Source organism: Sphingomonas sp. BLHR8, from assembly GCF_056821725.1.
Genome location: NZ_JBPDIM010000001.1, coordinates 1,865,001 through 1,921,925 on the forward strand (window position 1 = coordinate 1,865,001; position 56,925 = coordinate 1,921,925).

The following is a 56,925-nucleotide window of genomic DNA, read 5'->3' on the forward strand; positions in this document are numbered from 1 at the left end:
TTTGGCCCCGCGCTGAACGCGCTGGGCAAACAGCTGGTCACGCTGCGCATCGCTCTCGCGGGCGCGGTCATGTTTGCCGCCTGCTTCTTTGTGGCATCGCGGTTCGACATGTTGGCGATGGCCTATGTCTGGCTGGTGGCTTCGCCGCTGTTTCTCGGCCTGACAGTGCTTGCCGCACGTCCGCACCTCGGCGTGGCGTTCACTGACCTCGCCGCGGCGCTCTGGCGGCCGGCGATGGCCGCGATCCTGATGGCCGCCATCGTCAAGGCCATCGACCTGTTCGTGGTCGAGCCGATGATGCTCGCTCCGCCCCTGCGAATGCTGGGTCTGGCCACGGTGGGGGCTGGCGCCTACGCCGCGCTCATGCTCATGCTGGCTCGGGATCTGGTGGACGACGCGCGGCACCAGCTGCGCCGCGGCCGCCAATCGGTGACGGGTGGGTAACGCGCTCCCTCAGCGCGCGATGTAGTCGCGCAGCGCTTCCGCCTCGGCCTCGATGCGCTCGATGCGATGCTTCACTAGATCGCCGATCGATACGAAGCCGATCATGCGGCCGTCCTCGACCACCGGCAAATGACGAATGCGACGGCGGGTCATCATCGATAGCGCGGCGAGCGCATGCGTGCTTCGCTCGATCGTGATGGCCGGCGCGGTCATGGCGGCGGCGACCGTCGAATCGAGTGCAGTTCCGCCTAGGCTGGCGAGACAATGGATGATGTCGCGCTCTGAAACGATGCCGACGATGCGGAGCGGGCCCTCGCCGTCCGCCGCGGGCTCGAGCACCGGCATGGCCCCGATCCGTGCCTGGGTGAGGCGCTCGACGACCGACCGCAGCGGCTCGTCGGGCGTGCAGCTGTGGATCGCGCGCCCGGTGGCGTCGCCGTTCTGCGCGGTCCGCTGCGCGTTCAGGATCGATTCGATCGTCACCCCTCGCCTCCCTCGCCCACGAGCTGGTGAGGCTAGCACCTGCCCCATGTGTGGCAAGGCTGGTTGGCGGCGCCTTCGCGGGCCCCTATGTCGGCAGCCATGCCACGGACCTCGCATCTCGATTCCGCCGACGTTTCGGCGCACGCGTGGGGTCGGTTTCGCCGGTTGATGCGCTGGATGGCGGGAGTCGCGGCTTTCACCGCCGCCGCGTCGATCGTGTTTCTGGCCAGAAGACATCCCGACGCCAGCATTCACCTCTACATTGCCGCCGGGCTGGGCACGTTCCTGTCGGTCCTGCTCGGCGCGGCGTTGATGAGTCTCGTGTTCCTATCCGCGGGGACAGGCCATGACGGAGCGATCGAAGATCCGTTCGACGCGGACGACGAAACTTCGGTAAAACCGCCCGTCTGAGTCAGCTCACCCGGTTTCGCCCGCATCCTCGCCGCGGTCCATCAGCACCCGGGCGATGGTGTCGAACATCGCCTGCATCGCGATCGGCTTGTGCATGACGGCGTCGGCCCCGGCCGCGAAGCACTGTTCGTCAAGCCCGGGGCTCGCATCGGCGGTCACGACGATTACCGGGATGCGCGCCAAGTGATCGGTCCGCGAGCGGAGAGCGCGAAGAACATCGAACCCGTCCATTTCCGGCATGCGCAGGTCGAGCAGCACGACGTCGTACGGATCACGCTCGAGCGCTTCGATCCCTGACCGACCGCCGTCCGCCTCGCCCAGGGGAAGGCCCGCGACATGCAACATGTCACGCACGACTCTGCGGTTCATGGCGTCGTCTTCGATGAATAAAATGCGCATCAGCCCCGCCGCGCGATCCCGCCGACAGATGGCGAATGGTCCGCGCTGGGGATCGCGGTGGAACCGGATGCCTCGTCGGGCAAGTCCAAAATGGACCAATTGAGATGGAAGCGCGACCAATGTTGCGCAATCGCTCGCTTCGAGAGGCTTGCGCTCGTGACGCTGGCCGCGGCACCGCGGACCGGGAGCGGCGTGACCTCGCTCGGAGGGGAGTGGGCCTGCGTCTCGGGGGCGACACAAACCACATGCCAAAGCGCGGCGGCCTCCCCCGCGTTCGCGGCGAGAGCCGGCCAGTCCTGGGCATCGGTGACCAGCATGATCGGATGGTGGCCGAACCTTTCGATCAAATCCGACGCGCTGGCGACGCGCACCGTCTCCGGATCGCAACTTTCGAGCGCCGCGTGGAGAAGAGCGGCGCGCATGGGGTTGGGCGAAAAGCTTACCGAGCGGACATGGCCGGCGGCGACACCTTTCGCATCGGCCGTCGCCGATCCAGTGGCGGCAATCCAAGGCAGCCAGATGGTGAAGCAACTTCCTTCCGACGGGACGCTTTCCAGACGAATTTCGCCACCCATCGCCTCCACCAGCGACCGAGTGATGGCGAGGCCAAGGCCGGTGCCGCCATGGGCGCGCGTGCGACCTGAATCGACCTGGCGGAACGGTTCGAACACCGCGCGCTGAAGCTCGTACGGTATCCCGATCCCCGTATCGCGGACGGCGATTTCCACCCGGTCCGACACCTTCGAAATCGTGACGGTCACCTCCCCATCCTCGGTGAACTTGATGGCATTGCCGATGAGGTTGAGCAGCAACTGCGACACTCGCCCCGGATCGAGCATGAGCAGCTGCGGTTCCTTCCGCGAGCCCAGCTCGGGTCCGACGTGAAGCGTGACGGAGAGCCCGCGGGTCTGCGCCACGTCCGCCATCAGCGACAGCGCCCCCTCTGCCAGCGCTCGCAAATCGGTGGGAACTGGATGCAGCGACAGACCGCCATCCTCGATCTTTGCGACGTCGAGAATATCATCCACCAGCGCCCGCATCGCATTTCCGGCGGCCTCGATCACCCCGACCTGCTCACGATGCCTTGATGCAAGTGCTGTGTCGGCTCCCATCACCTGCGCCATGCCGAGGATGCCATTGAGTGGCGTGCGCAGTTCGTGGCTGGTCGCGGCGAGAAAGCGCGAACGGGCAGCAAGCGCCAATTCGAGGTGGCGGTTGGCGTCTGTCAGCCGAGCGCCATCCGCCTCCGCCCGGCTGCGCGCGCGCATCAGGTTGCGCAGGTATAGCGTCATTGCCAACGTCAGCGCGACGGTCGACAGCAGCAGGATCCACGTCAGACGCCGCTGATATTGAAGGTCGCGTTCCAGCGCCTGCGCCCGCAGTTGTGCAAGACGCGCCTCCTGCGCGGAAAACTGGAACTGCGCCGCCAACAACGCCGCGCGATTGCGCGCAATCGTCCGCGCCTCCTCCTCGCTCATCTCATTGGCACGCTCCAGCCTCTCGAGCGCGTCCTTCTCCCTCCCCAGCGCCTTGGAAATCCGGTAACCGAGCATCAGTTTGTGAATGGCGTTTGCTGAACTCGCGTCTTGGTCCAGCAGTAGCAGCCGTTCGGCGTTGGCTGCGTCGCCCCGCGCGAACGCAAGCGCAGACCGAACCGGGGCCACCTGCTCGGGACTGATCAGGCTTTCCCCTTGTGCTCGATCGAAGCGCGCGAGATCGTCAACGGCAGCTCTCAGATTACCCGCAAACACATGGAGGTTGACGAGATTCAGCTGAGCACGACGCGCTACCGCTGGAAGACCGGCCCGCTCGGCCGCACGCTCAGCTGCGGTGTAGGCTTGCTCCGCCTCCTTAAGGCGGTTCAGGCCCTCAAGCGCAACGCCACGATTGTTTGTCGTTACAACGTCGTACTGCGCATCACCGCGATAGACGGCCGTCGCTTGCTGCAACAGCGCCAGCGATGCCTCCCATTCACGCACGTCGTTGTAGATGGTCGACATGGTTTGCAGGGTGACACCATGTCCACGTCGATCCTGGAGCGCGATGAACGTCTGCTGCGCCTCGCGTAACAACTGAAGCGCCTCGCCATAATCGTTGCTGCTGCGAGCGATCAACGCATCCAGCACGTCGCAGTATGCAAGCAGTCGGCGGTCGCCCCCCGCTCGCGCAATGCCGCGCGCCGCTCGATTGTATCGTGCGGCGCCATGCACGTCGCCTTGGCGAAACTTGATTTGAGCTATGACCCAGTTTGCAAGCCCCACATGCGGGCCAAGGGCATCGCCGTCGCGCGCGCTGACTTGAGACCGCGCCCATTGCTGTGCTGCGGTTGGATCGAGCGCAATCTGCCGTACCGCGGCAAAGGCCGCGCCCTCGGTGGTGAGGTTAGCCGCGGCGAGGGCAGGCGATGAGATCAGCGTGGCCCAGAGCGCTACGGCGCAAAGGACACGTTTTACGCGCGAAGCCACAAGCGCTTGTCACGCAGCGCGCGCTGGTCAGCGGGAGTCGCGATGCTCTGCGGGTCGAAGTTCTCGAGGTAAGGCCTCACATCCGCAACGGGCATTGGGCGCCCCACCAACCAGCCCTGCATCATGTCGCAGCCCATTACCGTCAACAGGGCATGGGCGGCCAATGTCTCCACCCCCTCCGCGGTGATGACCATGCCCAGGGCATGTGCGAGTTCGATCGTGGAGCGCACGATCAGCGGGTCGCGATGACTGCTGCCGAGCGAAACGATGAAGCTCTTGTCGATCTTGAGTTCATCCGCCTCGATCTGCTTGAGGTAGGTGAGCGACGAGAGCCCCGATCCGTAATCATCGATGGCGATAGACAGGCCCGCGTGCTGCATCGTGCGGATGTTGCGAAAAGCGAGCTCCGGATCGCCGATCACCGATCGTTCGGTGATCTCGATGCCGATATCGCCCCCCGGCGTCCTGGCGCGGGCGCAGATCGCCGCGATGATCGCGGCATCGTTCAACAGCTGAGCGGACAGGTTGATGAACAGGCGGACGTCATGCCCCGCCGCGCGCAGCGCCTTTTGATCCTCAATCGCGCGGTCGACGGTCCACAGCGTCAGAGCGGTAATGCAGCCTGCATCTTCGGTTTGTTCGATGAACCGATCCGGCAGGATCATCCCCGCATCGGGATGGTCCCAGCGCAGCAATCCTTCAAAGCTCGCCACGCGCCCCTCACGCGCGTTCAGCTTCGGCTGATAATGCAGTTGGAATTCGTCACCGCTCAATGCGCGCGCGACCTCGCTCTGCCAATAAGGCGCATCGGCCATGCGATCATCGGCCGTTGGTCGCTGCGGAGTTTCGCTCATCGCCGGCCACCAGTGCGGGCGTAGCGGTAAAATCGGAGTTAACGTCGAGGAGGCGCGCGCGTTAACGGCGTTGCTAGGCCCCGATTTTTCCGGCAGAAACTTGGTTACCCGCGAGTTAACCTTCGCGGCAAAACAGAGGGAGCCAGTGATGCTTTCGATTCTCGCTGAAGTCTTCGCAGTGCCGAATGGCGGCGGTGGGGTTTCCATTCCCCCGCTCTGAGCGACGCTCGCTGAGACGATCGGGGCGCTCCCGCTACGGCGGGGGCGCCCCGATTTTCGTCGGAAATGGACCGTTTTCGAGCAGCCAGACCCGGATTGCACTTGCCAGGTTGAGCGGCGCGTCGCCCCCGGCCGTCAAGCGTTCGGCATCTATCCGAGCGACGAGTGCGTTGAGCGGCAGCGATCGGTGCTGCGCTGCCGAATCGAGCGCCGCCCAGAACAGCGGCTCGAGTCGAATCGAGGTGGGGTGACCGGCGATCGTCACGCTTCGCTTCACCGGCGGTTGCGAGAGGGAGGTCACGACGCTCTCCGCACGACCCGCATCAATACATATGTTGCCCACCGTTAATCGACAGCGTGGACCCCGTGATGAACCCCGCATCGTCGGAACATAGGAAGGCGACCCCGCGCGCGATCTCCTCGGCCTTCCCCAGCCGTCCGACCGGGATGCGCGCGACGATCTTCTCGAGCACCGCCTCGGGGACCGCCGCCACCATGTCCGTATCGACATAGCCTGGCGCGAGCGCGTTGACGGTCACGCCCGACCGCGCGCCCTCCTGCGCCAGTGCCTTGGTAAAACCGTGGATGCCCGATTTGGCGGCGGCATAATTGACCTGACCATATTGCCCGCCCTGGCCGTTGATCGACCCGACGTTGACGATCCGACCCCAGCCGCGCTCCCGCATCCCGGGAAAAACGGCCTTGGCCATGTTGAAGCATCCGCCGAGATTCACGCGGATGACATCCTCCCACATCTCGAAGGTCATTTTCTGAAGCGTCGCGTCGCGGGTGATCCCGGCGTTGTTGACGAGGATGTCGACCGGTCCATGCTCCGCGGCGACCTGGGCGCAGCCCGCCTGGCAGGCCTCGTGATTGCCGACGTCCCAGCAATAGGCGGCGATGCCCGTCTCCTCGGTGAAGCAAGCTGCCGTTTCGGCGTTGCCGGCATAGTTGGCGACGACCGTCACGCCCTGATCCTTTAACCGGCGGCTGATCGCCGCCCCGATGCCCCGCGTCCCGCCGGTGACGACCGCCACACGTCCCATCCCAGTCTCTCCCGCTCTTTGTCTTGTTCCGGAACGATAGATGGACCAGTCCTGCGCGCAAGCGATGCGTGCGCCGCCCGACTAAGCCTTTGTTTGGAATTTGCTGCGACAGGGCAGTGGATGGTTTCACGCCTCAACTTGCGCGACGAAGGCGTTCCCGCCGCTTCGGGAGATGAGCGGGATCCCGGGATTCTCGTGCATCTCGGCCTGCGACCGAGCACGTCGTCGTGGGATGCTGAAGCGCTTGATCGACGCATCGACGCGACGCTGCACCAATGGCCGGTGCTGATGATCGCTATGCTCATCGGTTCGCTCCCGGCGATGGTTGAAGGTGCGCTCAACGTTGTCCCGTTGTTGCTGGTGGGGCTGTTGACGCTTGCTCCGGTCATCCTGCTGTGGGTGAAGCGCGGTCGCGCCCTCGCGCCGGTCAATCGCATGCGGCTGCTGATCATAGCGTCGGCCGCGGCGGGGCTCTGGTTCGCAGCGCTTTTCAACGCTTTCGCCAAGATGGAGGCGGCGCCCTTGCTGGCGATGGTGATGACTGCCGCCTGCTTCGTCGTGGTGGTGGCGCTCGCGCGACTTCCGGCGACGTCGATCAGCTTCACCTTCGGGCTGGCGGCTGTCATTTTTCTGTCCGGCCCCTCGCTGACGCTGTTTGCCCTTGTGCTGGCGCCGGCGCTCGCGGCGACATTCGTTGCGGCGGCGACCAACGCCCGGCTCGATTTCGCCGATTCGCGTCTGTTGTGGCGGGCCGAGCAGGAGGCGAGCCGGCCCGCCCGACTGCTCGACGAGATCGAGGCGCGGGGATCCGTCTGGTTCTGGGAGACCGATAGACGCGGGCGACTGAAATATGTCTCCGCCCGCGTTGCCCATGCATTGGGCGCGGGACAGACCGAGCTGATCGGCCGGCCGCTGCCCACGATCGTCGATCCATCGCTTGCCGCCGACGACACCGGGCTGGGCGAAAGCGGCCGCACGCTGAGCTTTCTCCTCACCACCCAGACCGCATTCGAGGGCCATGTCGCCCGCGCGGCGACGGAGGAGGAAGTGTGGTGGTCCATCTCCGGCCGCCCCGTCCACGACCGCTTCGGCCAGTTGCGCGGCTTCATCGGCACCGGGACCGATCTCACCGCCGCCAAACGTTCCGAAGCGGAGGTCGCGCGTTTGGCGCGTTTCGACCCGCTTACGGGGCTCGCAAACCGAGCGGAAATCGGCAACCTCCTCAAGCAGGCGATCAGCCGCCGCAGCGGCGCCGCGCGCCCGGCGGCGTTGCTGCTGCTCGACCTCGACCGCTTCAAGAACGTCAACGACACGCTCGGCCACCCGGTTGGCGACGAATTGCTGAAGCAGGTCGCGCAACGACTGGTTGATGCGGTGTCGGCCAACGGTCATGTTGGGCGATTGGGCGGCGATGAATTTCAGGTCGTGCTATCCGAAACCAACAGTCGTGCGCAGGTCGCGGCAGTGGCCAACGCGATTATCAGCTCGGTTTCCAGGCCTTACTTCCTTGATCGGGCCAAGGTGTCGATCGGTGTCTCGATTGGTGTCGCGCTGGCGCCCGACGACGGGCGGACCGTTTCCGACCTGACGCGCAACGCCGACTTGGCCCTCTATGCGGCAAAGGCCGCCGGGCGGGGCGTGCACCGTTTCTATGAGAAGGAGATGCACGCCGCCGCCGATCGCCGGACCATGCTGGAAAAGGACCTCACCGACGCGCTCGAGCGCGGTAAATTGCGTGTCGTCTATCAGTCGGTGGTTACGTGCCGCACCGAACAGGTCACCGGGTTAGAGGCTCTGGTGCGCTGGACCCATCCGGACCTCGGCCCGATCTCCCCGGCGGAGTTCATCCCCGTGGCGGAGGAATCCAACCTGATCGAACGGGTCGGGGAATGGGTGTTGCGCACGGCGTGCGCGGAGGCCGCATCATGGCCGGTTGCAGCGCGTGTCGCCGTCAACGTCTCGCCAACCCAGTTCGCGAATCCCGCTTTTCCCAACCTCGTCGCGCAGGTGTTGTCCAAGACGGGACTTGCACCCGATCGCCTCGAGCTCGAAATCACGGAAAGCGTGTTCATGGCCGATGACGGCAATGTCGAACGCCAGTTCGATATGCTCCGGCGGCTGGGGGTTCGCCTCGCGCTCGACGATTTCGGCACGGGGTACAGCTCGCTGGGTTATCTGCAGCGGGCGCCGTTTAACAAGATCAAGATCGATCAGAGCTTCGTCTTCGGCGCGACCGAAGGTCACAACCAGAACGCCGCCATTATCCGCTCCATCGTTACGCTCGCTGAAGCGCTTGGGATGGAGACCACGGCCGAAGGTGCCGAAACGGAAGATCAGATCGAACTCATCCGACGCCTCGGCTGCAGCCACATCCAGGGCTTTTACTACGGGCCGCCGATCGAAGCCGAGGATCTGCGCGAGAGGATGCGCCGAAGCGGGCAGACCCCGAGCCGCAGCGGCCACAAAAGTGCGCGTCCCCGGCGGCTCTCGCTGTTGCGGCGTGCTCGGCTGATCCTGCCCGGTGGCGCGTTTGACGTGCGTGCGCGCAACATCTCGGTCACCGGGATGATGGTCGAAATGTCGGCACCCCTCCCGGTCGGAACACGCGGACAGGTCGACATCCAGGACGGACCGACCATCGATGTCGAAAGCATCTGGTGGGCCGACGGACGCTGCGGGCTCGCCTTTGCCGAGGCGATCGACCTCGGCTGGATCACCAGCGGTCGCGACCCGCGGCGCATGTCGGCCTAGCTCAAATCCAACCGGACAGTTCGCGCGTCAGGAGCGTGTCGAGGAGCGCGATGCCCTCCTCCGTCGCGTTCAGGCACGAGAGGTAATCGAAACGGTGGCCGCCGGCTTCGAGGAATTGCTCGCGACCCCGAATGGCGAGCTCTTCCAGCGTCTCAAGGCAATCTGCCGAAAATCCGGGTGCGACGAGCGTAATGTGCCGCACGCCTTCCCCCGCCAGCCGCTCGAGCTCGTGATCTGTGGCGGGTTCGAGCCACTTCGCGCGGCCGAAGCGCGACTGGAACGCGACCGCGACATCGCGACCGAGTTCCTCCGCCAACAGCCGTGCCGTCTTGCGGCAATGGCAGTGATAGGGGTCGCCGAGCTCCAGCGTCCGTTCGGGCATGCCGTGAAAGCTTGCCAACAGAACGTCGCCGACGCCGCCCTGCGCCGCTGCCTGCCGCCGCACCGACGCCGCCAGGGCGGAGATGTAGGCGGGGTCGTCGTAATATGGCGGCAGCGTTCGCACCGCCGGCTGCCAGCGAAGCTTGCGCAGCGCCGTGTACAATTCGTCGTTGGCGGTCGCGGTCGTGGCCGCGCAATATTGCGGGTAGAGCGGCGCGAACAGCAGTCGCGTGACTCCGGCCGCGCGCATTCGCCCGACCGCGTCGGCGATTGACGGGTTGCCATAGCGCATTGCCCAGTCGACCCGCACCCCGTCGCCCCAGCGTCCACCAAGGGCGCTCGCCTGCGCTGCGGTGATCGCGGCCAGGGGCGATCCGTCCGGCCCCCACACCTCCCGATACGCCGCCGCCGATTTCCTCGGTCGCGTGTTGAGGATGATTCCGCGCAGGATTGGCTGCCAAAGAAGCTTCGGAATCTCGACGACGCGGGGGTCCGACAAAAATTGTTTGAGGTATCGACGGACTGCGCCCGGCTCCGGCGCGTCGGGCGTCCCGAGATTGCAGAGCAGGACACCGATCCGCGCCGGCGGGATGGCCGGGTGATCCGGCTGCGGGACCATGGGTGGGGCGGGGTATGTCATCATTCGACCGGGCGCGCGCTCAACGGCAGCCGCCGACGACGGCGTCCCTCCAACGAGGCGAGCGCGTTGGCGATGGCCGGAGCGACGGGCAGCATGGCAATTTCGGCATAAGGTGCAGGATCGCGCGGCGAGGCGATGAGTTCCACGCTGATCGCAGGCGCGGAGGCCAGCGTGACCGGACCAAGTTCGCGCAGGCGTCGGGCGGCGACCACGCCGCCGCGCCACGCGCTCGTGTATCCGACCGCGTGCGCAAGGCCGAACAGCAAGCCGCCTTCGATCTGCTGTTGCGCCAAGGTCGGGTTGACGACCGGCCCGACATCGACCGCCGCGACCAGCCGATCCACCCGGACCGCCGAGCCCGCGAGCGCACATTTCGCAACGACGGCGATATGCGCGCCGTTGAACGATGCACAGGCGATCCCCATGCCCGATCCGGCCATACCGCCGTCCCATCCCGCCAGCGCGCTCGCTATTTCGAGGCAGGCGGCGAGCAAGGGGGCATCGCCCAGCATGCTCATCCGAAACAGCATCGGGTCGCTGCCCCCGGCACGCGCAAGTTCGTCGACAAAGCTTTCGAGCGCAAAGACGTTGCCGGCCGCGGCGCCCCCGCGCAGCGAGCCGGTGGGCATGCCGGTGTCGACCGGGACATGATCGACCGCGAGATGCGGGATGCGATAGGGCGGCGCGAGGCCGGCAACCGCTTGGGCGTCGAGTTGGCTGCGCTCCTCGGCGAGCGACGGTTCGTCGTCGACCCCATCCCATCGCGCTCGCTGCTCGCGGCGTGCGCCGGGCGCCGCCGCTCGCGCGTGCATCGCATCGATCGTCGCACCGGCCGACAGGGTGGCCGCCATGCGGATCCTTGTCGGGGCACGCGGGCGATCGCGCAGCAGCGCTTCCGCACGCGACCAGCAGAGTTGCACCGGGCGATTGAGCGCACGCGCGATCAGCGCCGCCTGCACCGCCACGTCGCTATCGAGATTGACGTCAAAGCCGCCGCCGCCGGGGGTGACGATCAACTGGACAGCCGCCTGCGACAGCCCCAGCGCACGCGCCACGGCGGCGCGCGCGAAGCCTGGCGCCTGGCTTGCCACCCACAACCGCACGCCTTCGGGAAGCGGTTCCGCGGTTGCACTGGGCAGTTCGAGCGGCTGGCGCAGCGCCGGTTGCACCACGAACTCCGAACCCAGGACGGTTCGCCCGCGAAAAGCGTCCTCGACATCGCCGTGACCCGAAATCCGCGCGCCGGCGCCTTCGCGCGCGGCGCGGCGGAGCCGAACGGCGGCGAGTCGGTCGTCCGCCGCCGGCCGCGGAACCGAAAAGTGCGGTCGCATCGCGTCGAGCGCGTGACTGGCGGTCCAGTGCGTGTCGGCGGCGACCGCGACCCAGCGTTCGTGCGCCACGACCCCGGCCACGCCAGGCATGCCGCGCACCGCCGCCTCATCATGCGAGACAAGCCGCGCATCGCCCAACGGCCCCTGGCGGATGGCGGCATAGACCATGTTCGGCAGACGGATGTCGCCAGCGAACAGCGCGCTGCCGTCGATGCGCGAAGGCAACTCCAGCCGTGGCAAGGCGCGTCCCATCAACGGCCGCGAGGTCGGCGCGCGCAGCGGCGCCATCGCCGGCGCAGTCCGCTCTGCTGCGGCTTCAGCAAGTTCGGCGAAGGGCCTCCGCCGCCGCCCAAGAACAACGAAGCCGTCGCGAGCCTCGACTTCGGCCGGATTGACGCCCCACGCCTCGGCCGCGACTTCGCTCATCATCCAGCGCGCGTTGGCCGCGGCCTCGCGCAACATGGGCTCGATCAGCGCGCGGCTGGTGCCACCGCTGGTAATCATCGCCGGCGTGCGCTGCAGCACCATCCGCCGGCGCCAACCGCCGAAGCCACGCGGCACGAACCAGCGCGGCGTCTCCACCTCGGCATCGGCGTCGAGCCACACATGGTTGGTATAGGCCGACGATACCGGTGCCGGCATGACCGCCATCGTGCGCCAGTCGGCACCAAGTTCGTCAGCCGCGATCTGCGCGGCCATCGTCTGCACGCCCTGGCCCAATTCGGTCTGGGGCACATAGACGGTGACCACCCCGTTGCGCCCGATCGTCAACATCGATCCGAACGCGCGCTCGCCGGAGCGCAGGTTGAGGTCGACCGACGCGGTGCGGGGCCAAACGACCCAGGCGACGGCCAGCCCCGCGCCCGCACCCCCGCCGATCAGCAGCGCACGGCGGGTCGGGCGGGGCAGCGAGGCGCGCCAGCCCTCCCCGCGCGGCCAGTCGCTCACCCCGCCGTGTCCGCCTGCGCCAGCCACGAATCGAGCGCGGTCGCAATGGCTCGATACGGCGCGCCTGTGTCCCCTGCCTGCGCAACCGGCGGCACCCCCGCATCGCTCGAGGCACGGATGTGCGGATCGAGCGGCACCCGGCCGAGGAAGGCGATGCCGCGACGTCGGGCCTCACCTTCCGCGCCGCCACTACCGAACGGATCGCTGATCTCGCCGCAGTGCGGGCAGGCGTAACCGGCCATGTTCTCGACCAGCCCGATCACCGGCACCTGCACCTGATCGAACAGGGCGATTGCCCGGACCGCATCGATCAGCGCCAGATCCTGCGGCGTCGACACGATGAGCGCGCCGTCGGGCTTGAAGCGCTGGACCATGGTCAACGCGACATCGCCGGTGCCCGGCGGCATATCGACCAGCAGCAGGTCCACCCCGCCCCACTCCGCATCGATCAACTGTTCGAGCGCGCGGCTGGCCATCGGCCCGCGCCAGGCGATCGCCTGTTCCGGCTGGACGATCTGCCCCACCGACAGCATCGGCAGGCCATGGGGCCCGACATGGGGGATGAGCCGATTGCCCTCCGCCTCGGGCCGCACACCCTCCACCCCCAGCAACCGCGGCTGCGATGGGCCGTAGATGTCGGCGTCGACCAGGCCCACCTTGCGTCCCGCCTGCATCAGCGCGAGCGCCAGGTTGGTCGACAGCGTCGATTTCCCGACCCCGCCCTTCCCGCTGGCGACCGCAATAATGCGCCGCCGCCGCCGTCCGGCAAGCCATGCGATCGCAACGCTCGCCCCTCCGGCGATCGGCGTAAGAGCGGTGCGCAAGCGCGTTTCCAGCGCACTGCGGGTCGCCTCGCTGGCGGCAGCGCTGTCGAGCGCTAGCGTGATCCGCCCATCGCGCACCCGCACCGAACGCAACGCGTCGCCCACGACGCCGCGCGCAGCGGCGTCGAGCGCGGTTTCGAGGTTACTGGCGGATGGCGTCAAACTCACCTGCGCGCTGTTAGCGCCGGCGCTTCCGCTTGCCACTGTTTTTCGCTTCCACCGGCATCTATATGGCGGGACATGACCCTGCGTGTGCGCGACCCGCGCGTCCGATCCAGCGCCGTTTGATGGCTGACGACCCCTCCCCCTGGCGGAGTGCGCCACCGCCGTCGGCCGACAATCCGGACAGCACCGACGCGCGCGGTGAACAATCGCCTTGGCTGCCGCCGCGGACCGATGCGCAGGCGAAGGCGCCGCGATCGCAGGGCCTCGATGACCTCCTGTCGCACAAGGCGTTCGGCCCCGAACTGCCGCGCCTGCCGGGCGGATCGAAGCTGTGGCCGTGGAGCGCGCTGGCGGTTGCCGCCCTGTGGCTCACCACCGGCATCAACATTCTACAGCCGGGCGAGGCCGGGGTCGTCACGCGGCTTGGGCAATATCACCGCACACTTGAAGCCGGCACGCACTTTACCGCGCCGCTTCCGATCGAGCGCGTCACCGTCGTGCCGGTGCGTTCGGAGCAGACGCTGTCGCTCGGCAGCGATGCCGGGCCGATGCTGACCGCGGACGGGGCGCTTGCGACGCTGGGCTATTCGCTGCGCTGGTCGGTCATCGACCCGCGCGCCTACCTTTTCCGCGTCGCAGAACCCGACACGCTGCTGAAACGGAGCGCGTGGAGCGCGATGCGCGCGGCGGTCGCTCAGCGCCCCTTCGCGGACCTCGCCCGCCCCGAAGTGCGCGCGGCGCTGGCGCAGGAGGTGCAGCGAGATACGCAGCGCTCGCTTGACCAGCTTGGCGCTGGCGTCCGCATCGGCGCGGTCAATGTCGCCACCATCACGCCCCCGAGCGAAGTCGCAGCCGCCTTTGAAAGCGTCACGAAAGCGCGCGCCGATGCCGACGCGGCAATCCGCGAAGCGCGTCGCGATACCGTCGCATCGGTGGACCGCGTGCAGCGCGATGCCGACAGCTTCAACCGGCTGCTGATCCAGTATCAGGCGGCGCCCCAGGCCACGCGCAGTCGGCTTTACTATGAAACGATGGAGCGGATTTTGACGCCGGTGCCAAAGGTCGTCGGGACTGAAGCTGTCGCGCCCCCGGCCGGCGCTGCAACGGTCTCGCCCGCCCCGTCGGCTGCCACGGCCACGCCACGCGCGCCGGAGGCCAAGCGATGAGCCGGGCGCAACGTCGTTCGATCGGCACGGCCTTGTTCGCCGTGGCCGGCCTGACCATCGCCGTGCTCGGCAGCCTGTCGCTGGCGATCGTTCCGGAAACGCAGACCGGGCTCGTGCTCCGCGGCGGAAAGGTCGTTCGCACCGTCAACGATCCCGCCGCAAGGCGAGGACGGGATGGCGCAGGGGTCGTGTGGCGGGTGCCGCTGGTCGACCGGCTGATCCGTTACGATGCTCGCGTGCAGAACCTTTCGGCGACCCGCCTCAGCCTTGTCGGACCGGCGGGGACGAGCGCAAGCGGCGAAATCAGCGCACGCTATCGCATCACTCAGCCCCGCCAGCTCTACCGTTCCGCGCCCACCGAAGGGGCCGCACGAACCCGGCTCGAGGCGCTGCTCGGCGACGCGCTGCGGCGTAGTGCGGGCAGCGGCGAGGCGCCTGACCTGGCCGTCGCGCGAACCATCTTCGCCGAGCGCGCACGCGCCATCGGCGTGGAGATCATCGACCTTTCGCTCGACCGCCTGCTGGTCGCCGAGGGGGCTCCGCGCGACGCCGTGCTGGCGCGCATGCGTGACGGGCAGGCCCAGATCGCTCAGGCGATCACCGCCGAGGGGCAGGCGCAGGCCAACCGGATACGCGCCGAAGGTGACGCACGCATCGCGCAATTGCAGCGCGACAGTTTCGAGCGCGATCCCGAATTCTACGAATTCTATCGTGCGCTCCAGAGCTACGAAACGACCTTCCGCAGCGAAGGCGCGGGTCGGACGACGTGGGTGCTGCCGCCGACGGAGGGCTATCTTCGTCACTTCGATCCCGGCCGTCGTTGACCTGAGCGAGGCTGTTGCGACAGGTTAAGCGTCGGGTTTCTATGCGATCGTCCGCTTTTTGAGAGAGGTTCACCTTGCGTCACGCCATCATGCTCACTTCCGCCCTGCTGGCCGGGGGCGCGGCACTCGCGCTGACCGCCAACATGAGCCCGCTCGCAGCGCAGGACGGTGCGGCCGCCGTCGCGCAGGGTAGTCCGATTTCGACCAACCCGATCGTCCCGCGAGCGGGCGCGCCAACCAGCTTCGCCGATCTCACCGCCGCGCTGCAGCCGGCGGTGGTCAACATCTCCACCCGTCAGCGCGTGCGCGTTCCCGCCAACCCCTTTGCCGGCACCCCGTTCGAAGGGCTGTTCGGTCAGGGTCAGCCGGGTGCGCCCGGCGGCGGCCAGGGGCAGACGCGGCGCGGGTCGAGCCTGGGTTCGGGCTTCATCATCTCCGCCGACGGCTATATCGTCACCAACAATCACGTCGTGTCCCCCGGCGCGCCCAATGCAGTGGTGGAGCAGGTGACGGTGACCATGCCCGACCGCCGCGAATATGTGGCGCGGGTGGTTGGACGCGATCCGGACAGCGACCTCGCCGTGCTCAAGATCGAAGCGAGCGGACTGCCGCACGTCGCCTTCGGCGATTCGCAGCGTACGCGCGTCGGCGACTGGGTGGTGGCGATCGGTAATCCGCTTGGCCTCGGCGGGACGGTCACCGCGGGCATTGTCTCCGCGCTTTACCGTAACGTCGGTCCCGGCGGGGTCGGTCAGGGCGGCGCCTACGACCGCTACATCCAGACCGACGCCGCGATCAACCAGGGCAACAGCGGCGGCCCGCTGTTCGACATGAACGGCCGCGTCGTCGGCATCAACAGCTCGATCCTGTCGAGCAATCCCGGCGGCGGCAGCATCGGCATCGGCTTCGCCATTCCGGCCGAGGTCGCCGAACCGATCGTGCGCCAGCTGATCGCCGGCCGCACCATCGCGCGCGGCTACATCGGGGTCGAGCGCGCGCCGCTCACCGACGACCTCGCCAATTCGCTCGGCATCACCAAGGAACAGGGTGAATTCATCCAGCGCGTGACTCCGGGCGGTGCCGCCGCACGCGCAGGCATTCGCGAAGGCGACGTGGTGCTGGCCATCAACGGCGAATCTGTCACCCCCGACCGCAACCTCAGCTACATCGTCGCCAACCTCCGCCCCGGGCAGCGCGTGCCGATCGAGCTGCTGCGCGGTGGCCGACGTCAGACGGTGACGGTGACGGTCGACACGCGGCCGTCGCTCGAACAGCTGCAGGGTGAACGCTTCGATCCGTCGGAGCAGCAGGACTTCAACCAGGCACCCGCGCAGCCGCAGGGCGGAGACGCGTCGATCCGCACGCAGCTCGGCCTCGTCACGCAGCAGCTGACGCCGGAGATCGCCCGACAGGTGGGGATCGACTCCACCACGCGCGGGGTGGTGATTGCCGCCGTGTCCGGCTCGTTCGACGCTGCGTCGAAGGGCCTGCAACGCGGCGACGTGATCCTCAACGCACACGGCCGCGCAGTGACCAGCAACGCCGACCTCGCCGCCGCTATTCAGGAAGCGCGCAGCCAGCGCCGCACCGCGATCCTGGTGCAGGTGGTGCGCCGCGGCATCCGTCCGGCGTTCATTCCGCTGCTGCTCGCCGAATAAGCGCCGCCCCCGTCGTCCCGGCTGGTCCGGGACGACGGGGCAGCGCCGCTTGATTCGCGCGGCGCGGGGCCTAATCCCTCCGCCATCGAAATGCGGGGGAGCGACATGGCGGACGGCATCTTCATCGGCAGCGCAGGCGGCACCCCGCAGACGCTCAACCTGCGTCGCGCGAACCGCCACGGGCTGATCGCCGGTGCGACCGGCACCGGCAAGACCGTCACCCTGCAGGGCATCATCGAAGGCTTTTCCGCGGCCGGGGTGCCGAGCTTCGTCGCCGACGTGAAGGGCGACCTCGCCGGGCTTGCCATGCCCGGCTCGCCCACCGCGAAGAGCCATGCGATCTTTGCGGCCCGTGCCGCGGAGATCGGACAGAGCGACTGGGCCTACGCCGGTTGCCCGGCGCAGCTATGGGACCTGTTTGGTGAGCAGGGCCACCCCATCCGCACCACCGTCAGCGAACTCGGCCCGTTGCTGCTGTCGCGGCTGCTCGACCTCAATCCGACGCAGGAGGGGGTGCTCAACATTGCCTTCCACGTCGCGGATGAGGAAGGGTTGCTGCTGCTCGACCTCGACGATCTCCAGGCGATGCTGGTTCACGTCGGTGAACGCGCCAAGGAGCTAACACTCGAGTACGGCAATGTGTCGAAGCCGAGCATCGGCGCCATCCAGCGCGCGCTGCTGCAACTGAGGAGCCAAGGCGCGGACGGCTTTTTCGGCGAACCCGCGCTCGACATCCACGACTTCATCGCCACTGACGACAACGGCCGCGGCGTGGTCAACATCCTTGCTGCCGACAAGCTGATGGCGAGCCCCAAGCTTTACGCCACCTTCCTCTTGTGGCTGCTGTCCGAACTGTTCGAGGCGCTGCCAGAGGTTGGCGATCCCGACAAACCCAAGCTCGTGTTCTTCTTCGACGAGGCGCACCTCCTCTTCGACGACGCGCCCAAGGCCCTGCTCGACAAGATCGAACAGGTCGTGCGGCTGATCCGGTCGAAGGGGGTCGGCGTTTATTTCATCACCCAGAACCCGGTCGACATTCCCGACACCGTCGCCGGCCAGCTCAACAACCGCATCCAACACAAGCTCAACGCCTTCACCCCGCGCGACCAGGCGGCGGTGCGTGCGGCGGCGGAGACGTTCCGCCCCAACCCCGCCATCGACGTCGCGCAGGCGATCACCGAGCTCAAGATCGGCGAGGCGCTGGTGTCGCTGCTGGGCGACGACGGTGCGCCGTCGATGGTCGAACGCACGCTCATTAAGGCGCCCGCCTCGCGCGTCGGGCCGCTGACCGATCAGGAGCGCGCGGTGCTGCTCACCGCCGATGCGGTCGGCGATCGCTACGACCAAGCCATCGACCGCGAGTCGGCCCAGGAGCTGCTCATCGCGCGTGCCGAGCAGGCGGGCGCGGCGGCCGCCGAAGCCGAAGCGCAGGAGGAAGCCGACAAGGTCGCGGCGGCGCAGGCGAAGGCCGACGCGAAGGCGCGCGCCGCCGCCGAACGCGTCCGACTGCGCGAGCAAGCCGCCGCGGACCGCGCCGCCGCCCGTGAGGCCGCCAAGCCGACGATGGCCGAGAAGATGCTCCAGTCGGCCGCGCGCTCCGCCGCCTCCTCGGTCGGCCGCCAGGTCGCGGGCAGGATGGGCCGCTCGCTGGTGCGCGGGATCCTGGGCGGGATTTTCGGCGGGCGGTGAGCGCGGCAACGGCCGCGCGGTCCGCGCAGCGGACATCAACCGCCGGCCGGCGGTCGGCGCAACGAACGCATTCCCCTTCCCTGGAGGGAAAGGGCTAGTGCCGCTGCCCCCATTGCACCCGCGCGCGCGCGCCGCCATGACGGCGCCAACAAAAGGGGGAGCGGGCGATGCGCGAACTGACCTGGCGCGGCGTCATCTTGGGCGCGCTGCTGACGCTGCTGTTCACCGCGGCGAACGTCTATCTCGGCCTCAAGGTCGGGCTGACCTTTGCGACCTCGATCCCGGCGGCGGTCATTTCGATGGCGGTACTGAAGGCGCTCGGCAATTCGAGCATCGGCGAAAACAACATCGTTCAGACGATCGCCTCGGCGGCGGGGACGTTGTCGGCGATCATCTTCGTGCTGCCGGGCCTCGTCATGATCGGCTGGTGGTCGGGCTTTCCCTACTGGATGAGCGTCGCCGTAATTGGCCTCGGCGGCATTCTCGGCGTCATGTATTCGGTGCCGCTGCGCCGCGCGCTGGTGACCGGCAGCACGCTCCCCTACCCCGAAGGCGTCGCCGCGGCGGAGGTGCTGAAGGTCGGAGCAGGCGTAGGCGGCGCGGAGGAAAACCGCCGCGGCCTACGCGCGATCTTGTGGTCCAGCCTCGCCGCGGCGGGGTTCAGCCTGCTCGTCAACATGCGGCTGATCGCCGGAGAGGCGGCGCGCGCGTTCCGCTTCGGCCCCGGCGCCACCAGTGTTTCGGCGAGCCTGTCGCTGGCGCTGATCGGGGTCGGCCACCTCGTCGGACTGTCGGTCGGCATCGCCATGCTGGTCGGCCTCGTCATCAGCTTTTTCGTGCTGTTGCCGCAGTTCACCGCGCCGATCCCGCTGGGGGTCGAGCTCGCCGATCATGTCGGCACTGTGTTCCGTGAGCAGGTGCGCTTCGTCGGCGCGGGCACGATCGGCGTCGCGGCGATCTGGACCCTGCTGCGTATCATTGGACCGGTGGTGAGGGGTCTCCAGGGCGCACTCGCCGCCAACCGGGCGCGCAAGAGCAGCGGCTACGATGCGCTTGACCTCACCGAACGCGACCTCCCCATCTCGATCGTCGGCGGCACCATCCTCGCCAGCATGATCCCAATCGGCATCCTGCTGTGGGATTTCGCGCAGAGCGGGCCGGTGGCGGCGGGGGGCGCGGGGCCGCTGCTCGCGACCATCGCCTATATCCTCGTCGCGGGCGTCGTCATCGCGGCGGTGTGCGGTTACATGGCGGGGCTGATCGGCGCGTCGAACAGTCCGATTTCGGGCGTCGGTATCCTCGCTGTGGTCGGCATTTCGCTGATCCTCGCCGCGATGTTCGGCCGCCAGCCGAGCCCGGAGGCGACGCAGGCGCTGGTCGCCTATGCGCTGTTCGTCACCGCCATCGTGTTCGGCGTGGCGACCATCTCCAACGACAATCTGCAGGATCTGAAGACCGGCCAGCTGGTCGGCGCAACGCCGTGGAAGCAGCAGGTGGCGCTGGTGCTGGGCGTCATCTTCGGTGCGCTGGTGATCCCGCCGGTGCTGGGCGTACTGCACCAGGCGTTCGGCTTTCAGGGCGCGCCGGGCGCGGGCGCGCAGGCGCTCGCCGCCCCCCAAGCCGCGCTCATCACCAGCCTTGCGCAAGGCGTGCTCGGCGGCAGCCTCGACTGGGGACTGATCGGCCTGGGCGCGGCGATCGGACTGGGGGCGGTGGTGATCGACCTGATCCTTGAGCGCAGCGGGAGGCCCGGCTGGCGGCTGCCCCCGCTCGCGGTGGGGATGGGTATCTACCTTCCCATGGCGCTGACGCTGCTGATCCCGATCGGCGCGATCCTCGGCCACCTCTACGAACGCTGGGCGGAGCGCACGCGCGACCCCGAATATGCCAAGCGCCTCGGCGTGCTCGCCGCGACCGGCCTGATCGTCGGCGAAAGTCTGTTCGGCGTCGCCTATGCCGGGATCGTCGCCGCCTCGGGAAGCGACGCGCCGCTCGCCGTGATGGCGGAACACCCGCTCGCGGTGCCGCTCGGCCTCGGCCTGTTCGCAGGTCTAATCGCCTTCCTCTACCACCGCACCCGTCGCGATGCGCAGGTGCCTGTTGCCGCTGGAGATCCGCCACGATGATCCGAACCGCTACCGCCGCCTTCCTGCTCGCGAGCGCCGCGCCGCTGCTGGCGCAGATGAACCAGCCCGCACCGCCCCCCGCCGCCACCACGACCGCGACGCAGACCTCTCCTGCGCCGGCCCCGGCACCATCGAGCAGCCCGCAGACGCAGATTGCTGCCGCTCCCGCGCCGGTGCCGGCACCCGTTGCCAACGCGCCCGAGCCGGTGCCGATGCGCAGCGTTACTCGGCACAGCGGCGTATTTGGCGGTGCGCGCGTCGATTTCACCGCGACCGCTAGCGAAACCTTCCTGCGCGGCACCGACGGCAAGGCCAAAGCGTCGATCTTTTCCGTGGCTTACGTCAAGAACGGCCCGCGCGACCCGAACCGGCCGGTGACGTTCCTCTGGAACGGCGGGCCGGGGTCGGGATCGCTGTGGCTGCACATGGGCGCGTTCGGACCGACCCGCGTCGCGATCCCGTCGGACGCGCGCGACGATGGCGCGCCGCCCTATCCGATCGTCGCGAACCCCGACAGCCTGCTCGACGTCACCGACATCGTCTTCATCGACCCCGTCGGCACGGGCTTTTCTTACGCGCTGCCCGGCACCGATCCCAAAGATTATTGGGGGGTAACGCAGGATGCGCGGTCGATGGCGCAGTTCATTCGCCAGTGGCTGTCCGACAACGACCGCTGGAACGCGCCCAAATATATCGGCGGCGAAAGCTATGGCACGACCCGCGCGGCGGCGGTGCTCAATCAGCTCGAAGGGCAGTATAACGACGTCGCGGTCAATGGCGTGCTGCTCATCTCCACCGTGCTCGATTTCGGCGCGGGCGCGGACACGGCCGGGAACGAGATCGGCTACGCACTCAATATTCCGTCGATGGCCGCAACCGCGCTCTACCACGGCAAGGCCACCGACCCGCGCGGCACCGCTGCGTTCGTCGAAGACGCGCGGCGCTGGTCGACCGGCCCCTATCTCGCGGCCTTGATGCAAGGGAACGCGCTCGACCCGACGGCCCGGGCGGAGATCCGCCGCGACCTCGCGCGCTTTACCGGGCTCAGCGAAGCCTATCTCGACCGCACCAACCTGCGCGTCACGCCCGGACGCTTCTATCGCGAGCTACTGCGTGACCGCGGGTTGTCGGTCGGTCGGCTCGATTCGCGCTACACGGGCCGGGACCGGGACGCGGCGGGGGAGGAGCCCGACAACGACCCCAGCTTCTACGGCATCGACGCCGGCTATACCGCTGCGATCAACCAGTGGGTGCGTACGAGCCTCAACTACCGCCCCAACCGTGACTATGGCACGATCGGCGGGGTGCGCGACTGGGACTGGCGCCTGGGCCAGGGACGGGATGGCGACGCCTACCTCAATGTCGCGCCCTATGTCTCGCGCGCGCTGCGGGAGAACAGCGGCCTCAGAATCTTTGTCGGGCAGGGCTGGTATGACTTTGCGACGCCGTTCTACGCCGCGGAATATGCTCTGACCCGCTCCGACTTCCCGCGCGATCGCATCAGCTTCCACTATTATGACAGCGGCCACATGATGTATATTCGCGATGAAGACCGCGCGAAGCTGACCCGCGACATTCGCGCGTTTATCCGCGGACGTTGAACCGGCGGGCGGAGCGGCGTCAGCGCAGCTCCGCCAGCAGGTCGGGGATGTCGACAAAGGCGAACGCAACCGAACTATCGGCCAGCCCATGCGGCAGAAATATGCGCCGCCCGACGCACATTGCGCCGCAGGTATAGACGACATTGGGCACATAACCCTCGCGATCGAACGCCTTGGCGCTGAGCAGCGGCTCGGGCGTGCGGCCGAGCACCTTTGACGGGTCGTCTTTGTCGAGCAGGACCGCGCCGATCGCATATTTGCGCATCGCGCCGACGCCGTGGGTCAACAGCAGCCAGCCTTCGTCGAGCTCGATCGGCGCACCGCAATTGCCGATCTGAACCAGCTCCCACGGGAATTTCGGTTCGAGCAGCAACTTGCCGCCGTTCCAGCTACCGACATCGTCGCTCTCGAGCAGGAACAGGTTCTGCCCATCCTGCCGCCCGATCATGCGATAGCTGCCGCCGACCTGCCGCGGGAACAGGGCCATGCCCTTGTTGACCGCCGCGTCGCCTTGCATCGGCTGGAAGCGGAACGTGCGGAAGTCGTGCGTGCGTAGCAGCTCTGAATGAATCTTGCTGCCCGAATAAGCGGTATAGGTGCCGATCCATTCGCAGCCATCGTCCGTATGTTGGCACTTGGTCAGCCGCAGATCTTCAAGGCCGTTGGCCTGCGCCGCAGTCATCGGAAAGATCACCGTGCCTGACAACGTAGAATCCGCGTGCCGTTCGGCGGCGACGGTGCCCGGCGCTGCATCAACCGGGTCCGCGATGCGAGTGGCGGCGGTCGCAAAGGGAGGTTGGGGGGCGAGCATCATCCACCCCTCCTGACTGACGATCCCCTCACGAAAGCTGATGGTCGAAATGTGCCCTTCACCCACGGTGCGCATCGACAGGATGACGCGGGTGCAGCCTTCGGGCATGCCGGTCTGGTCGTAGTGTTCCGTCACCGACGGGTTCATGATTGCGGCCGCGGCGTAACTATATTCGTGGCAGAAATAGGCGCCGACCAGCTGCTGTCGCGCTTCGCTGAACATGCGTTCGTCGAGTTCGATCTCGCGCGCCACCTGTTCGAACCGCGCTTCGAACACGCGCCGCGTCTGCCAGTGCCGCGCCTCGAAATCGACGAGCACCTCGGCCAGCTCCTCGGCGACTTCCGCTTCGGTCAGCGCGACGACGGCATCGACCAGTCGCTGACTGCGTGAGCGCGTCCCGTCAGTGGCTTTCCACGCGAGGTGAAAGGGCCGGACCACGACGCGGCCCGGGTCGGCAGTCAGACGCTGCTCGAGCAGGTGAATCTGGATGACATTCGCCCCCGTGTTGCGCGGCGGCGAAGGTCAGGCGCCCACGCTCTCCCGCCGGGCGCCGCTCTCGTCGATTGCGCGCTCGGTCGCCCGGACGCGCATTGCCACGGTCGCAAGTTGCAGCGCAAGGATCGATTCGGCGCCTTGGTTGAGGTTCAGCCCTTCCGGATTCAGGCCGTCGAAACAGCCCCCGTCCTCCCGACTGGCGAGCGGCTGACCCACCTCGTTGGCGCCGGAGAACCAGGCGTATGCGCGCGTCGCGAGCTCATCCCACCCGCCATCCGGTTCGACCCGTGCAGCCGCGTGCGCCGCGTCGATCGTCGCCCACGCCTCCAGCGGCTGCTGATCATAGGCCCGCGGCCGTTGCCGTTCACGGCCGAAGCTTTCGGTGCCGACCGCGCGGAAATCACCTTCGGGACCGCTCTGCTGGTCACGCAGCCAGCGAAGGGTCGACAATCCGACCTCCACCGCCCGTTCGTCACGCAAGCGAACGCCCGCGCGGATCAGGGCCTCAGACAGCCGCGCGTTGTCGTAGGCGAGAACGGTTTCGAACCATTCCCAACCCTCGTGCCGCGCGTCGCGATGACGTTCGAGCAGCATTCGCGTGCCGACCGCCATTATGTCGAGCGCAAGACCGTGACCGGGCCGCATATCGAGCAGCGCGTCCGCGCCGAGCATCGCCATCGCGACCGCACGTGGCGACCGCAACCGCTCGAACAGCGGCCCGGTCAGCTCGAACGTGGTCTGGGCCCATGCGCGCAGCGGCTCGTTCGGCATGTCCCGCGCGGCGACGCCGAGCGCCCACAGCGTGCGGGCGTTGCTGTCCTGCGAACCGACCGCTTCCAGCCATTGGCGATCATAGCCGAGGAAGTTGCGGAACAACCCTTCATCGTCATTCCAGGCGTGCTGGATAAACGCGGCGTAGCTGGTGGCGAATGCGATCGTTTCGGCCGACGCAGGCAGCTGCGCCATGAGCAACAGCGCGCGCGCATTATCGTCGATACAATAGCCGTGCTTGCGATCCGGGACGCGCATGATCCCATGCTGCAGCATGCCGACGCCGTCGGTCATGCGCTCGACCGCGCGTAGGTCGACATCGGGCACCGGAGCGTTGGGGTCGACGCGATGCGCGAGGCGCACCGGCCGCCGCGCCTCGACATCGAAGATGGCGAGGACGTTGGCACCGTTCTCCGCCCAGCGCATGGTCTGCCCGCGCGCCCACGCCTTCGCCGCCAGCGCATCGCGTTCGTGCGGATGAGCGAGCAGCCGCTCGATCGCCGCCGCCATCGCGGCGGGCTCTTCGAACGGCACGAGCAGGCCGTGATCGTCGGCAAGGATTTCGCGCGCGTGCACATAGGGGGTCGACACGACCGCCCGCCCCATCGCCACCGCATAGCTGAGCGCGCCCGACGTAACCTGCTGCGGATTGCCGTAGGGCGTCACATAGACGTCGGCCGCCTGCAGCCAATCGAGCAGCTCTTCCGTATCGAAGAAGCGATCGTGCAACACCAGCGCATCGCCGACGCCCAGCGCCTGTGCGCGCGCCACCAGCCCGTCGCGATAGCTTTCCCCGCAGTCGCGCTTCACCGCTGGATGAGTGGCGCCCAGGACATGGTAGCGCAGATCCGGGTGGCGCGCGACGAGCGACGGCAAAGCCTCGATCATCGTCTCGATGCCCTTGCTCGGCGCGAGCAGGCCAAAGGTCATCAGCGTCGGCGCCTCGGCCAGACCGATCGCCGCGCGACCCGCTGCGGGGGCCATGAAAGGCCGATCAGGAACGCCATGCGGAATGACCGAGATCCGACCTGCGGGGACTCCATAGACGTCGAGCAGGATCTCCCGCCCATGCTCGGCCATCACAATCAGCTTCGACGCGCGGGCAATGATCGCCCGCAGGACGCGGTCCTCGTCCGGATTGGGCGCCCGCAGGACGGTGTGCAGCGTCGCCACGACCGGGGCCCGGATCGCTTCGAGAAGGGTGAGGAGATGCTCCCCGGCAGGCCCCCCGAAGATGCCAAACTCATGCTGGACCCACAGCAGCTCGGCGCCGCTTGCGTTGATCTCCGCCGCCGCGCGACGATAGGCGCTGAGGTCGTGGTGCGGGATCAGATGGATGTCGGGCGCATAGTCGAGCCCAGGCTGCCCGTCGTCCATCGCATAATGATCGACGATGAGGTCAGGCCGAGCGAGCCGCAGCGCGGCGATGCTGTCGCTGGTATAAGTCGCAAGCCCGCACCGGCGCGGCACCGCGTTGCCAATGACGGCGACATGCGCGACCCCTCGCCCAGAAACGCGATCCTCGCGCAGAGAGAGTCCGAAACCCGTTGCCGGTTCGTGCCGCATCGCCAATCCTGTCCGAAACCAGGTATCAGAGGAGACCTGGGCGAACGGTCAACGCGCGCCTCTTCCGGTCGTTCCTGCCGACCCGCACAAATATATTGCGGTGCAGCATGGGCGCTTCTGATGCTGCGCGGGCTGGCGGGAGCTGAAACAGGAAGGGCCGAAGCGCATCGCTGCGCCCCGGCCCTGTCATTGTTCGATGTCAGTCGATCAGGCCGCGCCGCTTACCTCGGCGAGGTCGAGCTGCACGCCCGGGCCCATGGTCGAGGAGAGGCTGACCTTCTTGAGGTACTTGCCCTTGGCACCCGAGGGCTTGGCCTTGACGATGGCGTCGACGAACGCGTCGAAGTTGCGGCGTAGGTCGGCCGTTTCGAAGTTCGCCTTGCCGAGCCCGGCGTGGATGATCCCCGCCTTTTCGACACGGAACTCGATCTGCCCGCCCTTCGCGGCCTTGACCGCTTCGGCGACGTTCGGGGTAACGGTGCCGAGCTTGGGGTTCGGCATCAGCCCCTTGGGGCCGAGAGTCTTACCCAGGCGGCCGACGATGCCCATCATGTCGGGCGTGGCGATGACGCGACCATAATCGAGGTTGCCCGCGAGCATGTCCTCCATCAGGTCCTCGGCACCCACCTTGTCGGCGCCCGCCGCAGTCGCCGCTTCGGCGTTGGCGCCGCGCGCGAATACCGCGACCTTGACGTCCTTGCCCGTGCCGGCGGGGAGGGTGACGACGCCGCGCACCATCTGGTCGGCGTGACGCGGATCGACGCCGAGGTTCATGGCGACCTCGATCGTCTCGGCGAACTTGGTCGACGCGGCGCCCTTCAGCGCCTCGATCGCCTCGTCAACGCCGTAAAGCTTGTCGCGGTCGAAGTTCGCAGCGAGGTTCTTCGCCTTCTTGCTGAGCTTTGCCATCGGATCAGCCCTCCACCACTTCGAGGCCCATCGAGCGGGCGCTGCCTTCAATGATCTTGGTCGCCTGATCGAGATCGTGGGCGTTCAGATCCTTCATCTTCATCTCGGCGATCTCGGTCAGCTTCGAACGCGCGATCGTGCCGGCGCTCGCCTTGCCCGGAGTCTTCGAACCCGACTTGAGGCCCGCCGCCTTCTTGATGAGGAAGGTCGCGGGCGGCGTCTTCGTCTCGAACGAAAAGCTGCGGTCGGCATAGACGGTGATGATCGTCGGGATCGGCATGGCTTTTTCGAGGCCGTCGGTGGCCGCGTTGAATGCCTTGCAGAATTCCATGATGTTGACGCCGCGCTGGCCCAGCGCCGGGCCGATCGGCGGCGACGGGTTGGCAGCGCCGGCAGGCACCTGCAGCTTGATGTAGCCGGTAATCTTCTTGGCCATGACGGCCTCCTTTCACACTGTCGGGCAGCGACGCCACCCTCATGCTGAGCGGTCCTGACGGCGCCGAAACGCCTCCCGCATGAAGTGCCCCCGCAGTTCGCACCGAGGGGGGACCGGCGCGTCATAGTCGCAATCCGCTGCGAAAGCAAAGTCGGGCGGAGGTCCGACAACTGCCCGCGAAGGAAACCTCCCCACGCTTCGGGGGTTTGAAGCGCGGGACGAGGGGCGATCGCTGGCGCCAGGCGCGGGCGAGCGTGTAAAACGGAGACTTGATCATGAACATTTTCCGCAAGGCGGCGCTGCTTAGCGCGGCAAGTGCGATGGGGCTGGTGACTGCTGGCTGCGTGACCAATCCTGAAACCGGCAACCAGCGGATCGCGCGTCCGGCCTGGACCGGTTCGGTAGGCGCGATCGGCGGCTACCTCCTCGGCGATATCCTGGGCGGCCGGAACGACCGCACCGCCAAGATCCTCGGTGCGGGCATCGGCGCGGTCGCAGGGGCTGGCGTCGGGGCCTACATGGATCGGCAGGAGCGGCAGATGCGAGAGCGCACCGCGGGCAGCGGCATCGCCGTCGATCGTCAGGGCGACAACCTATACCTCAACATGCCCGGCGACGTGACCTTCGCCTACGACAGCGCCAACCTGTCACCGAACTTCCAGTCGGCGCTCGATCAGGTGGCGACGACGCTTCGCGAATATCCGGCGACCACGATCGACGTGTTGGGCCATACCGATTCGCGTGGTTCGGAGACCTACAACCAGGGCCTTTCCGAGCGTCGCGCTCAGGCGGTTGCCAACTACCTCGCCGCGCGCGGGGTCCAGTGGGAGCGCATGGCCACCCGCGGCTATGGCGAAACGCAGCTGAAGTGCGCGGAAACCAGCGAAGAAGGCTATCGCTGCAACCGCCGCGTCGAAGTACGCATCACTCCGGTGACGACCAACGACTCACGCTCGGGCTGATCGCTCGAGAGTGTATGTGGTTCGAGGCCCGCCTCCTTCGGGGAGGCGGGCCTTTTTCGCGCGCTAGAGGCTGAAACTGCCTTTCAGCCCGTCGATGACGAACTGGGCGGCGAGGGCGGCGAGCAGCACGCCGAGCAGGCGAGTGATGACAGCTTCGGTCTTTGCGCCCACCAGCCGCATGATGGGTCCTGCGGCGAGAAGCGCGAGGAGCGTCAGCGCCAACACTGCGGCGAGCGCTGCGAACACGACGCCAGCGCGCTCCATCCCGTCGTTTTGGGCGACGAGCAGCATCACCGATGCGATCGATCCGGGCCCGGCAAGCATTGGCATCGCCATCGGGAACACGGAGACATCCTCCACCTCCGGCGTCGCGCGAATTTCCTCCGCGCGCCGTTCGCGGCGCTCGGTGCGGCGCTCGAACACCATTTCGAGCGCGATCACGAACAGCATGATTCCGCCGGCGATGCGAAAGCTGTCGAGATCGATGTGGAGTGCCGATAGCAGCGGCTCCCCGAACAATGCGAAAAACAGCAGAATCGCGCCGGCAATAAGCGTTGCACGGATCGCCATGCTGCGGCGCTGCACCGCGTTGGCGCCCGTCGTCAGGCTCGCGTAGATCGGCGCGCAACCGGGCGGGTCGATCACCACGAACAGCGTGACGAAGGCCGACAGGAACAGCTCGAGCATCGGCAGCTGGTTCATTCGACGCCCGTTTCCACCATCATGCGGAACGCGCTGCCATCCCAGCTATCCACCCGAACCCGCGCCGGTCGGCCGTTGGCCGCAGGGAAATGCCACCAACGCAATGTCGTGTCGGGGGAGCTTCCGGAGTGCGGCGTTAGTTCGAGCGGCGGCATGGCGTCGAGGTTGTCGCAGCTGGCAAAGGACCGTTCGACCGCGTCCGTGCGCCGCGGCGGCGAGGCGACCGTCTCCCCCGTGTCCATCGTCCAGCGCCACTGGCCGTCGCTCTCGCGCACCCACCAGGTGAGGTATCGCGTCGCTCCGCCGCTCGGCCAACTCGCGCCGCCCACGTTCGCGACCGCCATCCCGTCGCAACTGACGACCGCTCGCGTGGGCCACCATTGCACGCTCACCGACGGATCTTCGCGCCCGCGCAGGAACTCATGCGCTCGAGTCGGCTGCGGCAAAAACATCCAGGCGTCCTGCGTCGCGGTCGAACGAAAGGCGGTCCACTGGCCTAGCCGTTCGGCGTCACGCGCGAAGGCCCGATCGGCCTCGACCGCTGCATCGATCGCATTCTGCTGGAGTGTGCGTTCCCCGCCGGTCGGCGTCATGCAACCGGCGAGAAGCACGCTTGGAAGCAGCACCAGCCAGCGCATGTTCAACCCCCTCCCGCAATCACCCGGTGCGATCATAAGCTGCCGTCAGCGTATTGGCGAGCAGGCAGGCGATGGTCATCGGCCCGACCCCGCCAGGCACCGGGGTGATGGCGCCCGCGACCTTCACCGCTTCGTCGAATGCGACATCGCCCACCAGTCGCGACTTTCCGGGGGTGGAGGCGGGGACGCGATTGATCCCCACGTCGATTACCGTCGCGCCGGGTTTGATCCAGTCGCCGCGCACCATTTCGGGCCGCCCCACCGCGGCGACCAGGATGTCGGCGCTACGCGTGACCGCCGGCAGATCGCGCGTGCGGCTGTGCGCGACCGTCACCGTCGCGTCCGCGGCCAGCAACAGCTGCGCCATCGGCTTCCCAACGATGTTCGACCGGCCAACGACGACCGCGTGCAACCCGGACAAGCTCCCGACCGTCTCCTCGAGCAGGATCATGCAGCCGAGCGGCGTGCACGGTACCAGCGCACGCTGCCCGGTCGCGAGCCGCCCGGCGTTAATAACATGGAACCCGTCAACATCCTTGGAGGGATCGATCGCCGCCAGCACCTTTGCGCTATCGACCTGGGCGGGAAGCGGGAGCTGGACGAGAATGCCATCGACCCGATCATCCGCGTTGAGGCGCTCGACTAGCACCAGCAGCTCTGCCTCCGTCGCATCGGCGCCGAAGCGGAATTCAAAGCTCTCCATCCCCGCTTCGCGGGTGGCCGTCCCTTTGTTGCGGACATAGACGGCGCTGGCGGGGTCCTCCCCCACCAGAACGACAGCAAGGCCCGGCGCCCGTCCGTGGCTTTCCACGAACGCGGTGACGTCGTCCGCCACACGCGCGCGCAGCCGAGCCGCTGCCGCCTTCCCGTCGATGATCGTCGCGCCGCTCATACCCCGCCGAGCGCCATCTGCGCGAGCGTCGTGAGCACCGGGCCCTGCAAAATCGCGAGCAGCACCAGCACCACCATCGGCGACAGGTCGAGCGCGCCAAAGTCGGGCATGATCTTGCGGATCGGGCGGTAGAGCGGCTCGGTCATCCGGTCGAGCGTCTCCCAGATCGCAGCCATCGTCGGATTCGAGAGCGACATCACGTTGAAAGCCAGCAGCCAGCTCAAGACCGCCTGGACGATGATCACCCACCACACGACATTGAGGATGATGCGGGCGATTTCGACCAGCATCAGGAACATTTCGGGCATTTCAGCTCCAGCGAGAGAGGGATTCTCAATGAGGGTGGCGATCGGTCCGGGTGCGCTGGGCAGACCTGACCAGCGTTCCGGCACCGACCGATGTGAAGATTTCGAGCAGCATGGCGTGGGGCACGCGACCATCGAGGATCACCGCCGCCTCAGCACCTTCAACGACCGCGTTGAGGCACGTGTCGATCTTGGGCAGCATCCCCCCGGTGATCGCGCCTTCATGCTTCAGTCGCGCGATGCCATTGGGGTCGAGCTCACGGACAAGTTGGCCGTTGCGGTCGAGAACGCCCGGCACGTCGGTCAGCAGAAACAGCCGCGCGGCGCCGAGCGCGGCGGCGATCGCGCCGGCCATGGTGTCGGCGTTGACGTTATAGGTGGCGCCGTCCTCGCCAAGACCGATCGGAGCGATCACCGGGATATAGCCCGCTGCGACCTGCGTATCGATGATCGCGCGGTCGACGCGGTCGGGTTCACCGACGAAGCCCAGGTCCACCGCCGCCTCGATCGCGCTGTCCGGGTCGCGCGTATGGCGGCGCAACGGATGCGTTCGCACCAGCCCCCCGTCCTTGCCGGACAGGCCGATCGCCCTTCCGCCCGCCGCACCGATCCAGCTGACGATTTCCTTGTTGATAGCGCCGGAGAGGACCATTTCGGCGATCTTGGCCGTCTCCGCGTCCGTCACGCGCAAACCGTCGACGAACCGCGTCTCGACGCCCAATTTGTCGAGCATCGCCCCGATCTGCGGACCACCGCCGTGGACCACCACGGGATTGATGCCGACCTGTTTCAGCAGCACCACATCGCGCGCGAAGGCGCGTGCGGCGGCCGGATCGCCCATCGCATGGCCGCCATATTTGATGACAAAGGTGCGCCCCGCATAGCGCTGCAGATAGGGCAGCGCCTCCGTCAGCGTCTCCGCCTTCGCAAGCATCAGCGGGTCGGGCGCGCCATTCATGCGAGCGGTCCGTCGCGGTCGAGCCGGCGGCCGAGACTCACCAGCCCGGTGATGACGAACGGGATCACCGCCAGCGACAACATGACCTTCGCGAGCATCTGCCCGAGCAGCAGCGTCGTGATCGGGAACACGCCGAGAAAGGCGATTGTCACGAACAGGAGCGTGTCGACCGCCTGCGACAGCGCCGATGCGATGCCCCCGCGCACCGCGATTGAGGTGGCAGTCCCGCCCCCGCGACCGCGCAGCCGCGTAAAGAGCGTCACGTTGAGGAATTGTGAAACGCCATAGGCGATGATGCCGGCGATCATCAGCCGGGGCGTCGTGCCGAGGATGGTTTCGAACGCCGTCAGCCTGGCGGGCTCCATCTTGGCATCGGCAGGAAGCTGAAGGACGAGCGCGATCAACGCCATCGACAGCAACAGCGGAATGAAGCCCCACAACACCAGTCGCTGCGCGATACGCTGACCGAACAGTTCGGCGACCGCGCTGGACAGTGCGACCAGCAGCAGAAACGCAAAAATTCCCGCCTCGACCGCCAGCGGCCCCAACGCGACCTGCTTGTTGCCAAGCACCCCGGCGAGGATCACCATCCCACCATAGAGGATGGCATACAGAAACAGGGATTTCGGAATGCCCTGAACGCTCTGCGCGGCAGCGGCGTGGGCGGGGCGAGCGTCGGCGGTCATTGGCACCCCCTATCGCAAACGCCCCGCGCCGCAAAGAACGTCGGCCGCGACGGGTGTCGGCCGAAGCCCTCTCGCCACTCCCGAAATATCGCGTATATCGGCCCGCCGGTCGCCAGAGGAGCGGTGCGGCGGATCAGGGGGACAGCGCATGGCGACGCGCATCGGTTTGGGTCTGGCGGGCATCGCCGTGCTGCTGGCGATCGCGTTTCTGCTCTCGAGCAACCGCCGCTGGGTCCGGCCGCGCGTCGTCGCGGCAGCGTTCGCACTGCAGGCGGGCATTGCGTTCCTTGTGCTTTACACCCCCGTGGGGCGCGCCGCGATCGGCGGTTTGAGCCGTGCCGTCAGCAACCTCCTCGGTTATTCGAAAGCGGGCACGGATTTCATCTTCGGGCCGATTGCCGGGCCGGCCATCGGCGGCAACAGCTTTGCCATCGCCGCGCTGCCGGTGATCATCTTCTTCGCCTCGCTGATTTCGGTGCTCTATTACCTCGGCGTGATGCAGTTCGTGATCAAATGGCTCGGCGGTGCGATCCGCTGGGTCACCGGCATCACGCGAGTCGAAAGCCTGGGCGCGGCGGCCAACATCTTTGTCGGGCAGAGCGAAAGCCCGCTGGTCATCCGCCCTTATCTCGCCGGGCTGACCCCGGCGCAGCTGTTCACGATGATGACCGTCGGCATGGCCGGGGTCGCGGGGACGATCCTCGGCGCCTACGCCTCGATGCTGGGCCCGCAGCTCCTCCCCTACCTCCTCGCGGCGAGCTTCATGTCGGCGCCGGGCGGTATCCTGATGGCCAAAATCATCATGCCCGACGATCCAAAGGATGTCGGCATCGAACCTGCCGAACTCGCCGCCGCCAGCCACGACGAGGAAAAGCCCGCCAACCTTATCATGGCCGCGGCGCAGGGCGCGCAGACCGGGGTCAAGTTGGCCGTCGCGGTCGGCGCGATGGTGCTCGCCTTCGTCGCGCTGGTCGCGCTCGCCAACGGGCTGCTCGGCGGCATCGGCGGCTGGTTCGGGCGCCCCGACCTCAGCTTTCAGATGCTGCTCGGCTACCTCTTCCAGCCGGTGATGGCGCTGCTGGGCGTGCCGTGGAACGAGGCGGGGACCGCGGGCGGGCTGTTCGGGACGAAGATCGTCCTCAACGAATTCGTCGCGTTCATCGACCTCGCCAAGGTTCAGGGGACGTTGTCGCCGGCGACGGTCGGGGTGGTGACCTTTGCGCTGTGCGGTTTCGCCAATTTCTCGTCGATCGCGATCCAGATGGCGGTGACCGGCAACCTCGCCCCCAATCAGCGCCCGATGATCGCCCGGCTGGGGATCAAGGCGCTGCTCGCCGGCAGCCTCGCCAACCTGATGAGCGCGGCGCTCGCGGGGTTGATGCTCTCGCTACGTTGAGGCTGCGCGCCGCCGCCCAGCGCGCGCCGAAATCGGCGTCGATGCGCTCGTCGACAAAGCGGTCGAGCCCCGAGCCGGGGAAGAAGCTCATCTCGCCGAAGCGCGGCCCGGCGGCGGTGTCATAGAGGTCGACGCGCACGAAATCGAAGTCGCGGCCAAGCACTGCCGCGGCGGCGGTCATCGCCGCGAGGTCGGGCGGCGGGGGCAGCCCCGGCCCGCCGCGGTCGGAACTCGCCAAGGGGCACCAGCTCAGCGGATCGAGCAACTGCCAGCGATGCCGCGCGGTGCCGCGTCCGACATGCACCTGCACTGCCGCCACCTCGCCCGCGAAGACGTAGAATTTATAATCGACCGGCAGCGCGCCGTCGTCGCCGATGAAGGGTTCGACGATCACCCCGCGCGGCACGTCGGCATAGGCGCGCTCGCCCAGCCAAAAGCCATAGGCGTGCGCCAGCCAGCGGCGGCTGGCGCGGCGCGCGGCGGTCCAGTCGGCGACGCTGCCGATCACCCGCCACTGATTGCAGCCGTGGCGCGATTTCATGATCATCAGGGGCGGCCCGGCGGGCGGCGCGGGATCAGGGCGCTCGCCGCTCCACAGCGTTGGAATGACCCAGTCGGTGCCGATGCGCGCCGCGACCCACGGCTTCACCGCCAGCTTGTCGATCAGCGACGGCTGTCGAGGGTCGACCGGCTGGAGCTTACGCCACTGGACCCATTCGGTGAAGCGTTGGGGCTCGCGCAGATGACCGACCCGCTGGTGCCGCAACAGGTAGAGAAAGCCGAGCCAGAACCACAGCACGCTGTGCGCCGCGCGCGGGTGCGACACCGCGAGAGCGAGCAGCGGCAGCACGGATAGCGCCAGCGCCGCCGTAGCGGCCAGGCTCAATCGATCCGCCAGTCGATCGGCTTGAAACTGCCGTTGTTCGACTGCAGCGCGCTGCAGGCGGTGAGGCCGATGATGAGGTCCATCTCCGCGCGGAATTCGATGCGGTCGCCGGCGCGGCTTTTGGGCGGCAGCACCTTGATCTCGCCCGTCTCCCCGTCGACCGGCACGTTCATGAAGCAGTTGAACGCGGTCGGGATCATGTCTTCGCTCACCCCATAAGGCGCGAGCGCGGCGGCGAGGTTGCCGAAACAGCCGCGGTGCGGGTCGGTGTCGCCATAGATGATGCGAAACGTGTCCTTGCTGCACGGCGTCAGCAGGAAATCGTGCCGGCCGACGTCGTCGTGGATGATGGTCAGCATCACGTTCGAGCGGTTCGAATAGAGCGGGTCGCCGGTCGTCAAATAGAGGCGGCTCGCATAATCGAGCGTACGGCCCGAGGAGATCACTTCGCCCACGTCGTCGGCATTGTAGGCGAGCAGGTCCGCCACCTGTTCCCCGGTCGGGTCGATCACCGTCAGGGTCTGGCCCTTGGCGAGGCGAAAGGCGGTGCCCGACCGCGGGGGAATACGCTGGGTGTCGCTCAAGAGGGGTGTCCTTCGGCTTCGTCGTCCAGATGTTCGTCATAGGGCGCCAGTTCGGCCTGGAACGCCGCCACCACCGGATCGACCTCCCCGTCGCGTTCGAACGGCGCGCTCCACCCTTCGGTCACCTGCCGCCCGCTATATTGGCGCGCTTCGGAAATGGTGCCGTGGCGCGCGAGCATCGGATTGATTGAACCCGCCAGCGCCTCGTCGCGGCTGAGGATCGAGGCGCGCAGCTTTTCGTACCGCCCCTGTGCGCGCAGCTGTTCGAACTGGTCGTGGAGGTTGAACACCAGCACCGGATGACGATAGCGCCGCGCCGGACGGCTCGCGCCCGGATGCAGCCCGACGCAGAAGAATGCCTCCCCGCCGAAGCTGAGCGAGAAATGCGGATTGTCGGGGTCCTCCGACACGCGCGGATCGGCGCGCTGGCCGAGCCAGCTGTCTTTATCGGAGAGCGACTGGATACGCTCCCACAGCAAGGCTTCGAAGGTCGGCTCGTCGGTTTCGGCGCTGTCGGGAAAGATCACTGCCAGCGACTGAAAGATCACCGGGCTGGCGCGATAGCTCGCGGCGAGATCGTGGAGTTCGTGGAGGATGGGGAGGTCGTTCCACGCCGAGGCGATGTCGCGCGCGACGATGATCCGCATCTTCTCGCGCGACAGCGCCGATTTGGCGCCGACGCAGGGGAAGGCGGGGTCGCGGATAAAGGCGCGGAAATCCTCCGCCACCGCCGAGTCGCGGTCGCGTTCGCCCCGCGCGGCGTGGGGGCAGGTCGGCACCATCGCCGACCCGTCCGACAAAAGCTGTTGCTGCATGACGGGGGAGATAATGCGCTTCCCGCCGATTCGCACCGCCTACTTAAGAAAATCAGTCACTTCCTGCGCGAACCGCGTCGGTTGGTCCCACATGATGAAGTGCGCGCTGTCGGGGATGTAGGTGAGCGTCGCCTGCCGCGCGGGCGCATAGGCCGAGCGGTAGAGCATGCCCATCATCTCCTGATTGACCGGCGCGCCGGCGGGCACCACCCACAGCACCTTCATCGGCCCGGTGAAGCGGGCGAGCGCGGGGGTGAGGTCGGTGGTGGCGAGATCGTAATAGGATTGCGCCACCGTCGCGCGATCGCTCGCCAGGCTGTCGGCGATCCCCACCGGGCGCATCGCTTCGTTGCGGATCATGCCCGAAATCATCTGGGTGAGGATCGGCCGGCTTTCCTCGGCGCTGCCCGACGTCATGCGCGTGCGCATCATCTCCGCCATCGGCCGCACGCTGTCGGGGGTCGCGGTCGGACCGCCGAACAACATGCCGAGGAACGGCACCATGTCGACCACCATCAGCTTGCCGACGCGGTCGGGGTGGCTGGTGGCGACGCTCATCGCCAGCGAGCCGCCCATCGAATGGCCGATCAGCGCCGGCCGGTCGAGCCGCGCCGCTTCGATATAGCGCGCGATCTCCCCCGCGACGGGCAGCAGCACCGGGCCGCTGGCGTTGGCTTCGGGTGCGACCCCGGCAAAACCTTTCACCTGTACGAGATGATAGCGATAGCCCGGTACCGCCGCACGCATCTGCTCCCACACCTTGGGCGAGGAGGAGAGGCCGGGAATCAACACCACGTCGGGCCCGCTGCCGGTCACCGTGACGGCGATGCGGTCGGAGGTGAAGTTCGCAGCCGGAACGGGTGCGGGGGCGCTGGCCGGGGCGGCGGGTGCTGCCGGCGCAGCGGTCTGGGCGAGGGTGGGGGCGCTGACGATCAGCGCTGCGGCGAGCGCGCTGCGGGTGAAGCGGCGGATCATGCGAGAACTCTCCTCCCGGGCCGAGGGATGGCGGGCAGTGCGCGTGGTAATGGGCGCGAGGGCGGCGAGCAAGCACGCGCGCTGCCGCTGCTCGGCACGGGGAGGGGGGCGCCGCGTCGAAACAACCGCCGTCACCCCGGACTTGATCCGGGGTCCCGCTTTCGGCGGCGGGGCCGTCATGGGAGCAAATCCCATGACGTCGATCAGGTCGGCTTCGCCGCCTGTCGGCCGGCCTGCAGCGTCAGCTTCGCCGAGCGCGCGGGCGTAGCCGCGCTCGCCTTCGCTACACCGGGACCGGCTCGGCGCCTGTCCAGTCGTAAAACCCACGCCCGCTTTTCTTGCCGAGCCAGCCCGCATCTACGCGGCGGATCAGCTGCGCGGCGGGGCGGAAGCGGGGGTCGCCGGTGCCGTCCTGCAGCACGCGGATGATGGCGAGACAGGTGTCGAGGCCGATGAAGTCCGCCAGCGTCAACGGCCCCATCGGGTGATTGAGCCCCAGCCGGCAGGCCGTATCGATGTCCGCGATGGTAGCGACACCTTCGCCCAGCGCGGTGGCGGCTTCGTTGATCATCGGCATCAGCACGCGGTTGACGATGAAGCCGGGGGCGTCGCTGGCGTGCACCACCGCCTTGCCGAGCCGGTCGGCGAACGCCTCCATCGCGGCGAGCACCTCGGGCGCGGTGGCCATGCCGCGGATCAGTTCGACAAGGCCCATCACCGGCACCGGATTGAAGAAATGCACGCCGACGAAGCGCGCCGGATCGGGCGCCGTCTGCGCAAGCCGCGTGATCGAGATCGAGCTGGTGTTGGTGGCGATGATCGCATCGATGGCCACCGCGGCGCCGACCTTGGCGATCAGCTCGCGCTTGAGTCCCTCGTTCTCGGTCGCTGCTTCGACCACCAGCTGGCAATCGGCGAAGTCGGCCGGACCCGCCACCGCGACGATGCGACCAAGCGTCGCGGCGCTGTCCTCGGCGCTCAACTTGCCCTTGTCGATGGCGCGGGCGTGGCGCTTGGCGATGGCGGCCTTTGCCGCTTCGACACGGTCGACGCTGACGTCGGCGAGCCGCGTCGCATAGCCTGCGGCGGCGCAGACTTCGGCGATCCCCGCGCCCATCTGCCCGGCGCCGAGCACGCCGATGGTGGTGATGTTCATGCCCACGCACTCCGTTGAAAAGCGTCGCCCCTAGCCGCGTCAGGGCGCCCATTCCAGCGGCGTGGCGTGGGCGAGCACCAGGCTGAACCAGCCCTCCCGATCGCTCCAGTCGGCGGCCGGGGTCCAGCCCCCCGCTTCGAGCAGCCGCCGCGCTTCGCCGAGCGCATATTTGTGGCTGTTCTCGGTGTGGATCGTCTCCCCCGCGGCCATGGCTAAGCGCTGGCCGGCGACGGTGAAGGCGACGACGCGCTGCGCGACGAGGTGCATCTCGATCCGCCCGCGCGGCTCGTTCCAGCGCGCTTCGTGCGCGAAGGCGTCGGTCGGCACGTCGCCGCCCAGCTCGCGGTTGATGCGGGTGAGGAGGTTGCGGTTGAACGCCGCGGTCACCCCGGCGGCGTCGTCATAGGCGGGGATCAGCACCTCGACCGGCTTCACGCGGTCGAAGCCGATCAGCAGCGCCGCGCCCTCCCCCAGCGTCGCGCGCATCGAGCGAAGGAGATCGACCGCCGCCGCCGGGCCCATGTTGCCGATGGTTGAGCCGGGGAAGAAACCCAACATCGGCCGACCCACAACCTCGCCCGGCAGCGCCACCGGGGCCATGAAATCGCCCTCGACCGCATAGCAGGGCAGCCCCGGAAAGCGCGCCTGAAGGTCGCCGACGCTGGCACGCAGGAAATCGCCCGAAATGTCGATCGCGACATAGGCGAGCGGCGCCGCATGGCTCAGCAGCAGCGGCGTTTTGGTCGAGCTGCCCGAGCCGAATTCGACGACAGTGCGCCCCGCCACCGCCGCGCCGATGGCCGCGCCATGTTCGGTGAGGATGCCGGTTTCGGTGCGCGTCGGATAATATTCGGGCAGCTCGGTGATCGCCTCGAACAGCTCCGATCCCGCCTGATCGTAGAGCCAGCGCGCAGGGATCGCCTTTTGCGGCAGCGCCAGCCCGGCCAGCACATCGCGAGCAAAGTCCGTGGGGGTGAAGTTGCGTTCGCCGTCAGCCACCGTCACGCCCCCACCTTTACCGCCACCGTCAAGCATCGCGCGCCAACCGCACCCCGGTCACCTGCCAGCGCTGGTGGGGGTAAAAGAAATTGCGATAGCTCGGCCGCAGGTGCCCCCGCGGGGTGGCGCAGCTGCCGCCGCGCAGCACCGCCTGCCCGCTCATGAACTTGCCGTTATATTCGCCGACCGCCCCTGCCGCTGCGCGAAAGCCGGGGTAGGGGCGATAGGCGCTGCCGGTCCACTGCCACACCCCGCCCATGCGCTCACCCATCCCCGCAGCCGACGGGACCAGCGCTGACCGCGCGTCGAGAAGGTCGCCCGCGGCTGGATCGGCGGCGGCGGCCCACGCCTCCCACTCGGCTTCGGTCGGCAGCCGGGCGCCTGCCCAGGCAGCGTAGGCGTCTGCCTCGTAAAAGCTGACGTGCGCGACCGGCGCGTGGCGGTCGAGCGGTTGCCAGCCCGCCAGCGTGAAGCGTTCGCCACCCCCATCGCCGCCGTCGCGCCAATAGGCGGGCGCGGTGACGCTCTCGCGCTGCACCCACGCCCAGCCGTCGGAGAGCCACAGCCGCGCGTCGCGATAGCCGCCGTCGGCGATGAAGTCCTGCCATTCGCCGTTGGTCACCGGGCGCGCGGCGATGGCGTGCGGCGCGAGCCAGACATGGTGCCGCGGCCCTTCGCAGTCGAAGGCGAAGCCGGCGCCGTCGTGGCCGATGGCGCGGCGCCCCTCCGCCCCCGCCTGCCAGACGAGCGGCGTTTCCTCGCCCCGCACGGGCATGGCGGCGTCGGGGTAGGCGACCGGCCCCAGCGGGTTCTGCGCGAACAGGTGGAGGAGGTCGGTGACCAGCAGCTCCTGATGCTGCTGTTCGTGCGCGAGGCCGAGTTCGACCAGCGTCTGCGCGGGCTCGGGCAGGCGGTGCCATGCGCCGAGCAACGCATCGTCGACCGCGCGGCGCCAGGCGCGAATCTCGTCGAGGCTCGGCCGGGTGATCAGCCCGCGCGCGTGGCGGGCATGGCGCGGTCCCTCCGCCTCATAATAGCTGTTGAAGAGATAGGGGTAGCGATCGTCGAACAGCCGATAGCCGGGCAGATGATCGCGCAACACGAAGGTTTCGAAGAACCAGGTCGTGTGCGCCAGGTGCCATTTGGTCGGCGATGCATCGGGCATCGACTGCACCGTCGCATCGGCGTCGGAGAGCGGCTCGGCGAGATCCAGCGTCAGCGCGCGAGTGCGAGCATAGGCGTCGGCGAGCGAATCGCGCGCCACGGCGACGATCCGTTCCGGGGCGTTCACTTGGCTCGCCCCGCGCCCGGCACCCACAGCACATCGCCGCGCCCGTCGTCGTTGGCGATGCGCGCGGCGGTGAACAGCCAGTCCGACAGCCGGTTGAGATAGGCGAGCGCCGCCGGGTTGACCGGCTCGAGCGCCGCCACCGCGACCGCACTGCGCTCAGCCCGCCGCACGCTCGCGCGGGCCAAATGCAGTCGCGCCGCCAGCTCGCTGCCGCCGGGCAAGACGAAGCTCGTCAGGGGGCTGAGGCGCGCGGTCATCGCGTCGATGCCGCGTTCCAGCCGCTCCACTTGGCGCGAGACGATGCGTAAGTCCATTTCGCCCGCGGCGAACGGTTCGTGGCGCTCCGGGTCGGCGGGGGTAGCGAGGTCGGCGCCGAGGTCGAACAGGTCGCTCTGAATATCGACAAGCTCGCGCGCCAGTTCCTCCGCCGCCGCCACGCGGGCGAGGCCGATCGCGCTGTTGGCTTCATCGACATCGCCGATCGCCGCGAACAGCGCGTTATGTTTGGGACGGCGCGAGCCGTCCACGAGCCCGCTGTCGCCGGCATCGCCGGTGCGGGTGTAGATGCGGTTGAGCTTGACCATCGCGGGACTGAACGCGCGACGCGGCGGTTCAGTTCGACGCCGCGACCAGCCCCAGCACCACCAGCAGAATGATCGTGATCGCCTGCCATTTCACACGCGCGAACATCATTCGGTTCTGCATCATGTGCAGATCCGTGCCGTCGGCGGTCATTGCCGCTTCGCGCGACTGGCCGAAGAAGATCAGCCCGCGCACGAGGCTGAACAGCACCATGCCGGCAGCGGCAACGATGAGCAGGATGATCGCAATGTTCATGCGCGATTATCTAGGGCGCGATCAGTCGAAACCCAAGCGGCAATCGGCCTTCGCGCAGTGCCTGGCCAAGCGATTTTCCCGCGTAGCCTGAACGGGAAAGCGCATCGAGATCGGCCGCGGCATCGCGCGTCGCCAGCCGCCGTCCCCGCGCATCGGCGACCAGCGCGTGATGATGATAGCGCGGGGTCGGCAAATCGAGCACCGCCTGCAGCAGGCGGTGGACATGCGTCGCGCCGAACAGATCCGCGCCGCGGGTGACGTTGCTGATGCCCAGCGCCGCATCGTCGATGGTGCTGGCAAGGTGATAGGCATGCGCCCCGTCACGACGTTTGAGGACGACGTCGCCGGCGATGAGCGGCGTGCAGGGGTGACGCGACGGGCGACGGTTGGGCTCGGGGGGTGGCGCGCCCTCACCCTCCCACGCTTCGCGCGGGCCCCTCCCTCTCCCACCGGGAGATGGAAGGAGGCGCGTAGCGCCGGGAGGGTGAGGGTTGTCCACTCCCCATTCCTCCCACCACAGCGGCCCCGCCTGCGCCGCGGCGCGCGCCACGTCGAGGCGCACTGCGTGCGGCTCCCCCGCCGCGATGCGCGCCGCGCGCTGCTGCGGCGACACATGCCGACAAGTGCCGGGATAGAGCGGTCCGTCGATGCCATGCGGCGCCGACGCCGACGCGGCGATTTCCGCCGCGATGTCGCGCCGGGTGCAGAAGCAGGGATAGGTGAGCTCGGCCTTCGCGAGCGTCGCCAGCGCCGCGTCATACAGCGCCGTGCGCTGCGACTGAGAGACCGGCGCGTCGTCGGGCTCGAGCCCGAGCGCGCCGAGCTGGCGTACAATCGCGTCGGCCATCCCCGGCTTCACGCGCGCGGTGTCGAGGTCGTCGAAGCGGATGAGGAACCGCCCGCCCTGCGCCCGCGCGAGGTCATGCGCGACGACCGCGGCATAGGCGTGGCCGAGGTGCAGCGCGCCGGTCGGCGACGGCGCGAAGCGGGTGACGACGCTCACGCCCCGCGCGCTTATTCTGCGGCGACGGCGCCGTTGGCGTGCGGCGCGAGCGCGGGCGGCGCTGGTGCTGGGGTGGACGCGGGCGCGGGCAACGCCGTCTCCTCCTCCGGCTCGAACAGCCCCGCCGGCTCGATGCGGTCGGCGAGCGTCAGCCGATCGAGCACCGCGGCGGTCTCATCGCGCACCTGGATCATCAGCGCGCGCAGCCGACATTCCACTTCAGGCAGGCAGTTGCGGCAGGTTTCGTGAGCGAATCGGCTCGCGCAGGGGACGAGCGCGAGGCTCCCCCGCGTTAGCCGCACGATGTCACCGTAGCGGATGTCGACCGGCGGCAGCCCCAGCCGATAGCCCCCATCGCGCCCGCGCTGCGACGCGACGAGCCCGGCGCGCGCCATTTCACTGAGAATGATAGTCAGGAACTTGCGCGGGATGCGCTGCGCGTCGGCGATGTCGCCGAGCGGGATGTGCCCTTCGCCGTAATGATCGGCGAGATGCTGCAGCGCGCGAATGGTATAGCGGGTCTTCTGCGACAGCATGGCGGCGAGCGCTATGCGCCTCGCCGGGGGTGGGGGCAAGCGGGCGCGGTCCCTCCCTCCTTCCCCTCCCCCTTGGAAAGACTACCGCGGCGCGAACCCCGTCAGCACGTCATCCTCGCCCAGCCGGGGAGAGGGGCGCGGCGTGGCGAGCTGCGCCTCGGCAAATCGGATCGGCGTGGCGAGGCCAGGCACCGGCGTCCCGTCAGCGCGCGCCATGTCGAGCACCAGCCCGCGCGCGGCGATATGCGGGTCGGCGAGCGCTTCGTCGACGCGGTTGATCGGCCCTGCGGGCACCCCCGCTTCCGCCTGCGCCGCCAACAGCCCGTCGCGGTCAAACCGCGCGGTGGCGGCGGACAGAATCTCGGTCAGCGCGGCGCGGTGAGCGATCCGCCCGGCGTTGGTGGCGAAGCGATCGTCCGCCGCCACGCCATCGAGCCCCAGTACCGTGCACGCCTTCGCAAACTGCCCGTCGTTGCCCACCGCGAGGATGAACCAGCCGTCGCGGCACGGAAACACGCTGTATGGCGCGATGTTCGGATGCGCGTTGCCCATCCGCGTCGGCACCTGTCCGAACAGCGCGTTCAGGCCCTGATTGGCGAGCACCCCGGTCATCACGTCGAACAGGCTCATGTCGATATGATCGCCGGTGCCGGTCCGTGCCCGGCGGATCAGCGCCGCCTGGATCGCCACCGTCGCATACATGCCGGTGAAGATGTCGGCGAAGGCAACGCCGATCTTTTGCGGGCTGCCGCCCGCTTCGCCGGTGAGGTCCATGATCCCGCTCATCCCCTGCACCACGAAGTCGTAGCCGGGGCGCGGGGCGTAGGGGCCGGTCTGACCGAAACCGGTAATCGAGCAGTAGATCAGCGCCGGGTTGGCGGCGCGCAGCGTATCGGCATCGAGGCCATATTTGACGAGCCCGCCGAGCTTGAAATTCTCGATCAGGACATCCGCCTCGGCCGCCAGCGCGCGCACACGGGCAAGGTCGTCGGCGTTGGCGAAGTCGGCGACGATCGACGCCTTGCCGCGGTTGCAGCTGTGGAAATAGGCGGCGGTGCCGTCGTCGTCGAACGGCGGGCCCCATGCCCGCGTGTCGTCGCCCGCCGGGCTTTCGACCTTGATCACCTCCGCGCCCAGATCGGCGAGCAGCTGCCCCGCCCATGGCCCGGCCAGCACTCGCGCCAGTTCGAGCACGCGCACCCCGGCGAGCGGGCGAGGGTCGGCGTTATTCATGGCTTCTGCCTCCCCCTTACCTACCGCGACGATCGCTGCCCAACCCCGTCATGCCGAACTTGTTTCAGCATCCATCGCCCCCGTCGCCATGGACGTTGAAAAAGTTCAGGGTGAGGGAGGGGTAGAGCGTCGCCCCGCCCCCTAAAACGCGGCGATGCCGGTGATGGCGCGGCCGAGGATCAGGGCGTGGACATCGTGCGCGCCTTCGTAGGTGTTGACCGTTTCGAGGTTCACCATGTGGCGCATCACCTGATATTCCTCGGAAATGCCGTTGCCGCCGTGCATGTCGCGCGCGGTGCGGGCGATATCGAGCGCTTTGCCGACATTGTTGCGCTTGACCATCGAGATCATCTCCGGCGCGAACTTGCCCTCGTCCATCAGCCGCCCGACCGCGAGGCTCGCCTGCAGCCCCAGCGCGATGTCGACCATCATATCGGCGAGCTTTTTCTGGTAGAGCTGCGTGCCCGCGAGCGGGCGGCCGAACTGTTTGCGGTCGAGGCCATATTGCCGCGCCGCATGGAAGCAGAATTCCGCCGCACCCATCGCCCCCCAGCTGATGCCGTAGCGCGCGCGGTTGAGGCAACCGAACGGCCCCTTCAGCCCCGAGACGTCGGGCAGCAGCGCGTCCTCGCCCACTTCGACGTCGTCCATGACGATCATGCCGGTGGTTGATGCGCGCAGCGACAGCTTGCCCTCGATCTTTGGGGCGGAGAGGCCTTTCATGCCCTTCTCGAGGATGAAGCCGCGGATCGCACCGTCATGCGCCTCCGACTTCGCCCACACCACGAATACGTCGGCGAAGGGCGAATTGCTGATCCACGTCTTGCTGCCCGACAGACGATAGCCGCCGCCGGGGAGTGGTTTGGCAACCGTGCGCATCCCGCCGGGGTCGCTGCCGGCGTCGGGTTCGGTGAGACCGAAACAGCCGATCAGCTGCCCGCTGGCGAGGCCGGGCAGGTATTTCCGCCGCTGCTCCTCGCTGCCGTAGGCGTGGATCGGATACATGACGAGGCTCGACTGGACGCTCGCCATCGAGCGGTAACCCGAATCGACGCGCTCGATCTCGCGCGCGACGAGGCCGTAGGCGACGTAGGACGCGCCCGCGCCGCCATATTCGGCGGGGATTGTGACGCCGAGCAGCCCCGCCTCTCCGAACATCGGAAACAGTTCGGGCGCGTCGACCTCGTCGCGGAATGCCTTGATGACGCGCGGTTGCAGCGTCGACTGGGCAAAGCCGTGCGCGGCGTTGCGTACCATACGCTCTTCATCGCAAAGCTGCGCGTCGAGCGCGAACGGGTCGGACCAGTCGAAAGCCGCCATTCCGGCCATGCGAGGATCATCCTTGTCGAAGCTGCCGCGATTGCCAGCGGCGTCTGCGCGCGCTTAGGACGAAATCCGCGGCGCTGTCCACGGAGACGCTGACCCGACGCGCCACCATCAACGGGGAGTTTCGCTCAACATGCGCGCCATCAGCCTTTGCCTCGCTGCATTCATTGCCGTCCCGGCTGCCGCGCAACCGGCGACGCCGGCTTCGCCAGTGACCGGCGCCACACTGCTGCGCGACCTTACCCGTTGTCGCGACGTCGCCGAGCCCGCCGCCCGCCTGGCCTGTTTCGAACGCGGCGTAAGCGCGCTCGAAACCGCCGAGCGAAATCGCGACGTCCGCCTCATCGACCGCGAAACCGTGAACCGCACGCAGCGCGAGCTGTTCGGCCTGCCCTATGGCCGCGGGATCGTCGACGATGGTGACGGCGAGGTCGCCGGTCGCCTGAATGATCGCATCGAAGAGCTCAGCTCGACGCTGCGCGGGCTCGAGCGCGACCGTTACGGCAAATATATCTTCGATCTCGAGAACGGGCAGCGTTGGATCCAGACCGACACAGTCGGCGGTCGCGGACCGCGCACGGGGGAAGCGGTGCGCGTTCGCCGCGGCGTGCTCGGAAGCTACATCCTGACGGTGGGACGCGGTCCGGGCATGCGGGTGCGTCGGACGCAGTGATCGCGGCCGCCGACCGCCAATGACGCTCCGTCTCGATCCGGCGCGTCCGTTCGTCCTGCTCGACGACGCGCGGGATGGCGGCGCGTCCCCCGCCAAGCTGTTCGCCGACCCGCGCGCTGTGGCGGCGGCGTCCCGCGTCTGCGAGGTCGAACCGCTGCTCGCCACACTCGAGCGGTGGTCGGCGGAAGGCCGATACGTCGCAGGCATGCTGAGTTACGAGGCGGGCTTTGCGCTTGATCCGGCGCTGCCCGCCCCGCCCCTCTCTGCCGACGGATGGCCTTTGGGCTGGTTCGCGGCTTTCGATCGGGTCGAGGAGCTCGCCCCCGACGTGGTCGGCGCATGCCTGCCCTCACCGGACGCGGCGGTCGTCAGCCAGCCCGCGCCCGAAATCGATGTTGCGACCTATGACGCCCGCGTAACGACGGTGCTGGAGCACATCCGGGCCGGCAATTTCTACCAGGCGAACCTCACTTTCGCGGCGGAGGTGATGATCCACGGCAACCCGCTCGCGGCGTTCGCGCGCGTTCGGGCCCGGCAGCGCGCGGGTTATGGCGCGGTCGTGTGGACGGGCCGACATCTGCTCCTGAGCTTCTCGCCCGAGCTGTTCTTTGCGGTCGATCGCAACGGTCGGGTGCGCGCGCGTCCGATGAAGGGGACCGCAGCGCGAAGCCCCCGGGCAGAGAAGGACGCGCGCGCGGTCCGCGAGCTCATCGCCGACCCGAAGCAGCGCGCGGAAAACCTGATGATCGTCGATCTGATGCGCAACGACCTGTCGCGGGTGAGTCGGGTCGGGTCGGTTGGGGTACCGACGCTCTTTCACGTCGAAGCCTACCCCACCGTCCACCAGATGGTCAGCGAAGTCGTGGCAGAGCTCGAACCGGGGCGCGGCGCCGTCGATGTTCTGCGCGCCGCCTTCCCATGCGGTTCGATCACCGGCGCGCCCAAATTGTCGGCCATGCAGCGCCTGATCGCCATCGAGCACCGTCCGCGCGGCGCCTACACCGGCAGCGTCGGCTTTATCGCGCCGGACGGAAGCGCGGCGTTCAACGTCGCCATTCGCAGCCTGTCGCTCGAGCCTGCGGTGGCGGGGGACTTGCCCCGTTCCCCCGCGCGCGCCACGCTCGGCCTGGGGTCGGGGATCGTCGCGGACAGCCGCGCCCGCGACGAATGGGCCGAATGCAGGACGAAGGGGGAATTTTTGACGAGCGGCATCGCCCATTTCGATCTGATCGAGACGATGGCCTTCGCTCCGGACGAGGGGATTCGCCGGCTCGATCTGCACCTCGCTCGGCTGGGATCGAGTGCCGCTGCGCTCGGCTTTCGTTTTGATCGCCATGCGCTGCGCAATCAGTTGCAGCATGCGACGTTTCGCTGTGGTGATGCGGCGCGGGTCCGCCTGCGCCTGTCGCGGACGGGTGCGACGTCGATCAGCGTCGATTCGATTCCCGATCGCCCCGACGTCCTGACCGTGTCGGTCGTGCCCGAATCGGACGACGGACCCGATGTGCGCCGCCTCCACAAGACCAGCGATCGGCGGCCCCACCGCGCCGCCTTCGCGGCCGGGGGCGGCGCCGACGAAGTCGTGCTGGTCGATCCCGCGGGCCGGCTGACCGAGGGGACGTGGACCACGCTCTTCGTGCGACGCGAGGGCGGCCTCGTGACCCCGCCCCTGTCGCGGGGCATCCTCCCCGGGGTATTGCGGCAGGCGCTGCTGGCAAGCGGCGAGGCGTCGGAGGCCGACGTCCGCCCGGACGATCTGGCCGGCGGCTTTTACCTCGGCAATGCGCTGAGGGGTCTCATGCCGGCGCGTCTTGCGCACTGATTCGCCGGACCCCCCTTTCGCGCACCGCGCGCTTGTGGTTATGCACGCGTCCGGGCGCGGCATCGGCCGGCCCGGGGGGCCGCCGCGTGAAGAAGATCGAAGCGATCATCAAACCGTTTAAGCTCGACGAAGTGAAGGAAGCGCTGCACGACGTCGGTGTCAGCGGTATCACGGTGACCGAAGCCAAAGGGTTCGGCCGGCAAAAAGGCCACACCGAACTGTACCGCGGCGCGGAATATGTCGTCGACTTCCTGCCCAAGGTGAAGCTGGAGGTCGTGGTCGACGACCCGCTCGCCGAACGCGTCGTCGAAGCGATTGCAGCGGCAGCGCACACCGGCCGTATCGGTGACGGCAAGATTTTTGTCTCGCCGATCGATTCGGCGCTTCGCATCCGTACCGGCGAACGCGATGCCGATGCCCTCTGACCTGTCTCCCCGACCCTCCCGAACCCCAGGAGCCGCTATGCCGACCACCCCACGCGAGATCATCGACCTCATTACCGAAAAGGAGGTCGAATGGGTCGATCTGCGATTCACCGACCCCAAGGGAAAGTGGCAGCACCTCACCATGGCAGCCGCGATGCTCGATGAAGATCAGCTTGAGGACGGGCTGATGTTCGACGGCTCGTCGATCGAAGGTTGGAAGGCGATCAACGAATCCGACATGGTCCTGCGTCCCGATCTCAACGCGGTGCATTTCGATCCGTTCTCGGCGACGCCGATGCTGGTCGTCTTCTGCGACGTGGTCGAACCCGCCACCGGCGATCTCTATGCGCGCGACCCGCGCTCGACCGCGAAGCGGGCGGAGGCCTATGTCCAGGCGTCGGGTATCGCCGACACCGTCTACGTCGGGCCAGAAGCGGAATTCTTCATGTTCGACGATGTCCGCTTCGAAAATCATTATGCGGGGTCGGGCTACAGCATCGACGACATCGAACTGCCGACCAACACCAACCGCAGCTACGACAGCGGCAACATGGCCCATCGTCCTCGCGCCAAGGGCGGGTATTTCCCCGTCGCGCCGGTGGACAGCGCCGTCGACATCCGCGGCGAAATGGTCAGCACCATGGCCGAAATCGGCCTCAAGATGGACAAGCACCATCACGAGGTCGCCGCGGCACAGCACGAACTCGGCATGATCTTCGACACGTTGGTGACGACCGCCGACAATATGCAGATCTACAAATATGTCGTGCACCAAGTCGCGCATGCCTACGGCAAGACCGCGACTTTCATGCCCAAGCCGATCAAGGACGATAACGGCAGCGGCATGCACACGCATATTTCGCTGTGGAAGGACGGCAAGCCCCTGTTCGCGGGCGACGGCTATGCCGGGCTCAGCGACATGTGCCTCTATTTCATCGGTGGCGTCATCAAACATGCCAAGGCATTGAACGCCTTCACCAACCCGACCACCAACAGCTACAAGCGGCTGGTGCCGGGGTTCGAAGCACCGGTGCTGCTCGCCTACAGCTCGCGCAATCGGTCGGCATCGTGCCGGATCCCGTACGGTACCGGCGCCAAATCAAAGCGCGTCGAGTTCCGGTTCCCCGACGCGATGGCCAACCCCTATCTTTGCTATGCGGCAATCCTGATGGCCGGGCTCGACGGCATCCAGAACCGCATCCACCCCGGCGATGCGATGGACAAGAACCTCTACGACCTGCCGCCCGAAGAGCTGAAGGACATCCCGACCGTCGCCGCCAGCCTGCGCGAGGCGCTCGACGCGCTGAAGGCGGACCATGGCTTCCTGCTCAAGGGCGACGTGTTCTCGGCTGACCAGATCGAAGCCTATATCGACATCAAATGGGCCGAAGTGCATCGCTGGGAGATGACCCCGAGCGCGGTCGAGTTCGACATGTACTACAGCGCCTGACGCAAGTTCCTCGGACGGCAAAGGCCCCGCACTCACTGGAGTGCGGGGCCTTTTCATTGTCGTCCGGCCTTGCCCGGGTCAGGCAGCTTCCTTCACCCCGCCCGGCTTCAGCACAACCTTGGTCCAGACGTCCTGATCCTTGTAGAAATTCTCGTAGCCCTTGGGCGCCTCCTCGAGATCGAGGCGGTGCGAGATGAGCCAGGTCGTCTCGAGCTCGCCCGATTCGATGCGCTTCAAGAGATCGGCGGTGTATTTCTGGACGTGTGTCTGGCCCGAGCGGAGCTGGAGGCCCTTTTGCATCACGCCGCCGAGCGGGAAGGCATCGGCATAACCGCCGTACACGCCCGGCACGGACACGCGCCCGCCCTTGCGCACAGCGGTCAATGCCTGCCGGAGCGCGGAGATGCGGTCGTTGACGATCCCGACCTTCTGCTTGGCGCGATCGATCAGCGAGCCCGGGTCCATGCCGTGCGATTCCATGCCCACCGCGTCGATCACCGCGTCGGGACCGATCCCGCCGGTCATCTCCATCAACGCGTCGAGCACGTCGGTTTCGGCATAGTTGATCGTCTTGGCGCCGATCGCCTTGGCGAGTTCGAGCCGCTTCGGGAAATGGTCGATAACGATGACCTGTTCGGCACCCATCACCTTGGCCGACTGCGCCGCGAACAGCCCGACCGGTCCCGCACCCCAGACGGCAACGGTGTCGCCGGGTTCGATGTCGCAATTTTCGGCTGCCATCCAGCCGGTCGGCAGAATGTCGGTGAGGAACAGGACCTTCTCATCCTCGAGATGGTCGGGGACGACGAGCGGGCCGACGTCACTGAAGGGCACCCGGACATATTCGGCCTGCCCACCGGCATAACCGCCGGTCAGCGCGGTGTAGCCGAACGCGCCGACCATCCCGTGACCGAACATGACTTCGCTCGGATCCTGCGTTTCGACCGGATTCGAGTTATCGCAGCAGCTATATTGCTGCTTTTCGCAGAAGAAGCAGTGGCCGCAGCTGATCGTGAAGGGGACGATCACGCGCTGGCCCTTGGTCAGCGTGGATTCGGCACCGATCTCGACGACCTCGCCCATGAATTCGTGGCCGAGGATGTCGCCGGGCTTGAGCGCGGGAATCTGGTTGTTCCACAAGTGCAGGTCGGATCCGCAGATCGCGGTCGAGGTAATTTTGATGATCGCATCGCGCGGATTGATGATCTCGGGATCGGGCATCGTTTCGACGCGCACGTCGCGTTTGCCGTGCCAGGTGAGTGCGCGCATTACTTGTCTCCTGCCTTGTTCGCATCGGCGCGGGTATAGGCCGCGTCGGCCACCTCGCCGGCTTCGACCTGCATCTTCAGCCGCTTGAGCATGTGCGTGAGACGGGTCTTCGCATCCTTCTGCGCCAGCCCTCGCGCTGCATTGCCGAGCTTTCCGCCCAGCGGCTTGTGCGTGAGCGCGACCGACAGGGTGGTCCCGCGACCGCCAGGCGCCGCCGCCATCCGCATCACGCCGTGCGTGGTTTCGTCCCCGTCGACGGTGAAGCGCCGTTCATCGCCGCCGCCTTGAAAGCGGTAGGTGACGTCCCCGATCGTCAGCGTATCGTCGGCGAGGTGCACCGACCGGTCGCCGCCGCCGAAAACGTCTGCAGCATGCTCCCGGGCGGCGGCGCGGATCTTGTCCACGGGCGCATTGATGGTGATGCTGCGCTGGATGGTCTCTTCACCCGAGACAACCCCTGCGTTGGAGCTCTTGGACGACGCCCAGGGCGCGTCGTCGCCGTGCGTCTGCTGATCGCCGCGCAAGGCGCGATAGGCCACGTAGCCGCCGAGTGCGGCGATGCCGAGCACCGCCATCCCGGCCGCCGCACCCGTCGGCGCGGCTTCCGCCATATCGGCGCCGCGACGCCGCATGTCGCGCGCGAACCGGTTCGCCGTCGCGCGCAAATCATCCCGCGAGAAGTCCATCGCTCCCGCTCCCTTATCATTGTGGATCAAGGTGGACGAACGCATCGACGCACGGGCGGTTGCGCGCGGCGACGGGAAAGTTAACCTCCTTCATATGAAACGTTCCTCGATCATCGCCGCAGTCGCCCTGTGCCTGTCCGCCAGCAGCGTTCAGGCCGCGCCCAGTCAGGCGGAGCGGGCCGCGCAAACATTCGTGACGGGCGACGCCCGGCATGGCGAAGCGCTGCTCGAACGGCTGGTGGGGCAAAATTCCGGCACCATGAATTTGGCCGGCGTCCGCGCCGCGGGGGAGGTGGTGGCGCCGCTGCTGACCGAACTCGGCTTTGAGACGCGCTGGGTCGATGGGTCGGCGTGGGGCCGCGCCGGACACCTTGTCGCGACGCACCGCGGCAACGGGCGTGGCCAGCGGATATTGCTGATCGGCCACCTCGACACCGTGTTTGAGCCGGACAATCGCTTTACCGGTTACCGCGTGGACGGGCGCCGCGCGATCGGTCCGGGCGTCGGTGATGACAAGGGCGGCGTCGTCGTCATCGTCCAGGCGCTGCGCGCGATGCGGGCGGCGGGCACGCTGCGCAATGCCGACGTCATGGTCGTTCTGACGGGGGACGAGGAGCGGGTGGGGTCCCCGCTCTCCGCCGCGCGCCGGGACCTGATCGCGGCGGGCGAGTGGGCGGACGTCGCCATCGAATATGAAAATCTCGCCACCGACAATGGCCAGGAGTTCGGCACGGTGGCGCGGCGCGGGTCGACGACGTGGACGCTCGACGTCACCGCGCGCACGGGCCACAGTTCGGGCATCTTTGGCGCCAGCGCGGGTTACGGCGCGATTTTCGAAGCCGCGCGAATCCTCGACCGCTTTCGGCAGGAATTGCCCGAACCCAACCTCACCGTAAACGTCGGGCTGCTGGCCGGTGGCACCCCTGCCGCGATCGACGTCGCCGCCGAAACCGCAAGCGCGAGCGGCAAGACCAACATCATCCCGGCGCGGGCGCAGGCGCGCGGCGATCTGCGCACGCTCACCCCGGAGCAGGAGGCGGCGGCGCGGGCGGAGATGCAGGCGATCGTCGCCACCTCCCCGCTCAACGGAGCGGAAGCAACGCTGAGCTTTTCGGAGGCCTACCCGCCGATGGCGCCGACCGCGGGCAACCGTGCGCTGCTGACCGAATTGAACGTGGTCAACCGCGACCTGGGCCTGCCGGAAATGGCGGAGTTCGATCCCGCGCGGCGGGGCGCCGCCGATTCGAGCTTCGTCGCGGCGCTGGCCGACACGATCGGCGGCATGGGGCCGGCGGGCGGCGGGGCGCATGCGGAAGGGGAGTGGATCGACCTCGACAGCATTCCGCGTCAGGCGCTGCGTTCGGCGGTGCTGATCGGTCGCCTCGCGGCGCGGCGACGCTGACCGCTCAGCTCATCGCCAGCCGGACGAGTTCGGATTCGTAGATTTCGAGCGCGGCATCGTCAGTGGCTTCGGTTGCGATGCGCTCGCGGCCTTCGATCATCAGCGACGGCACCGCCATCGGGCTGATCCGGTCAAGCGCGACGTGGACCATCGTCGGCGCGGCGCGTTCGATGAGGTCGCCCAGCCGCCCTACATCGGTCAGCCGCTCGCGCGCGTCGGCCCAGGCGGCCTCGATCAGCAGATGGTCGGGCTGGTAGCGCATCAGTACGTCGAAGATGAGGTCGGTCGAAAAGCTGACCTGCTTGCCCGTCTTGCGCTTGCCCGGATGGTGCCGCTCGACGAGGCCGCCGATCACCGCCACCTCGCGAAACGCCCGTTTCAGGAACGGCGAACGCTGGACCCATTCGACAAACTCATGGCTCATGATGTCGGCGGTGAGCAGCGCGGCGGGGTCGGTGACGGGTTTGAGGCTCCACATCGCCAGCGCATAATCGGTCGCCTGGAAGCCCAGCGGCTGCGACCCCGCCCGCTCCATGCGCTTGGTCAGCAGCATGCCCAGCGCATTGTGCGCGTTCCAGCCCTCGAACGGGTAGATGATCCAGTAATGCCGCCCTTCGTGGGGAAATGTTTCCACCAGCAACTGGTCAGGCGCGGGGAGGACGGAGCGGTCCTGCTGCACCTGCAGCCAGTCGACCACTTCCTGCGGGAAATCGTGCCATTCGCGCGGGTCGGCGATCATCCGCCGCACCCGCGTCGCGAGGCTGGTGGTGAGCGCGATCCGCGTGCCCACCCAGGTCGGGATGCGCGCGGGTTTGGAGGAAGCGCGAACGATCAGGTCGCTGTCCTTGAACCCCTCCACCTCCAGCGCGATGCCGGCAAAGGTGAAGACGTCGCCGACCACCAGAGTCGAGCCGAAATATTCCTCGATCGTGCCGAGCTTGCGGCCATTCCTGAAGCGCACGTCATAGACCGGCACGTCAACGATGATTCCGGCATTCATGCGGTGCTGCTGCACGAACTTCGGCGCGGCGATACGCCACAGCCCGTCGCTCTGCTGCACCAGCCGACGGAAGCGGTCGTAGGCGCGCAGCGCATAGCCGCCGTCGGCGACGAAACCCAAGGTGCGGTCGAACGTCTCGCGGTCGAGATCGCGATAGGGGTCGGTGGTGCGCACCTCGGCGAACAGGTCGTCGGCATCGAACGGCGCGGAACAGGCCATCGCCGTGATATGCTGCGCCAGCACGTCCAGCGCGCCGGGGCGAAATATGTCGGGGTCCTTCTCGCCATCTTCGATCGCGTCCAGCGCGGCGCGCGCCTCGAGCCATTCGAAGCGGTTGCCCGGCACGATAAAGGCGCGGCTCGTTTCGTCGAGGCGGTGGTTGGCGCGACCGATGCGCTGAATGAGGCGCGAACTCCCCTTGGGCGCGCCCATCTGGATGACGCAATCGACGTCACCCCAGTCGAGGCCGAGGTCGAGACTCGCGGTTGCCACCAGCGCGCGCAGTCGCCCGTCGCTCATCGCCTGTTCGACTTTGCGCCGAGCTTCGAGTGCAAGGCTGCCGTGGTGGATGCCGATCGGAAGGCCGTCCTCGTTCGCCTTCCATAGCTCCTGCACCAACAGCTCGGCGAGGCCGCGCGTGTTAGAGAAAATGATTGTCGTGCGGTTGCGCGCGACCTCCTCCATCACCGCGGGGACGGCATATTTGCCGCTGTGCCCCGACCAGGGCACGCGCCCTTCGGGGAGGAGGATGCGGATGTCGGGGTCGGCGCCGGGGTCGCCCTCGACCAGCGTGACGAGCGCGGGGTCAGACCCCGGGGCGAGCCACGCCTTCCACCGCTCAGGTTCGGCCACCGTCGCCGACAGCGCGACGCGGCGCATGCCGGGCGCCAGCCGCTGCAACCGCGCGAGGCTCAACTGGAGGAGATCGCCGCGCTTGCCGGTGCCGAACGCGTGCACCTCGTCGATGATCAGCGTGCGGACGCCGGCGAACGCACGCGCCGCATCCTCGTGGCTCAGCAGCAGATGGAGCGATTCGGGCGTGGTGAGGAGGATATCGGGCGGCTTCGCCTTCTGCCGCGCGCGGCGGTCGGCGGGGGTATCCCCGGTGCGCGTTTCAACGCTGATGGCGAGCCCCATCTCCTCGATCGGGGCGAGGAGGTTGCGGCGGACGTCGGTCGCCAGCGCCTTGAGCGGGCTGATGTAGAGCGTGTGGATGCCGTTTCCGCCGCCGCGTTCGTGCAGGTCGACGAGGCTGGGCAAGAACCCGGCGAGCGTCTTCCCCGCCCCCGTCGCCGCGACCAGCAGCGCGTGACGGCCATCCCGCGCCGCGGCGAGCATCCCCGCCTGATGCGTCCGCAGCGCCCACCCACGCTGCGCGAACCAGTCGGCGAAAACGGGGGGGAGGGGGTTGGTCACGCTATGAGCGATGGGGCAGGGGAGGGGCTTACGTAAAGTGCAACCCAACACCCTCGTCGCCCCGGACTTGATCCGGGGCCCCAGAGCTGCCGGAGCCGTGCGGTGAACGCCCAAACAAGTTCAGCATGACGGAGCTAGGGGGACCCGGACGGCGCGCCGACTTCAGCCGCGGTTCGCCGGGTCGTCGGCCTGCGCGGCATTCTCCGCGGCGTAATTGGCGCGGGTGGCGGCATCGGTGTGGCGCACTTCGCTTTTTGGAACGGCGGTTGTTGAGTACGGCCCACAGCAGCACCGCCCCAAGCAGGATCGGGCCGACGATGGTGATGAGGCTCCAGATTTCGCCCGACATGGTAGGTCCTTGCGTTGAGAGGTCGGCGGCTGAACGGACGGCGCGGGGGCGCGTTCCGTGGGCCGGTGGACTTGGGTCGGAGCGCCGCCCATATCTCGGTGCGAAATGGACCCCGCCCCCGCCCAATCGCCCACGCGCGGCAGCCGCTACGCCAAGTGGGTCGAGCCGCGGCCGGAGGGCATCTACCTCCCCGCCGCCGACGCCTGGGTCGACCCGTCGATCCCTGTCGCGCGCGCACTCGTCACCCATGGCCATGCCGATCACGCGCGCGGCGGACATGGCGCGGTGTGGGCGAGCCCCGAGACGCTGGCGATCATGAACGTCCGCTATGGCGAGCAGATCGCCGGCCACGCCGCGCCGATCGGCTATGGCGAATGTGTCGAGATCGGCGGCGGCATCAGCGCGACCTTTTTCCCCGCGGGTCATGTGCTCGGATCGGCGCAGATCCTGCTCACGCGCGACGGCGAGCGAGTGGTGGTATCGGGCGACTATAAACGCCGCCCCGACCCTACGTGTGCGCCGTTCGAGGTGGTGCCCTGCGAGGTGTTCATCACCGAAGCGACCTTTGGCCTCCCCGTTTTCCGCCACCCGCCGACCCCCCAGGAGGTCGCCAAGCTGATCGCCGCGCGCGACGCCAGCTCCGACCGCGCGATCGTCGTCGGCGCCTATGCGCTGGGCAAGGCGCAGCGGGTGATCGCCGAACTGCGCGACGGCGGATACCACCGGCCGATCTACCTCCATGGCGCGCTCGCGCGGCTGACCGAGCTTTACCAGGCGCATGGCGTCGAGCTGGGCGAAATCCGGCCCGTGGCGGGCGTGCCCAAGGCCGAGCTCGAGGGG

General features: G+C 67.8%; 51 protein-coding genes and 1 pseudogene (2 of these 52 running past the window's edge). 17 read left to right on the plus strand and 35 right to left on the minus strand.

What is annotated here, in order from left to right:
- Positions 1-444 carry the 3' portion of a lipopolysaccharide biosynthesis protein gene (locus ACRYJK_RS09355; protein ID WP_482667236.1) on the plus strand. 1,074 nt of this gene lie to the left of the window's left edge, so only the last 444 of its 1,518 coding nucleotides appear in the window; the start codon falls outside the window, past its left edge; its stop codon occupies positions 442-444.
- A 9-nt stretch (positions 445-453) separates the two neighbouring features.
- Here ACRYJK_RS09355 and ACRYJK_RS09360 read toward each other — a convergent pair whose 3' ends face one another.
- A complete protein-coding gene (locus tag ACRYJK_RS09360; protein ID WP_482667237.1) occupies positions 454-927 on the minus strand; it encodes a CBS domain-containing protein in 474 nt (157 codons plus the stop codon).
- 99 nt (positions 928-1,026) lie between these two features.
- Between ACRYJK_RS09360 and ACRYJK_RS09365 the strand changes: the two genes are divergently transcribed.
- The gene (locus ACRYJK_RS09365; protein ID WP_482667238.1) at positions 1,027-1,338 is read left to right on the plus strand and encodes a hypothetical protein; all 312 of its coding nucleotides are present in this window, start codon (positions 1,027-1,029) and stop codon (positions 1,336-1,338) included.
- A 6-nt stretch (positions 1,339-1,344) separates the two neighbouring features.
- On the opposite strand, the gene ACRYJK_RS09370 is transcribed toward ACRYJK_RS09365, so the two are convergent.
- The 5 genes from ACRYJK_RS09370 to phbB all read right to left on the minus strand — a co-directional run bounded on the left by ACRYJK_RS09370 (position 1,345) and on the right by phbB (position 6,321).
- Complete coding sequence (locus ACRYJK_RS09370; RefSeq protein ID WP_482667239.1) at positions 1,345-1,737, minus strand: response regulator; 393 nt, start codon at positions 1,735-1,737, stop codon at positions 1,345-1,347.
- Positions 1,737-3,947, minus strand: coding sequence for an ATP-binding protein (locus tag ACRYJK_RS09375; protein ID WP_482667240.1), 2,211 nt, complete (start codon positions 3,945-3,947; stop codon positions 1,737-1,739). Before ACRYJK_RS09375 ends, ACRYJK_RS09370 begins: the two co-directional genes overlap by 1 nt.
- A gap of 239 nt (positions 3,948-4,186) precedes the next feature.
- Positions 4,187-5,056 carry an EAL domain-containing protein gene (locus tag ACRYJK_RS09380; RefSeq protein WP_482667241.1) on the minus strand — a complete coding sequence of 290 codons (870 nt, stop codon included), beginning with the start codon at positions 5,054-5,056 and terminating at the stop codon, positions 4,187-4,189.
- Positions 5,057-5,309: 253 nt separating this feature from the next.
- Positions 5,310-5,576 (minus strand): ribbon-helix-helix domain-containing protein, encoded by a 267-nt coding sequence (locus tag ACRYJK_RS09385; RefSeq protein WP_482667242.1) that lies wholly within the window; start codon positions 5,574-5,576, stop codon positions 5,310-5,312.
- 22 nt (positions 5,577-5,598) lie between these two features.
- Positions 5,599-6,321 (minus strand): acetoacetyl-CoA reductase, encoded by a 723-nt coding sequence (phbB, locus tag ACRYJK_RS09390; protein WP_482667243.1) that lies wholly within the window; start codon positions 6,319-6,321, stop codon positions 5,599-5,601.
- A gap of 288 nt (positions 6,322-6,609) precedes the next feature.
- On the opposite strand from phbB, the gene ACRYJK_RS09395 reads away from it, so the two are divergent.
- Positions 6,610-9,072, plus strand: a complete 2,463-nt coding sequence (locus ACRYJK_RS09395) for a putative bifunctional diguanylate cyclase/phosphodiesterase (RefSeq protein WP_482667244.1) — start codon at positions 6,610-6,612, stop codon at positions 9,070-9,072.
- Position 9,073: 1 nt separating this feature from the next.
- On the opposite strand, the gene hemH is transcribed toward ACRYJK_RS09395, so the two are convergent.
- Genes hemH through ACRYJK_RS09410 form a run of 3 tightly spaced genes read right to left on the minus strand, consistent with a single transcriptional unit; the run spans position 9,074 to position 13,364 of the window.
- Complete coding sequence (gene hemH / locus ACRYJK_RS09400) at positions 9,074-10,072, minus strand: ferrochelatase (RefSeq protein WP_482667245.1); 999 nt, start codon at positions 10,070-10,072, stop codon at positions 9,074-9,076.
- Positions 10,073-10,092: 20 nt separating this feature from the next.
- Positions 10,093-12,399 carry a xanthine dehydrogenase family protein molybdopterin-binding subunit gene (locus ACRYJK_RS09405; protein ID WP_482667246.1) on the minus strand — a complete coding sequence of 769 codons (2,307 nt, stop codon included), beginning with the start codon at positions 12,397-12,399 and terminating at the stop codon, positions 10,093-10,095.
- Positions 12,369-13,364 (minus strand): Mrp/NBP35 family ATP-binding protein, encoded by a 996-nt coding sequence (locus ACRYJK_RS09410; RefSeq protein ID WP_482667247.1) that lies wholly within the window; start codon positions 13,362-13,364, stop codon positions 12,369-12,371. The genes ACRYJK_RS09405 and ACRYJK_RS09410 overlap by 31 nt, the downstream gene beginning before the upstream one ends.
- Before the next feature lie 119 nt (positions 13,365-13,483).
- Here ACRYJK_RS09410 and hflK point away from each other — a divergent pair, with 119 nt between their 5' ends.
- From hflK to ACRYJK_RS09440, 6 genes are all read left to right on the plus strand, one after another.
- On the plus strand, positions 13,484-14,527 hold the full coding sequence (hflK, locus tag ACRYJK_RS09415; RefSeq protein ID WP_482667248.1) for a protease modulator HflK: 1,044 nt from the start codon (positions 13,484-13,486) through the stop codon (positions 14,525-14,527).
- Positions 14,524-15,351, plus strand: coding sequence for an SPFH domain-containing protein (locus ACRYJK_RS09420; RefSeq protein ID WP_482667249.1), 828 nt, complete (start codon positions 14,524-14,526; stop codon positions 15,349-15,351). The genes hflK and ACRYJK_RS09420 overlap by 4 nt, the downstream gene beginning before the upstream one ends.
- A 74-nt stretch (positions 15,352-15,425) precedes the next feature.
- Positions 15,426-17,009 (plus strand): Do family serine endopeptidase, encoded by a 1,584-nt coding sequence (locus tag ACRYJK_RS09425; RefSeq protein ID WP_482667250.1) that lies wholly within the window; start codon positions 15,426-15,428, stop codon positions 17,007-17,009.
- A gap of 105 nt (positions 17,010-17,114) precedes the next feature.
- Positions 17,115-18,698: a helicase HerA-like domain-containing protein gene (locus tag ACRYJK_RS09430; protein WP_482667251.1), complete on the plus strand. Its 1,584-nt coding sequence runs from the start codon at positions 17,115-17,117 to the stop codon at positions 18,696-18,698.
- 167 nt (positions 18,699-18,865) lie between these two features.
- Positions 18,866-20,824 carry an OPT family oligopeptide transporter gene (locus ACRYJK_RS09435; RefSeq protein ID WP_482667252.1) on the plus strand — a complete coding sequence of 653 codons (1,959 nt, stop codon included), beginning with the start codon at positions 18,866-18,868 and terminating at the stop codon, positions 20,822-20,824.
- Positions 20,821-22,425: a S10 family peptidase gene (locus tag ACRYJK_RS09440; RefSeq protein WP_482667253.1), complete on the plus strand. Its 1,605-nt coding sequence runs from the start codon at positions 20,821-20,823 to the stop codon at positions 22,423-22,425. Before ACRYJK_RS09435 ends, ACRYJK_RS09440 begins: the two co-directional genes overlap by 4 nt.
- 19 nt (positions 22,426-22,444) lie before the next feature.
- Here ACRYJK_RS09440 and ACRYJK_RS09445 read toward each other — a convergent pair whose 3' ends face one another.
- The 4 genes from ACRYJK_RS09445 to rplK all read right to left on the minus strand — a co-directional run bounded on the left by ACRYJK_RS09445 (position 22,445) and on the right by rplK (position 27,413).
- Complete coding sequence (locus ACRYJK_RS09445; protein WP_482667254.1) at positions 22,445-23,674, minus strand: glycoside hydrolase family 130 protein; 1,230 nt, start codon at positions 23,672-23,674, stop codon at positions 22,445-22,447.
- An 84-nt stretch (positions 23,675-23,758) separates the two neighbouring features.
- On the minus strand, positions 23,759-26,068 hold the full coding sequence (locus tag ACRYJK_RS09450; protein WP_482667255.1) for a glycosyltransferase family 4 protein: 2,310 nt from the start codon (positions 26,066-26,068) through the stop codon (positions 23,759-23,761).
- Positions 26,069-26,275: 207 nt separating this feature from the next.
- Positions 26,276-26,977 (minus strand): 50S ribosomal protein L1, encoded by a 702-nt coding sequence (rplA, locus tag ACRYJK_RS09455; RefSeq protein WP_482667256.1) that lies wholly within the window; start codon positions 26,975-26,977, stop codon positions 26,276-26,278.
- 4 nt (positions 26,978-26,981) lie between these two features.
- Complete coding sequence (gene rplK / locus ACRYJK_RS09460; protein ID WP_482667257.1) at positions 26,982-27,413, minus strand: 50S ribosomal protein L11; 432 nt, start codon at positions 27,411-27,413, stop codon at positions 26,982-26,984.
- Positions 27,414-27,688: 275 nt separating this feature from the next.
- Here rplK and ACRYJK_RS09465 point away from each other — a divergent pair, with 275 nt between their 5' ends.
- Positions 27,689-28,375: a YiaD family glycine zipper/OmpA-like lipoprotein gene (locus ACRYJK_RS09465; protein ID WP_482667258.1), complete on the plus strand. Its 687-nt coding sequence runs from the start codon at positions 27,689-27,691 to the stop codon at positions 28,373-28,375.
- Positions 28,376-28,438: 63 nt separating this feature from the next.
- On the opposite strand, the gene ACRYJK_RS09470 is transcribed toward ACRYJK_RS09465, so the two are convergent.
- Genes ACRYJK_RS09470 through ACRYJK_RS09495 form a run of 6 tightly spaced genes read right to left on the minus strand, consistent with a single transcriptional unit; the run spans position 28,439 to position 32,556 of the window.
- Positions 28,439-29,062, minus strand: a complete 624-nt coding sequence (locus tag ACRYJK_RS09470; protein ID WP_482667440.1) for a MarC family protein — start codon at positions 29,060-29,062, stop codon at positions 28,439-28,441.
- Positions 29,063-29,073: 11 nt separating this feature from the next.
- Positions 29,074-29,715 (minus strand): hypothetical protein, encoded by a 642-nt coding sequence (locus ACRYJK_RS09475; protein ID WP_482667259.1) that lies wholly within the window; start codon positions 29,713-29,715, stop codon positions 29,074-29,076.
- Between the two features lie 19 nt (positions 29,716-29,734).
- Positions 29,735-30,607, minus strand: a complete 873-nt coding sequence (gene folD, locus ACRYJK_RS09480) for a bifunctional methylenetetrahydrofolate dehydrogenase/methenyltetrahydrofolate cyclohydrolase FolD (RefSeq protein WP_482667260.1) — start codon at positions 30,605-30,607, stop codon at positions 29,735-29,737.
- Positions 30,604-30,906: a YggT family protein gene (locus tag ACRYJK_RS09485; RefSeq protein WP_482667441.1), complete on the minus strand. Its 303-nt coding sequence runs from the start codon at positions 30,904-30,906 to the stop codon at positions 30,604-30,606. The genes folD and ACRYJK_RS09485 overlap by 4 nt, the downstream gene beginning before the upstream one ends.
- A 34-nt stretch (positions 30,907-30,940) precedes the next feature.
- Positions 30,941-31,870 carry an acetylglutamate kinase gene (gene argB, locus ACRYJK_RS09490; RefSeq protein ID WP_482667261.1) on the minus strand — a complete coding sequence of 310 codons (930 nt, stop codon included), beginning with the start codon at positions 31,868-31,870 and terminating at the stop codon, positions 30,941-30,943.
- The gene (locus ACRYJK_RS09495; RefSeq protein WP_482667262.1) at positions 31,867-32,556 is read right to left on the minus strand and encodes a queuosine precursor transporter; all 690 of its coding nucleotides are present in this window, start codon (positions 32,554-32,556) and stop codon (positions 31,867-31,869) included. Before ACRYJK_RS09495 ends, argB begins: the two co-directional genes overlap by 4 nt.
- Positions 32,557-32,704: 148 nt before the next feature.
- Between ACRYJK_RS09495 and ACRYJK_RS09500 the strand changes: the two genes are divergently transcribed.
- A complete protein-coding gene (locus ACRYJK_RS09500) occupies positions 32,705-33,952 on the plus strand; it encodes a NupC/NupG family nucleoside CNT transporter (RefSeq protein WP_482667263.1) in 1,248 nt (415 codons plus the stop codon).
- Here ACRYJK_RS09500 and ACRYJK_RS09505 read toward each other — a convergent pair.
- The 13 genes and pseudogenes from ACRYJK_RS09505 to ACRYJK_RS09565 all read right to left on the minus strand — a co-directional run bounded on the left by ACRYJK_RS09505 (position 33,876) and on the right by ACRYJK_RS09565 (position 45,596).
- Entirely contained in the window at positions 33,876-34,838 is a 963-nt protein-coding gene (locus ACRYJK_RS09505; protein ID WP_482667264.1) for an ATP-grasp fold amidoligase family protein, read from the minus strand. The two genes, ACRYJK_RS09500 and ACRYJK_RS09505, sit on opposite strands and share 77 nt — an antisense overlap.
- On the minus strand, positions 34,835-35,422 hold the full coding sequence (locus tag ACRYJK_RS09510; RefSeq protein WP_482667265.1) for a DUF1989 domain-containing protein: 588 nt from the start codon (positions 35,420-35,422) through the stop codon (positions 34,835-34,837). Before ACRYJK_RS09510 ends, ACRYJK_RS09505 begins: the two co-directional genes overlap by 4 nt.
- Positions 35,419-36,204: a guanitoxin biosynthesis heme-dependent pre-guanitoxin N-hydroxylase GntA gene (gene gntA / locus ACRYJK_RS09515; protein WP_482667442.1), complete on the minus strand. Its 786-nt coding sequence runs from the start codon at positions 36,202-36,204 to the stop codon at positions 35,419-35,421. Before gntA ends, ACRYJK_RS09510 begins: the two co-directional genes overlap by 4 nt.
- Before the next feature lie 72 nt (positions 36,205-36,276).
- A complete protein-coding gene (locus ACRYJK_RS09520; RefSeq protein WP_482667266.1) occupies positions 36,277-37,212 on the minus strand; it encodes an alpha/beta fold hydrolase in 936 nt (311 codons plus the stop codon).
- A 283-nt stretch (positions 37,213-37,495) separates the two neighbouring features.
- Complete coding sequence (locus ACRYJK_RS09525; protein ID WP_482667267.1) at positions 37,496-38,368, minus strand: 3-hydroxyacyl-CoA dehydrogenase NAD-binding domain-containing protein; 873 nt, start codon at positions 38,366-38,368, stop codon at positions 37,496-37,498.
- A 39-nt stretch (positions 38,369-38,407) separates the two neighbouring features.
- Complete coding sequence (gene egtD / locus ACRYJK_RS09530; protein WP_482667268.1) at positions 38,408-39,403, minus strand: L-histidine N(alpha)-methyltransferase; 996 nt, start codon at positions 39,401-39,403, stop codon at positions 38,408-38,410.
- Positions 39,396-40,658, minus strand: a complete 1,263-nt coding sequence (egtB, locus tag ACRYJK_RS09535; protein WP_482667269.1) for an ergothioneine biosynthesis protein EgtB — start codon at positions 40,656-40,658, stop codon at positions 39,396-39,398. Before egtB ends, egtD begins: the two co-directional genes overlap by 8 nt.
- Positions 40,655-41,242, minus strand: a complete 588-nt coding sequence (locus ACRYJK_RS09540; RefSeq protein WP_482667270.1) for a cob(I)yrinic acid a,c-diamide adenosyltransferase — start codon at positions 41,240-41,242, stop codon at positions 40,655-40,657. Before ACRYJK_RS09540 ends, egtB begins: the two co-directional genes overlap by 4 nt.
- 28 nt (positions 41,243-41,270) lie before the next feature.
- Positions 41,271-41,495, minus strand: a complete 225-nt coding sequence (locus ACRYJK_RS09545) for an HIG1 domain-containing protein (RefSeq protein WP_482667271.1) — start codon at positions 41,493-41,495, stop codon at positions 41,271-41,273.
- A 10-nt stretch (positions 41,496-41,505) separates the two neighbouring features.
- Positions 41,506-42,498, minus strand: coding sequence for a tRNA glutamyl-Q(34) synthetase GluQRS (gene gluQRS, locus ACRYJK_RS09550; protein WP_482667272.1), 993 nt, complete (start codon positions 42,496-42,498; stop codon positions 41,506-41,508).
- 107 nt (positions 42,499-42,605) lie between these two features.
- Positions 42,606-43,034, minus strand: a pseudogene (locus ACRYJK_RS09555) (RrF2 family transcriptional regulator); the annotation flags it as partial.
- Positions 43,035-43,115: 81 nt separating this feature from the next.
- A complete protein-coding gene (locus ACRYJK_RS09560; protein WP_482667273.1) occupies positions 43,116-44,267 on the minus strand; it encodes a CaiB/BaiF CoA transferase family protein in 1,152 nt (383 codons plus the stop codon).
- Positions 44,268-44,408: 141 nt separating this feature from the next.
- Positions 44,409-45,596, minus strand: coding sequence for an acyl-CoA dehydrogenase (locus ACRYJK_RS09565; protein ID WP_482667274.1), 1,188 nt, complete (start codon positions 45,594-45,596; stop codon positions 44,409-44,411).
- Between the two features lie 130 nt (positions 45,597-45,726).
- Here ACRYJK_RS09565 and ACRYJK_RS09570 point away from each other — a divergent pair, with 130 nt between their 5' ends.
- The 4 genes from ACRYJK_RS09570 to glnA all read left to right on the plus strand — a co-directional run bounded on the left by ACRYJK_RS09570 (position 45,727) and on the right by glnA (position 49,963).
- Positions 45,727-46,266, plus strand: coding sequence for a hypothetical protein (locus ACRYJK_RS09570; RefSeq protein WP_482667275.1), 540 nt, complete (start codon positions 45,727-45,729; stop codon positions 46,264-46,266).
- 19 nt (positions 46,267-46,285) lie between these two features.
- Entirely contained in the window at positions 46,286-48,088 is a 1,803-nt protein-coding gene (pabB, locus tag ACRYJK_RS09575; RefSeq protein WP_482667276.1) for an aminodeoxychorismate synthase component I, read from the plus strand.
- Between the two features lie 86 nt (positions 48,089-48,174).
- Positions 48,175-48,513 carry a P-II family nitrogen regulator gene (locus ACRYJK_RS09580; protein ID WP_482667277.1) on the plus strand — a complete coding sequence of 113 codons (339 nt, stop codon included), beginning with the start codon at positions 48,175-48,177 and terminating at the stop codon, positions 48,511-48,513.
- A gap of 37 nt (positions 48,514-48,550) precedes the next feature.
- Positions 48,551-49,963, plus strand: a complete 1,413-nt coding sequence (glnA, locus tag ACRYJK_RS09585; RefSeq protein ID WP_482667278.1) for a type I glutamate--ammonia ligase — start codon at positions 48,551-48,553, stop codon at positions 49,961-49,963.
- 78 nt (positions 49,964-50,041) lie between these two features.
- Here the strand turns inward: glnA and ACRYJK_RS09590 are convergent, their stop codons facing one another.
- The gene (locus ACRYJK_RS09590) at positions 50,042-51,232 is read right to left on the minus strand and encodes a zinc-dependent alcohol dehydrogenase (protein ID WP_482667279.1); all 1,191 of its coding nucleotides are present in this window, start codon (positions 51,230-51,232) and stop codon (positions 50,042-50,044) included.
- Positions 51,232-51,843: a hypothetical protein gene (locus tag ACRYJK_RS09595; protein ID WP_482667280.1), complete on the minus strand. Its 612-nt coding sequence runs from the start codon at positions 51,841-51,843 to the stop codon at positions 51,232-51,234. The genes ACRYJK_RS09590 and ACRYJK_RS09595 overlap by 1 nt, the downstream gene beginning before the upstream one ends.
- Positions 51,844-51,862: 19 nt before the next feature.
- Here ACRYJK_RS09595 and ACRYJK_RS09600 point away from each other — a divergent pair, with 19 nt between their 5' ends.
- Positions 51,863-53,320: a M20/M25/M40 family metallo-hydrolase gene (locus ACRYJK_RS09600; protein ID WP_482667281.1), complete on the plus strand. Its 1,458-nt coding sequence runs from the start codon at positions 51,863-51,865 to the stop codon at positions 53,318-53,320.
- Positions 53,321-53,324: 4 nt separating this feature from the next.
- On the opposite strand, the gene ACRYJK_RS09605 is transcribed toward ACRYJK_RS09600, so the two are convergent.
- Positions 53,325-55,736 (minus strand): ligase-associated DNA damage response DEXH box helicase, encoded by a 2,412-nt coding sequence (locus ACRYJK_RS09605; RefSeq protein WP_482667282.1) that lies wholly within the window; start codon positions 55,734-55,736, stop codon positions 53,325-53,327.
- Between the two features lie 454 nt (positions 55,737-56,190).
- Here ACRYJK_RS09605 and ACRYJK_RS09610 point away from each other — a divergent pair, with 454 nt between their 5' ends.
- Positions 56,191-56,925, plus strand: the 5' portion of a protein-coding gene (locus ACRYJK_RS09610; RefSeq protein ID WP_482667283.1) for a ligase-associated DNA damage response exonuclease. 309 nt of this gene lie beyond the right edge of the window; 735 of the gene's 1,044 nt are visible here — the first part of the coding sequence; its start codon is at positions 56,191-56,193; its stop codon lies off the right edge, out of view.

What these genes read in the sequence shown, in the direction of transcription:
- ACRYJK_RS09365 (WP_482667238.1), top strand. Translation starts at nt 1,027, where the DNA reads ATGCCACGGACCTCGCATCTCGATTCCGCCGACGTTTCGGCGCACGCG.
- rplK (WP_482667257.1), bottom strand. Translation starts at nt 27,413, where the DNA reads ATGGCCAAGAAGATTACCGGCTACATCAAGCTGCAGGTGCCTGCCGGC.
- ACRYJK_RS09450 (WP_482667255.1), bottom strand. Translation starts at nt 26,068, where the DNA reads ATGCGGCACGAACCGGCAACGGGTTTCGGACTCTCTCTGCGCGAGGAT.
- argB (WP_482667261.1), bottom strand. Translation starts at nt 31,870, where the DNA reads ATGAATGGCGCGCCCGACCCGCTGATGCTTGCGAAGGCGGAGACGCTG.
- ACRYJK_RS09560 (WP_482667273.1), bottom strand. Translation starts at nt 44,267, where the DNA reads ATGAATAACGCCGACCCTCGCCCGCTCGCCGGGGTGCGCGTGCTCGAA.
- rplA (WP_482667256.1), bottom strand. Translation starts at nt 26,977, where the DNA reads ATGGCAAAGCTCAGCAAGAAGGCGAAGAACCTCGCTGCGAACTTCGAC.
- pabB (WP_482667276.1), top strand. Translation starts at nt 46,286, where the DNA reads ATGACGCTCCGTCTCGATCCGGCGCGTCCGTTCGTCCTGCTCGACGAC.
- ACRYJK_RS09590 (WP_482667279.1), bottom strand. Translation starts at nt 51,232, where the DNA reads ATGCGCGCACTCACCTGGCACGGCAAACGCGACGTGCGCGTCGAAACG.
- phbB (WP_482667243.1), bottom strand. Translation starts at nt 6,321, where the DNA reads ATGGGACGTGTGGCGGTCGTCACCGGCGGGACGCGGGGCATCGGGGCG.
- hemH (WP_482667245.1), bottom strand. Translation starts at nt 10,072, where the DNA reads ATGGTCCCGCAGCCGGATCACCCGGCCATCCCGCCGGCGCGGATCGGT.
- egtD (WP_482667268.1), bottom strand. Translation starts at nt 39,403, where the DNA reads ATGCTTGACGGTGGCGGTAAAGGTGGGGGCGTGACGGTGGCTGACGGC.
- ACRYJK_RS09395 (WP_482667244.1), top strand. Translation starts at nt 6,610, where the DNA reads ATGATCGCTATGCTCATCGGTTCGCTCCCGGCGATGGTTGAAGGTGCG.
- ACRYJK_RS09430 (WP_482667251.1), top strand. Translation starts at nt 17,115, where the DNA reads ATGGCGGACGGCATCTTCATCGGCAGCGCAGGCGGCACCCCGCAGACG.
- glnA (WP_482667278.1), top strand. Translation starts at nt 48,551, where the DNA reads ATGCCGACCACCCCACGCGAGATCATCGACCTCATTACCGAAAAGGAG.
- ACRYJK_RS09520 (WP_482667266.1), bottom strand. Translation starts at nt 37,212, where the DNA reads ATGATCCGCCGCTTCACCCGCAGCGCGCTCGCCGCAGCGCTGATCGTC.
- gntA (WP_482667442.1), bottom strand. Translation starts at nt 36,204, where the DNA reads ATGGTGCCGACCTGCCCCCACGCCGCGCGGGGCGAACGCGACCGCGAC.
- ACRYJK_RS09465 (WP_482667258.1), top strand. Translation starts at nt 27,689, where the DNA reads ATGAACATTTTCCGCAAGGCGGCGCTGCTTAGCGCGGCAAGTGCGATG.
- ACRYJK_RS09600 (WP_482667281.1), top strand. Translation starts at nt 51,863, where the DNA reads ATGTCGCGCGCGAACCGGTTCGCCGTCGCGCGCAAATCATCCCGCGAG.
- ACRYJK_RS09420 (WP_482667249.1), top strand. Translation starts at nt 14,524, where the DNA reads ATGAGCCGGGCGCAACGTCGTTCGATCGGCACGGCCTTGTTCGCCGTG.
- ACRYJK_RS09435 (WP_482667252.1), top strand. Translation starts at nt 18,866, where the DNA reads ATGCGCGAACTGACCTGGCGCGGCGTCATCTTGGGCGCGCTGCTGACG.
- ACRYJK_RS09470 (WP_482667440.1), bottom strand. Translation starts at nt 29,062, where the DNA reads ATGCTCGAGCTGTTCCTGTCGGCCTTCGTCACGCTGTTCGTGGTGATC.
- ACRYJK_RS09570 (WP_482667275.1), top strand. Translation starts at nt 45,727, where the DNA reads ATGCGCGCCATCAGCCTTTGCCTCGCTGCATTCATTGCCGTCCCGGCT.
- folD (WP_482667260.1), bottom strand. Translation starts at nt 30,607, where the DNA reads ATGAGCGGCGCGACGATCATCGACGGGAAGGCGGCAGCGGCTCGGCTG.
- ACRYJK_RS09440 (WP_482667253.1), top strand. Translation starts at nt 20,821, where the DNA reads ATGATCCGAACCGCTACCGCCGCCTTCCTGCTCGCGAGCGCCGCGCCG.
- ACRYJK_RS09540 (WP_482667270.1), bottom strand. Translation starts at nt 41,242, where the DNA reads ATGGTCAAGCTCAACCGCATCTACACCCGCACCGGCGATGCCGGCGAC.
- ACRYJK_RS09595 (WP_482667280.1), bottom strand. Translation starts at nt 51,843, where the DNA reads ATGGCGGAAGCCGCGCCGACGGGTGCGGCGGCCGGGATGGCGGTGCTC.
- hflK (WP_482667248.1), top strand. Translation starts at nt 13,484, where the DNA reads ATGGCTGACGACCCCTCCCCCTGGCGGAGTGCGCCACCGCCGTCGGCC.
- ACRYJK_RS09485 (WP_482667441.1), bottom strand. Translation starts at nt 30,906, where the DNA reads ATGTTCCTGATGCTGGTCGAAATCGCCCGCATCATCCTCAATGTCGTG.
- ACRYJK_RS09380 (WP_482667241.1), bottom strand. Translation starts at nt 5,056, where the DNA reads ATGAGCGAAACTCCGCAGCGACCAACGGCCGATGATCGCATGGCCGAT.
- ACRYJK_RS09525 (WP_482667267.1), bottom strand. Translation starts at nt 38,368, where the DNA reads ATGAACATCACCACCATCGGCGTGCTCGGCGCCGGGCAGATGGGCGCG.
- ACRYJK_RS09370 (WP_482667239.1), bottom strand. Translation starts at nt 1,737, where the DNA reads ATGCGCATTTTATTCATCGAAGACGACGCCATGAACCGCAGAGTCGTG.
- ACRYJK_RS09565 (WP_482667274.1), bottom strand. Translation starts at nt 45,596, where the DNA reads ATGGCCGGAATGGCGGCTTTCGACTGGTCCGACCCGTTCGCGCTCGAC.
- ACRYJK_RS09495 (WP_482667262.1), bottom strand. Translation starts at nt 32,556, where the DNA reads ATGACCGCCGACGCTCGCCCCGCCCACGCCGCTGCCGCGCAGAGCGTT.
- ACRYJK_RS09475 (WP_482667259.1), bottom strand. Translation starts at nt 29,715, where the DNA reads ATGCGCTGGCTGGTGCTGCTTCCAAGCGTGCTTCTCGCCGGTTGCATG.
- ACRYJK_RS09500 (WP_482667263.1), top strand. Translation starts at nt 32,705, where the DNA reads ATGGCGACGCGCATCGGTTTGGGTCTGGCGGGCATCGCCGTGCTGCTG.
- ACRYJK_RS09545 (WP_482667271.1), bottom strand. Translation starts at nt 41,495, where the DNA reads ATGAACATTGCGATCATCCTGCTCATCGTTGCCGCTGCCGGCATGGTG.